The following is a 57,671-nucleotide window of genomic DNA, read 5'->3' as shown; positions in this document are numbered from 1 at the left end:
TTAAAACATGAAAATTGACCCTAAATGTGCAATGTTCAAGTCTGAAATAGAGACCTTGTTTTTGCATTTGTTAACTAAAATGCAGAAATATTTCTTTAATTAGTTTTTGATTCTTTATATCCATTTTTTTTGAAGGCAATTTTTCACCCAAAAGATTAACTTTGTGTTTTTCGGAAATCCGACATCGTGATCGATTATTTGTGAATAATTCATTCCTCTTAAAAGCGAAGTTTTTTCCTTTTTTAGGAATACATGATGTTGTTGTGTTATTTTAAGGCCGAAGGTCTTTAAGCAATAGGCTGGGGAAACGCCCTTGGCTATTTCTATCAGACTTTCAGCCTGTTTACATTTTACCTGCTAGTTGAAAATAAACATTTCATTTATAAGGTAGGGTAAAAACTATGTTTATCTGATGGTAGAAATTATTACAATAGGAGATGAGTTACTGATTGGTCAGGTTACAGATACCAACTCTGCCTGGATGGGGCGGGAATTGAATAAGGCCGGTTTCGATGTTCAACGCATTACATCTGTCAGCGATAAGAAAGAAGAAATTAAGGATGTGCTCGAAAAGGCAACACAGAGGGCCAAAATTGTACTCATGACCGGAGGGCTTGGACCAACCCGTGATGACATAACCAAAAAAACGCTGTGTGAATTTTTCGATACGCATTTGGTTTTTAATGAAGAGGTGTTTGGTGATATTCAGAAGTTTTTGAAAGGTCGCGTAAAAAGCATCAATGAACTCAACAGAGAACAGGCCCTGGTGCCCAAGAAATGTGATGTAATACGAAACCCTATGGGCACTGCACCCATAATGTGGTTCGATTACAATGACAGTGTGGTGGTGTCGATGCCCGGCGTCCCGTCGGAAATGAAACGGGTTATGAGTGAACGCATTATTCCCCGGTTGATACAAAAATACCGGCCGGGTATCATTATTCATAAAACCATTCTGATACACAATATCCCTGAAGCGGTTCTGGCAGAGATGCTCACGGATTGGGAGGATGACCTTCCACCGGAAATTAAGCTTGCTTATTTGCCTGCTCCGGGAAGAATTCGTTTGCGTTTGTCCGCTCGTGGTGATGATGCCAAAACCTTAGAGACAAAAATTGCGAATGCTGTTGATGGTTTGAAACCCATTGTTGGTGATAATATTTACGGGGATGAAGATTTGCCTGCTTCCGATATTTTTGCTGAGTTTTTCCGCAATACAGAAAAGTCGCTGGCTCTGGCGGAGAGTTGTTCGGGAGGGTATCTTGCACATCTGGTAACTTCAGTGGCTGGATCTTCAGACTATTTTAAAGGAGGCATGGTTACTTATTCCAACGAATTGAAACAGCGGTTATTGGGGGTGAGAGAACGGGATCTGAAAGAGTTTGGTGCAGTGAGTAAGCAGGTGGTTGAGCAGATGGCTCTGGGAGTGTTAGATATCACAGATGCGGATTATGCCATTGCTACCTCGGGTGTTGCCGGTCCCGGTGGCGGAACCAATGAAAAACCTGTTGGCACCGTTTGGATTGCCTGGGCTGCATCAGGGAAGGGAGTTGTGAGCAAATTATTTAACTTTGGGAAATATCGCGAGCGCAACATTATGCGAACCTCAGAAACAGCTTTGATTGAATTGATGCAGATGATGAAAAAGGGGGAGATCTGATAACGAAGTAAAACCTACTGTTTGTTGCATCATGGCCCTATTGGTGAAAAATATAAAAGAAAAAGTTTGTTTGTTTTAAGAAAAATGCCGTATTTTGCGCTCTGTTTGAAAAACGTATCGAAAAACGGTTGAGCAATGTCAAAAGTTTGTGAAATAACAGGAAAAAGCTTTCAGGTAGGAAACAACGTTTCCCACTCAAAGAGAAGAACCAAAAGGAGGTTCAATCCAAACCTTTTCAATAAGAAGTTTTATTTACCCGAAGAGGACCGTTGGGTTAGCCTGAAGGTATCTGCCTCAGGGCTTAGGCTGATCAATAAAGTGGGCGTAAAAGCTGCACTGGAGTCAGCCAAAAAGAATGGTTTTATTTCAAAATACTAAAAAACGGAGGGTAAATTATGGCTAAGAAAGGTAAAGGAAACCGCGTTCAGGTGATTTTGGAATGCACCGAACACAAAGAGAGCGGAATGCCCGGGACTTCACGGTATATCAGTGTGAAAAATCGTAAGAACACCCCGGATCGTCTTGAATTGAAAAAGTATAACCCTGTTTTGAAGCGTTATACTGTTCATCGTGAAATCAAATAAAACAGTAGATCATGGCTAAGAAAGCAGTAGCATCAGTACAAAAAGGTGCAGGTAAAGGACATACCAAAGTTATTAAAATGGTGAAGTCATCTAAAACCGGATCTTACTCTTTTCAGGAAGATGTAGTGCCAAACGATTTGGTAAAAGACTACTTTAAAAAGTAATTTCCTGTGCTCACGTTGTGAGACGTACGATACATAAACCCTCTTCGGTTCTCCGGAGAGGGTTTTTTATGCTTTATAGCCGGGAGAAAATATTATTTCTTTTCCCGGCACTCCGCAATCGCAGGTTTATTGCAGATCTAACGAAGCAATCTCCATATTTTCCGGGCATATATGATTTTTGGGATAGCCTAAAAATATTTTCTGGATGCTGATACATTCAATGTAAAAATGTTCTAATATTACATCGGTATTTTTTATTGATGTAACCATGAAAAACAGGCACTTTGTCAGCATACTTTCGCAGCCTGACGATTCTACCTGCGGACCTACAAGCCTGCATGCCGTGTATCGCTACCTGGGAGAGGATCTCTCTCTGGATGAGGTGGTGAAGAGTGTGAATTATCTTCCTGAAGGGGGGACATTGGCTGTGATGCTGGGAATGGATGCCCTCAAAAGAGACCTGAAAACCAGGATTTACTCCTATAACCTGAAGATGTTTGATCCTTCCTGGGAAGATTTTTCTTCCAATGAATTGATTGAACGGCTGGAACTTCAATTGCGCTATAAACACGGAAAGAAGTTTTTGCAGGCAACCCGGGCCTATCAGCAATATTTGCAGATGGGGGGAGAAATTGTGTTTGAAGATCTGAACCGGTGCATCTTTGAGCGTTATCTGCATCAGGGCATACCTGTATTAACCGGTCTGAGTGCCACTTATCTCTATAAATCCAAACGGGAATATACAGATCATAAGGACCGGTCTGTTTATCATGATTTGAAAGGTGAACCAATGGGGCATTTTGTTGTGCTCAGTGGAATGGACAAAGATCGGGTCTTCATCGCCGATCCCTATAAAGAAAATCCCATTTCGGGAGATAACTATTACCAGGTGGATGTTCATCGCCTGATAAACTCCATTTTGCTGGGCATTGTAACGTATGATGCCAATATGCTGGTCCTGTTCAAAGATTAGTGTTTAATCAGTATATAATTAAACTAAGTTATTGGTCTGATGGAACTCGCATGTAAGAACTTATACATATTCTCTTGTGGCAATCGTTGTCATGCTCGTTTCTTTAATTCTTAATTTTTTACGTGAAGAAGATTATTGTAATCAACAAACCCTCGCATTGGGGTTTGGATATTCCGGGAGTGGATGTAATCTCTCCCCGAAGATATTTGAGTGATTCCGGCTTCTCTAAGCTCCGGAATGTAAGAGTTTTCAATCTCTCTAATGATTATGCCTATCAAACCCGCGGGTATTATGTCTCTTTACTGGCTGAAGCAAGAGGCCATAAGGTAGTTCCCTCGGTTAAGAATATTCTGGATCTCCGGGAAAGGGCTCTGGTAAAAAGTGTTTCGGATGATCTGGACGACTTGATACAAAAGAGTTTGAAAAGAATCCGGTCACAGGAATTTGTATTGAGTATTTATTTCGGCCAGAATATATCTATTCAGTATGCACGTCTGGCCAAAGAATTGCATAAGTTGTTTCAGGCACCATTCCTGCGTGCCCGCTTTGTGCATAACGGACGGAAATGGGAGGTTTTTTCCATTCGTACCATTCCTTTTAAGGAAGTTCCTGAGCATCATCTCCCGTATCTGGAGAATTTTGCCATCGAATACTTTAAGCGAAAGCGCTATGATCTGGCCCGGCCCGGAAAGTATATTTACGATCTGGCCATTCTTGTCAATCCGGATGAAACGTCTCCTCCTTCTAATAAAAAAGCGCTGGCTGCTTTCGAGGAAGCTGCCTCAAAGCTTGGCTGTTATGTGGAGTTTATTACCAAAGAGGATTACAATCGCATCGGGGAGTTCGATGCACTGCTTATCAGGGAAACTACTGCAGTGAATCATCATACATACCGCATGGCCCGGCGAGCTCAGAGTGAAGGATTGGCGGTTCTGGATTCCCCCGATTCCATTTTGAAATGTGCCAATAAAGTTTATCTGACCGAATTGTTGCGCAATGCCAAAATACCTACTCCCAAAACTTTGGTTTTATTGTCTGATAATCCGCGGGATGCTGATTCTCTCGGATTTCCATGTGTGCTGAAATTACCTGATTCTTCTTTCTCTCAGGGAGTTGTAAAGGTGAACAGTAAAGAGGAGTTTAAAGATAAGGTTAAGGAGATGCTGAAGGCGTCTGACTTATTGATTGCTCAGGAATTTATGCCTACCGACTATGACTGGCGGGTAGGGATTCTCAACAATGAGGTCTTGTTCGTTTGTCGTTATTACATGGCTTCGGGACACTGGCAGATTTACAACTGGAACAGCAAAAAGAAGTCTGAAGTAGAAGGCAATTTTGACATTCTGGAACCTGCAGATGCTCCCGTACAGGTGCTCGAAATTGCATTGAAAGCAACCAGACTGATTGGAAATGGTCTTTACGGAGTGGATATTAAAGAGCTGGATGGAAAACCTTTTGTCATTGAGATAAATGACAATCCCAACATCGATGCCGGAGTGGAGGATGGATTGTTGAAGGAGGAGATTTACAGAAAGATTGTGCTGTTTTTACTGGAACAGATCAATGGCTCTGCTCTCAAACAATTGCCGGACGATAAAGGCAGAAACAAAAAGTTAAAGAATTCCCTCTTTTAATAAAACCGAGAAATGACAAAACATCATCCTTTTCATCTCTTTGAGGTTACCGGGGTAGAGCTTGAATACATGATTGTGGACCGGGACACCTTAAATGTAATGCCTGTTTGTGATCAGCTGTTACAGAAGGTCACCGGAGAGATTACGTCCGATTTTGAAAACGGGACTGTTGCCTGGAGCAATGAACTGGTAAATCATGTTGTTGAGTTGAAGACCAATGGGCCTGTGGCCGGTATCAGCGGCCTTCATCACGATTTTCATACCAATATTACAGAAATTAACAATATCCTAAGTGATTTTAATGCACAACTGATGCCCGGGGGAGCCCATCCGTGGATGAATCCACACACCGATACGCATTTGTGGCAACATGAATACAATGAGATTTATAGCCTTTACAACAGAATTTTTGATTGCCGGGGGCATGGATGGAGCAACCTTCAAAGTACGCATATCAACTTGCCATTTTCAGGAGATGAGGAGTTTGGCCGCCTTCATGCTGCCATTCGGATGGTATTGCCAATAATTTCTGCCATTGCTGCCTCCACACCTTTTCTGGATGGTCGGTTTACCGGGTTTCATGACAGCAGGCTGGAGGCGTACCGTCACAACCAGCAGAAAATACCATCCATTGCCGGAGTCATTGTTCCCGAACAGGTTTTTAGCAAAGAGGCCTATTTTCAAAGGATTTTTGCCCCCATAATTAGAGATATTGCTCCATTTGATAAGGAAAATGTGTTGGATAAGCATTTTCTAAATTCCCGGGGTGCTATTTCCCGGTTTGACCGTGGGGCTATTGAAATCCGGGTTGTTGATAATCAGGAAGCTCCTTTGGCAGATCTGGCCATAGTAGATGCCATTACCGGATTGGTGAAACTGATTGTTGAGGGTGCATTTTTACCATTTGAGGAGCAAATACAGTGGCACGAGAACCGTTTGGCAACCATTTTTCAGGCAATCATACGTGAATCCGGAAGCACCCTGATTGATGATCCTGAATATCTGAAGTTCTGGGGATGTAATGAGAAAAGGATAACAGCCGGAGAGCTTTGGCATTTTCTGAAACCTTCTCTTCAGAATGTGATGGATCCTGAATACTACCGGGTCTTCTCAGAAATTGTGAATTCCGGATCGTTGGCTCAACGGCTCCTGAACGCAATGGATGGAGACTTCTCAATGACCAACTTTTGTCGTGTTTATCGTGAATTGGCCGGATGCCTGGGAGAAAACAGGTTGTTTGGTGTTTAAAAGATGGATTGATCTGAAGATGGTGAAAGGAGCTTTCCCCGGCAAAATTGCTGTTGTGCTTTCCTGTGAGCATGGCGGAAATGTTGTTCCTGATGCTTTCAGCGGTTTGTTCAGGAATGCTTCCGGGATTCTTGCCTCTCACAGGGGGTGGGATCCGGGCGCTCTTGATCTTTTCATGGAAATGGGGGATGCAGGAGTCGATTTTTCCCTGTTTTCTGAAACTACCAGACTGTTGATAGACTTGAATCGTTCACTGAATAAAAGCTCTTTGTTTTCTGAGTTTACCCGATTGCTGGAAGAAGTTCAAAAAAGGACTATTATAGACCAGTATTACCAGCCTTTCAGGGAAAAGTTTTCTGCTCATTTGAAATCTCTGACAGATGAAAAACGGTTTGTTTTGCATGTTTCGGTACACTCTTTTACTCCGGTTTTTGAGGGGAAGGAGCGAAATGCCGATGTCGGGCTGCTCTATGATCCCGGTTTTGGTCTGGAGAAAGAGATTTCCTTATTGTGGAAGAAAAAAATGGCTGCCCGGTTGCCAGGTTTGCATATTCGGATGAATTATCCCTATCTGGGTAAAAATGACGGCCATGTTTTTGCTTTACGGAACCAGTTTGGCCCTGAAAATTATGCCGGTATTGAACTTGAAGTTAATCAGAAATATGCTTTCAGTAAGCAATTCAACCAAAGCTTTTGTGGCGTTTTTAAAGATTTTTTGAGTGTTTTGAGATAGTGCAGAGTGTTTTCTTTATGGTTACCTTTGCGCCTTTATTAATCTCAAAAAATTTTTATGATGATCAAAAAATTTATTTCAATTATCAAAACGCTGAGGTTTACTCGTTGGGAACATCGTAGTTATGCCGCATTCAATACTTTGCATCGCGAGGTGAAAATCGGTATGCTGGCCGCTTCATATTTTATCTGTCTTGGCTTTATGAATACCTTCGCTCAAACTGAAACTGATTCCATTACCAACAAAATCCGCCTTGCCGAAGTTCAGGTGACTGCTCACCGCGCGCCTTCGCTATACTCAGAGGTGGGGCGAATGATCACGGTTATCCCCCGGAGTGAGATTGAAGCTTTGCCTGTGCAGAGCGTTCAGGGACTACTCAGGTATATGATGAATGTGGATGTGCAGGAGCGTGGTCCCTTGGGTGTTCAGGCCGATTTGAGCCTGCGGGGAGGTTCGTTTGATCAGGTTATGATTTTGCTCAACGGGATGAACATTACCGATCCTCAGACGGGGCACCATAATTTGAATCTGCCGGTTGACCTGAACAGTATTGAACGTATAGAGGTGATTGAAGGGCCGGCAGCCCGAGTGCATGGGCCCAATGCATTCAGCGGGGCAATCAACATTATTACCGCGACCTCTAAGCAAAATAAAGTTTCTGCTAATGTGATGGCCGGTGAACACGGACTCTACAATGCCGGAGCAACCTTAAACCATAACATTGGAAATACCACCAGTTTTCTTTCTGCAAGCAAAGGGGGCAGCAATGGGTATATTGAAAACACTGACTTTGACCTGATGAATCTGTTTTATCAGTTAAGATTCCACCAGAACAATGAAGAGCTGAATTTTCAGACCGGTTATACCACCAAAGCTTTTGGAGCCAACTCCTTTTACAGTGCCGCATATCCCAATCAATATGAAGAAACCCGCACTTTTTTCTCTTCTCTGGGGTTCGAAACCGGGAATGTCATAAAATTAAAACCATCACTTTACTGGCGTCGCCACCACGACCGTTTTGAGCTGTTCCGGGGTGGGAACAATGCGCCCGACTGGTACACCAATCACAATTATCACCTTACCGATGTTTATGGTGGAAACATTAATGCAACCATCCCCTGGTCATGGGGCAAAACATCGGTTGGGGGAGAGCTTCGTTCAGAAAATATCTGGAGCAATAATATAGGAAACGAGCTGGAGCAACCGCTTGAAGTTCCGGGAGAAGAGGATGTTTACTTTACCAAAAGCTACAGTCGGACCAATACTTCCTTGTTTTTGGAACACAACGTTAAAATTGGAAACTTCTCTGTTTCCGGAGGTGTGATGGCCAATTTTAATTCAGGGCTGGATTACCGGCTCAACTGGTTTCCGGGGGTGGATGTGAGTTATTGGGTCTCTCCACGCGTTAAATGGCTGGCCAGCTACAACCAGTCGCTTCGGATGCCCACTTTTACCGATTTATCTTACAATAGTCCCATTCACGTGGGAAATTCCGATCTGGAGCCCGAAGAGGCTGCCACCATTGAAACGGGATTGAGATATGTGAGTCCCGCAATATCTGGACATCTGAATGGTTTTTTCCGTCGTGGGAAAAACCTGATCGACTGGGGAAGACCTGAGGGGCAGGAAGAATATACCACTACCAATGTGAATGAAATAGATGCTTACGGAGTAGAGGTAATGGCAACAATCTTCCCTTCCAGGCTGGGACTTCCGTTTGTGGAAAAACTGGAGGCGGGATATGCCTGGCTGGATCAGGATAAAAAGCCCGAAGCCGGCTATGAGTCACGTTATGTGCTCAACCATGTGAAGCATAAGTTGAATGTGGGTGTTCAGCATAAAATAATTGAAAATATTTCTGCAAGGTGGAATTTTCTATACCAGGACAGAGTGGGGGCCTACCAAAATTCAACAACCAATAACCTGATGGATTATTCTCCTTTTCTGATTGCTGATTTGCGCCTGACATGGAATCACAAGACCTGGCGCGTCTTTACGGAAGCTACAAATTTGTTCGATAAGGAATACTATGATATGGGTGAACTTGCACGTCCCGGAAGGTGGATTAAAGCAGGTATTCAACTGAAGTTTGATTATTAAAGGTTTGGGGAGCGATGCGTTTTGGCAATCGTTCCCCAATGATTTTTCTTATTCTATTTCCAATATTGAAAAATAAAATACTTTTTTCTGTTGCGAATTTTGGGTAATTATGAAACAATGTTAATTTTGTACTGGAATATGCATAAAACCGATTTTAGGTTTGCCTAAAGAAATGGTTTAAATGAGTATTTACAGAATGCTATATTTTAAGGAATAAGCAGAAAAAGAAGTGTCTCTGTTTGCTGAAGGGACTTTCACTTTACATTTGATTCAATACAGGTGGTAAACATCGTCAGGTATTCGGTTGTTGGTATCTGTAGGAAATCGAAGATAATTATTACGAATAATTGAACAATGGTTGATCCAAATACAGATTTGGTTGTTGAATTGGGAACCCGGGTTGACCGACTGGTGCAGCTGTACCGTGATGCAAAGCGTGAAAATGAAAGGTTGAAGAATGAAGTATCACAGCTTACCGGTCAGTTAAAGGAGGCTGTTAACAGCAAAACAGACCTGGAAGAGCAACTTGGGAATACCAAAATGGCAAAAGTGCTGGAGAGCGCACCCGAAGATGTTCAGCAAACAAAGAGCAGGATTAACCAGATTGTGCGGGAAATTGATAAGTGCATTGCACTTTTAAATCGTTAAGTACGTTAAATGGATGACAAGCTTTCCATACGAGTAAATGTGGCAGACCGTTATTATCCGCTGAGAATTGACAGGGATGATGAGGAGAAGATCAGGAAAGCTGCCCGTCTTATTAATGAGAAAGTTTTACAGTATAAACAACGGTATCACGACAAGGATGTCCAGGATTTTCTGGCCATGGCTTCACTTCAGTATGTTATTAAGATGTTGGAACTTGAAAACAAACATGATTATTCACCGATTGTTGATGCCGTAAAAGACTTGAACGATAAAATTGATGCAATCCTGACAGAAGAGTAGATATTTTTGTTTAGATAAGTTGCCCGCACTTTTCCTGAATGTATTGATGCTTTGTGCTTCAATGCTTTATTGATTTTCAGGACAAAGGTGCGGTTTTTTTGTATCATTAGTTTAAAAACGAAACAATGGAAATAGTAATAGCAATAGTTGCCTTTCTGGCCGGTGGCGGTTTGATATGGGTGCTGCTCAATACAGCGCTTAAGTCCAAATCCCGCAAGGTAATCCGGGAGGCAGAAGCAGAGGCCGAAGTCATCAGAAAGGATAAGATACTTCAGGCGAAGGAGAAATTTCTGCAACTGAAAGCAGAACATGAAAAGGAAATTAATGCCCGAAACTCAAAGATTGTTGCTGCTGAAAACAAATTGAAGCAGAAAGAATCCACCTTTTCGCAGAAAATGGAGGAGTTGCAGCGTAAAAAGAAAGAGACCGACGCTATCCGCGAAAATCTGGATCAACAACTGGAGTTGGTGGAGAAGAAAAGTGAAGATCTGGACAGAACTCATAAAAGACAGGTGGAGCAACTGGAGGCTATCTCCGGAATGTCGGCCGATGAAGCCAAAGAGATGTTGGTGGAATCGCTTAAAGCGGAGGCCAAAACCGAAGCAATGTCGTACATCAACGATATTATGGATGAGGCCCGTATCAATGCAAATAAGGAGTCTAAACGTATTGTTCTCCAGACCATTCAGCGCACTGCAACCGAAACAGCCATTGAAAACTCTGTGACCATATTTCACATCGATTCCGATGAGATTAAGGGTCGCATCATCGGGCGTGAAGGACGAAACATCAGAGCTTTGGAAGCTGCCACCGGTGTTGAAATTATTGTGGACGACACTCCTGAAGCCATTGTTCTCTCTGGCTTTGATCCCATGCGCCGTGAGGTAGCCCGACTGGCATTGCACCAGTTGGTGACCGATGGCCGTATTCACCCCGCCCGTATTGAGGAGGTGGTTAATAAGGTGCGCAAGCAGGTGGAAGAGGAGATGATCGAAAATGGTAAACGCACTGCCATTGACCTTGGGGTTCATGGTTTGCACCCTGAATTGATTAAGCTGATCGGTAAGATGAAATATCGTTCTTCTTACGGACAGAATCTGCTTCAGCACAGTCGGGAAACCGCAAATCTCTGTGCCATAATGGCCTCCGAACTCGGGTTAAATGCCAAAAGGGCCAAGCGAGCCGGACTGTTGCACGATATCGGTAAGGTAAGTGACGAAGATCCGGATTTGCCGCACGCCATTCTGGGTATGAAACTGGCCGAGAAATATAAAGAGAAACCGGATATTGCAAATGCCATTGGTGCCCACCACGATGAGGTGGAGATGACCAGCATGATTTCGCCCATTGTTCAGGTTTGTGATGCCATTTCAGGTGCACGACCCGGTGCTCGCCGTGAGGTGGTAGAAGCTTATATCAAGCGTCTGAAGGACCTGGAAACGCTTGCCCTTTCGTATCCCGGAGTTTTAAAAACCTATGCCATTCAGGCCGGACGTGAATTGAGAGTAATCGTAGGTAGTGAAAAAGTTAGCGATCATGAGGCGGATCAGCTTTCAGCAGATATCGCCCGTAAAATCCAAACCGAGATGACTTATCCCGGTCAGGTTAAGATTACAGTTATCAGGGAAACACGAGCCATTAATTATGCAAAATAAATTGAGGAATGAAACGAGCATGGAACTTTGATTCCTCAAACTTGCCACAAAAGAGCATGTATAAAAGGATTGCGAGTTCCATCCGGCCATAATAAGTAAATTTTATACGGATGAAATAAAAAAAAGCGGCATTTGCCGCTTTTTTTTTGGAAATTTGTCAGAGTTTAATGGAAAATTTTAAAAATGAGAGAAATAAGACAAAAAAAAGTATTGGTAACCGGTGGAGCCGGATTTATTGGGTCCAATATTATTGAAAAGTTGCTGCAACAGGAGAATCAAGTTACCTGTCTGGATAATTTCTCCACCGGGAAACCTGAGAATATTGCTCCATTTAAAGAAAATTCTGCATTTACACTGCTTGAGGGAGATATCAGGAATCTTGAGGATTGCCGAAAAGCGGTGGAAGGAGTGGAGATTGTTCTGCATGAAGCTGCACTGGGGAGTGTCCCACGTTCCATCAATGATCCCATCACTTCCAACGATGTGAATGTGGGTGGTTTTCTGAATATGCTGGTGGCAGCAAGAGATGCCGGGGTGAAACGATTTGTTTATGCTGCAAGTTCGTCAACTTATGGCGACAGTGAGGTGATGCCTAAAGTTGAAGATAAAATTGGCAAGCCGCTTTCTCCTTATGCCATAACCAAATATGTGGATGAATTGTATGCCGATGTTTTTGGCAAGCTCTATGGAATGGAATTAATCGGACTTCGGTATTTCAATGTTTTTGGCCCCAGGCAGGATCCCAACGGGGCTTATGCTGCTGTAATTCCCAAATTTGTGAGTGCACTGATTGACGGTAAGTCCCCCGTAATTAACGGAGACGGTACCTTTTCGCGTGATTTTACCTTTGTGGCCAATGTTGTTCAGGCCAATGAACTTGCGGCTTTAGTAGAGGCGCCGGAAGCGGTGAACACGGTTTACAATGTGGCTTGTGGCGAGCGAACTTCCCTGAACGAATTGATTGGTCACTTGAAGAATTTGCTTGCGGAGTATGATGGTAAAATAGCTGATGTGAGCATTCACTATGGTCCTGAACGAGCAGGGGATGTCCCTCACTCACTGGCTTCAGTGAAAAAAGCGAAAACACTCTTAGGTTATGAACCGTTGTTTAAAGTAGGTGACGGACTTAAAGAGGCAATTCATTGGTATTGGGAGAATTTGTCGGGGAAAAAATGAAACGGGCATGATGTTTTTAAGTGGGTATAGTTTCAAATAACTACATTCAGAGATTGCTTCGGGATAAACCCTCGCAATGAGCAGATTAGGTGCGGAGGATTCTTTGGCAAGCAAAGCAGCAAGGCTGAGCGCCAATCCTCCGTTTAAGATAAAACGGCGGATCGGCTTCGGCTTTGCCGCTTTCCCACGAAAGAATCCGCCGCACCTGCTCAACGAATAACTTTTCCCAGAGTTTTTACATTGAGCATCTTAGTTTGTTCATTGCGAGGGCAACGCCCGAGACAATCTCTAATTGCAATAACATTATTTTAAACTATGGCCAATTTTAAAAGAATGAAACGAGCATGGCAATGGTTGCCCCCAAAGAATATGTATAAGTTCTTGCATGCGAGTTCCATCCGACCTTGAGAAATTAATTTTATACGGATGAATAAAGCAGTCCTCCCAAAAGCGAGGCTTTTCCTTTTAGAGGAATACATAATATTGTTGCGTTTTTTAAGGCCGAAGGTCTTTAAGCAATAGCCTGGGGCAACGCCCCAGGAAAATTGAAACACCCACCCCTCTCTCATTATTGGTCGCGACGCCACCAATAATGAGAGGGGGAATGAGGAATACCTCAAAACCCAGGGTGTTGCCCTGGGATATTGCTCTCAGGCTTTCAGCCTGTTTACATCGTACCTGTTTTATGTATAAAGCAAGTTGATTTCTATCTGCTTATTTTATGGGAGAGTTGCTTAATTGTTGTAAATTTGTAACTTTTTAAACAGAAACTTACATAATCTATATAAGCGATGGCAAAAGTAGCACTCATTACCGGTATTACGGGACAGGATGGCGCCTATCTTTCGGAATTTCTTCTGAAAAAGGGGTATATCGTTCATGGAATTAAGAGACGCAGTTCTCTGTTTAATACCGATCGTATTGATCATTTGTATCAGGATCCTCATGTGGAGCACCGTAACTTCTTTCTGCATTATGGCGACCTTACCGATTCCACGAATCTGATACGCATCATTCAGGAGATTCAACCAGATGAGATTTATAACCTTGCAGCCATGTCGCATGTTCAGGTAAGTTTTGATACTCCTGAATATACTGCCAATGCCGATGGAATAGGCACCCTGAGAATTCTGGAAGCCATTCGCCTTTTGGGATTGACAAAAAAGACCAGGTTTTATCAGGCTTCCACCAGTGAGTTGTACGGAATGGTTCAGGAAGTTCCTCAAACAGAACGGACTCCTTTCTACCCACGTTCACCTTATGCGGTTGCTAAACTTTATGGTTACTGGATTACGGTAAATTATCGTGAGGCTTATGATATGTATGCCTGCAACGGTATTTTGTTTAACCATGAGTCCCCTATCCGGGGGGAGACTTTTGTGACCCGAAAAATCACAAGAGCCACAGCTCGTATAGCATTGGGTTTGCAGGACAAGATATTTCTCGGTAACCTGTCGGCTAAGCGTGACTGGGGGCATGCCAAAGATTATGTGAAAGCGATGTACCTGATGCTTCAGCAGGATAAACCGGAGGATTTTGTGGTGGCTACCGGTGTTACTACCGAAGTACGTGAGTTTGTGAAACTCGCCTTTGCTGAAGCAGGTATAGAGGTGGCGTTTAAAGGTGATGGAGTTGAAGAGAAGGGTTATGTAGTTGCTTGCAATAATCCTGAATATCAATTGGAAAAAGGCAAATGTGTGGTTGAGGTTGATCCGCGGTACTTCCGGCCTACCGAAGTGGAGTTGCTGATTGGAGATCCCACAAAAGCCAAAGAGAAGATGGGCTGGGAGCCGGAGTATGATTTGAAAGGTCTGGTAGAGGATATGATGGAAAGTGACCTGAAACTCATGAAGCGGGATAAGTTTTTGAATGATGGTGGATATCAAACGCTCAACTATTACGAATAATGGATAAAAACAGTAAGATATTTATTGCAGGACATCGGGGACTTGTAGGATCGGCCATCAGGCGTGAACTGGAGGCTTCCGGTTATCACAATCTGCTTCTTCGTTCCAGGACAGAACTTGATCTTCTGAATCAAAAAGAGGTGGAGGATTTCTTTGAAACAGAAAAACCGGAATATGTTTTTCTGGCAGCCGCCCGGGTGGGAGGCATTTTGGCTAATGATACCTATCGTGCCGAATTTATTTATCAAAATACGCAGATTCAGAATAATATCATCCATTTTTCATGGAAGTCCGGGGTCAGAAAACTTTTGTTTTTGGGTAGCTCTTGCATCTACCCCAAAGCCTGTCCCCAGCCCATGAAAGAGGAACATTTGCTTACCGATGTGCTCGAATATACCAATGAGCCTTATGCCATTGCCAAGATTTCGGGAATGAAAATGTGTGAATCCTATAACCTGCAGTACGGAACCGATTTTATTTCCGTTATGCCCACCAATTTATATGGCCCCAATGACAATTACAATTTGTTGGGTTCTCATGTTTTACCGGCTCTGATACGGAAAATGCACTTGGCGGGAATGTTGATGAACAATGATTTTGAAGGCATTCGTAACGATTTTAAGGTGAATCCCGTAGAAGGTGTGGAAGTGAACGGAAATGATGATGAACTTACGGATGCTTTGGAAAAATTTGGTATATTTAAAGCTGATAATACAGTGGAACTGAAGCTCTGGGGTTCAGGAACACCGCGCAGAGAATTCTTGCATTCCACAGATTTGGCACGAGCCTGTATCTTTTTGATGGAGCAGGTTAGTTTTAAAGACATCGTAAAAGAGCGGGGTCTTAATGAGGTTAGAAACACACATATAAATATTGGAGTGGGAGAGGATCAGTCCATTGCGGAACTGGCTGCTCTTGTACAGAAAATTACCGGTTTCGAAGGTAGGTTAGCGTGGGATGAGACCAAGCCGGACGGTACCTTTAGGAAGTTACTTGATGTTTCCAGATTGAATAATCTGGGCTTTAAAGCATCTATTTCGCTTGAGGAAGGTATTGAGGCTGTTTATCAGGAATATAAATCCAAATAATTTGAAATTAATAATCTTTGTTTTATGAAAATGAACCGTTTAAATCCCCTGTTGTTTTTAATGACTTTTATGGTATCGTTTGGATTTGTTGCCTGTGGTGGTGATGATGATGACAACAAGGAAGAACCCGTGGATACTGAGAATCCGGTGATAGTGATCACTACTCCTGAAGAAAATGGTTCCTATAGTAAAACAGCTCGTGATTTTTTTATTTCAGGTGAATTTACCGATAATGTTGCTTTGGATTCGTGCACTTTCTCTTTGAGCATTTTAAAAAGTATTGATGATGAACCATGGAGTTCTGATCCTGTAGGGATTTCTATTACAACAGGTGATAGCTATTCTTTTAACGAAGAGTATTTTGGCAAAATTCCAGGTGATAGTAAAGAAGGAATTTACACATTGACTGTAGAACTAATTGATGCTGCTGGCAATACTGCTCCGGTAAAAACAATCTCATTTAATATTACCGAATAGTAAGTTTTTAGCCCTGCCTTATACATAAGACTGGTAAGGTATAATCAGGCTAAAAGCCTGAGAGCAATAGCCTGGGGCAACGCCCTGGGGTTAGAGGTATCCGCTACGCCTTCTCTCTTATTGGTCGTAAAGCGACCAATAAGAGAGGCTAAGTTGCCAATAATATCAAAAGACATCTACGCCTTTGGGGGTGGGTGTCTTTTTTGTTATATTACCGGCACAGATATTTTTGATGATAAAAAAGAGAGAAATGAATTTTGATAAAATAATTGACCGAAGTGGCACAAATGCCCTTAAACTGGAGTTCAGAGAACGTTTGTTTGGCACCAATGAGGTGATTCCTTTGTGGGTGGCAGATATGGATTTTAAAGCTCCGCAAGAGGTTGTAGAGGCCATCCGGAAAAGGGCTGCTCATCCTTTGTACGGATATACCAATAGGGATGAGGAATTTTTTCAGCGCATAGTGGAGTGGCAGAAAAAGAGGCATAGGTGGCATGTTTCACGCGAATGGGTGGAGTTCATGCCGGGAGTGGTTCCCACTTTGATAATGGCCATTCAGACCTTTACCAATGAAGGCGATAAGGTGGTTATCCAACCGCCCGTATATCCACCGTTTTTTGATGTGGTGAAGGATCACGGAAGAGTGATTGAAGAAAATGCGCTGCTGAATACCCAAAAGGGATACCGGATGGATTTTGAACATTTGGATAAGATTACTTCTTCCAACGATGTGAAAATGCTGATTTTGTGTCATCCACACAATCCGGTTGGCAGAGTATGGAGCAGGGAAGAACTGACTACCCTGGGAGCTGTTTGCCAAAAAAATAATGTGCTGATTGTTTCGGATGAGATACATGCAGATCTGGTGCATGGAGATCAGCCTCATATTCCTCTGGCTTCCATCAGTCCCGAATTGGCTGAGAATACCATTACCTGCATGGCGCCCAGTAAGACTTTTAATATTGCCGGATTGAACACTTCTTACATTATCATACCCAATGAAAAGCTGAGAAAGGGAATGCAAAAAATTTTGCAGAGCTCTCATCTTTTTACCGGTAATATGTTTGGTGCTGAAGCGCTGAAAGCGGCCTACAAAGACGGAGAGATCTGGCTGGATGCTCTATTGGAATACATCAGGGGAAACATCGACTATGTAATGGATTTTGCGGAGGAGAATATGCCTGAGGTACAGATTCATAAACCCGAAGCGACCTATCTGATGTGGCTTGATTTCACAGCCTGGGGAATGTCAGATGCACAGTTGAGGAAGTTTATGGTTGAAAAAGCAGGCCTCGGACTTAATTACGGGCCGACATTCGGAAGTCAGGGATCAAACTTTCAGCGTCTGAACGTGGCTTCCTCCAGAAAAGTTATTGAAAAGGCAATGGCTCAACTGTTGGAGGCCCGCAATCAGATTGCTCATTAGCTTTTTGTTGTTTGTGATTTTAATCCCGGGGCATTTTGGGGGCTTTTCTTTTTTTAATGAATTTTCGGTTTAAAACTGGAAATAGAAATACTGCTGCCAGGATGGTCAGTGTGCCCAGGTAAAAACCTCCGGACATAAGCTCTGATTCTCCAAAAAAGACAAATGCAAGTAAAATTCCGTATATGGGTTCCAGATTGATTGTCAGTACCACGGTATAAGCCGAAAGTACATCCATCACTTTTACACTCTCGGCAAAAGCATAGGCCGTACAAACTACGCCCAGCAACAATAGAAATAACCAGTCGCTCCAGACGGGGAGTTGGAGACCGGCTTCGAAAGTGCCGCTAAAAAGCATGTATAAGGTAATTCCCGCAAAACCACCGCCCATTTCGTAAAAACTTATTACCAGCGGTCGGTGTCTGGCAATCATTACTTTGTTCAGTACCGTAAATAACCCGGCCAGAAAAGCCGAGATAAGGGCCGTTATGATTCCGGTGATGTAATCGGGCTCGAACTGAAAAATCATATACAAGCCCGCAATAATAAGTACTCCCGTAACTACTTCGATCCATACTAGTGGCCTGCGGACCAATGCAGGCTCCAAAAGGCTGGTAAATAGTGTGGTGGAAGCCAGGCAACCAAGGGCAACAGAAATGGTGCTTATTTTGATGGCATGAAAAAAGGTAATCCAGTGAAAGGCAACTACAAAGCCAATGCCAATGAGTTGGACAACCGTTTTCCGGTCCACCGATAATTTCCGGCCTCTCATTTGAAGCAACACCCCTAATGCAAGGAATGCAATCAACATGCGGTACCATACCAGCTGGATGGCATCCAGAGTGATGAGTTTCCCCAAAATGGCAGTGAATCCGTATATGAAGACTACCAAATGAAGTTTGAAAAGGCTTTTTGTTACTATTTGCATGGATGTACCTGATTAATCCCGCAAATTTGTTGTTTTTATTTTGTTTCGGCAATGATCTTTACAATTGTTTTGGTATAATTATTGATGATTTTTGATCAAACCTAATTTTAATACCTACCGTCATGAAAAAAATCAAATTACTTACCGGCACATTGATGTTTTGTTTTCTGAGTATGGCATCTGTTTCTTTTTCTCAATCAGAAACTGTGGCTCAGGATGTTGATAAAGAGGCTAAGTTTAAAGGGAAGCCCAGAAACATTGCTTCTTTTCATGAGAAGTACATGAAGTATCCGGATGAAGCCCGCCTTGAGATGATTGAAGGTACCGTTCTTCTGGAGGCTGTTGTTACCTCTGACGGAAAGTTGATGGAACCTGAAATCATCAATGGTGTGGATCCTCTGCTGGATAGTGAAGCATTGCGCCTGGCAAGGTTGATGCAGGATTGGAAGCCGGCACAAAAAAACGGACAAGAGGTCGATTCGCGGGTTCGTATTCCCGTTAAGTTTACCTTGTCAGAGGAAGAACGAGCTTTCATGCAAACCCTCCGGAAAAATGGCCTTACGGAACAGATGCCTCTTTTTGTCATTGACGACAAAATTGCTAAAGCATACATCAAAGTCCCTCACTATAATGTAAAGTCAGTAAGGGTGTTGAAAGGCGAAAAAGCGGTTGAGAAATATGGCCCCGATGCACAAAACGGAGTTGTAATTATTACCACCAAACGGGGAACACCACCTATCAGGTAAAATCAGCTGAATTGCTCCATTTCACTGAAGAAGAACCATGCTTCACGCATGGCATTTTCGTCACTGTCCGAACCATGTATGGCATTGTGCGTTTTTGATTTTGCAAACATTTTTCGGATGGTGCCTTCTTCCGCTTCCACGGGGTCGGTGGATCCAATCAGTTTTCTGAAATCGGCCACTGCATTTTCTTTTTCCAGAATGGCCGCGACTACCGGACCGGACTTCATAAAAGTCACCAGTTCGTTAAAAAAGGGTTTGTCTTTATGTTCTTCGTAAAAAACCTCTGCTTTCTCTTTGGGCATTTGGGTCATTTTCAGTGCAATGATGCGAAAGCCGGCATGTTCGATGTGGCTTAAAATGTCTCCCACATGATGTTCCTTAACCGCTACGGGTTTAATCATGGTAAGTGTAAAGGTTCCTTTCTTCATAATCTTGTTTTTTAATAAAAATAGTAATTTTTCGGTAAGGACGGTAATTTATTACCTTTGCATTTTATCTGTAACTAATGCCGATGGATTTTAACAACGAACACTTATCCCGATTCAGGGAATTGATAAATAATGCTTCTTCCATAGTTTTGATACCTCACAAAAACTCTGATGGAGATGCGATTGGTAGTATTCTGGGTTGGTGGAATTTATTTCACAAGCTCGGAAAGAAGGCCACCGTGGTAGTTCCTGATGAAGTACCCGGGAATCTTGGCTGGATGCATGGCGCATCAGATATTTTGGTTCATGAGCACAATCGTAAAAATGTTCTGACCGCCCTGTCAGAAGCAGATTTACTGATGTTTCTTGACTTTAACAACGTGAAACGAACAGGGGATTTGGCTGATGATCTGGCAGAAGTGACCGTTCCCCGTGTGATGATTGATCATCATCCGGATCCTGAAGAGGGCATTGCCGACGTACTTTTTAGTGAAGTTTCGGTTTCATCGACCTGCGAGTTGTCTTTTCACCTGATAAATGCTTTGGAGTGGAATCAGCACATTTCGCTGGAGGCAGCAGAATGTTTTTATGCAGGCATAATAACCGATACCGGGGTGTTGAGTTACAACTCTTCCAACCCCCGAACCTATCTGACAGTTGCCGATCTGGTGGGGAAGGGCGTTGATAAAAGTCTGATTCATAAAGAATTGTTTCAAAGCAACTCTTTGGGGCGGATGCGTCTTCTTGGGCACGTTCTTTGTAATAAACTGGAGCTGATGGAAGAAAACGGTGCTGCGTTTATCTCTTTGTCTTTGGACGACCTTGAGAAGCATAATTATCAGCCCGGAGATACCGAAGGATTTGTGAATTATCCGTTGGGAATCAAAGGAATTGGTGTTTCTGCAATGTTTACCGAGAAAGAAAAGGATAAATTTGTGAAAGTTTCTTTTCGGTCAAGGGATGAAGTACCTGTAAACAGTTACTCGGAACAGTTTTTTTCCGGTGGCGGGCATGTAAATGCCGCAGGAGGTGAATGGCATGGTACACTTGAGGAAGCGATTCAACGTTTCAGAGATACACTACCGGAATTTGTTCACAAAATAAAAAGCAAATGAGATTATTTCCATTTATACCTAAAATGCTGGTTTTGTTTTCTATGATGCTTATCAGCAGTTGTTCCGGATCGCAAAACAGAAACGAAAAAGGGAAAAATACAGAAATCCCGATTGAAACGTATATTAACATTAATCGCTCGTTGGTTTCACGCGAACAGGATAAAATCAAAAACTATCTGGATTCTGTGAATATTGATATGAAAACTACCGGCAGCGGATTGTGGTATATCATTGATGAACCGGGAGAGGGTCCACTCATTGAATCCGGGCAAACGGTTCAGATAGATTACCGCATAAGATTGCTGAACGGAACGGTTTGTTATGATTCAAATGATAGTGGACCTCGTGAATTTTTGGTCGGCCGCGGAGGAGTTGAGTCCGGTTTGGAAGAGGGAGTATTGTTGCTCAGAGAAGGCAGTCGTGCCCGGTTTATCATGCCACCTCACCTGGCACATGGATTGATAGGTGATGATGCTGAAATACCGGCCCGGGCCATCATTCTATATGATGTTTATGTCACCGATGTCAGATAAATCTCCGGATTTTGTTATGAGTCAGGTGATTATGATGTTAAGTGCAATAAACCTTACTATTACGAAATAGCTTAACCCGGAAAAAATAAAGCAGCACAAAAATTTGTTTGGGAAATTATGGGGCTTTACACTATAGTGTTCTTTAAAAATAACTTAATTTGTAAAATATAATAATAAGCAATAACCACATGAAGCGAAATGTTCTGAACCTGCTGATCCTGATCAGCCTGATTGCCGGAAGTGTTTTAATGAATGCTTGTGACGAAGGATACCGAATCAATACAAAAGAGATGATCCGTGAAGAGCAGGAATTGATGGATGAGTATTTGGATATTTTTGTAAACGACACTGTTGTTGAGACCGGAAGGACTCTTAATTATCTTGATTCTTTGGGGTATGTATTTTTTGAAACCAGGGAAGGAACGGATGATACCGTAAAAGTAGGTAAAAAAGTAGGCATTCGATATGTTTATTATGTGATTGCACGAGACTCAACAGATACACCCGGGTTATACATCGATCAATCCAACTATGAAAGGCCTGAGCCATTGGTTTTTACTGCCGGTGAGACAGATGTTTACAGCGGGGTTTTTTCGGGCCTGAATTATGCTGTCACAAATATGACCTATGGTTCCAAGGCATGGGTATTCATCTCCTCCAGCCTCTGGTCGCGTCAGGATTATACGCCCCGGGTTCTGGAATTGGAGGTAACCTACCTGGAAAAATAAATTTTCTTAACGCAACCTTCTGTTTTCTTTTTCATCTTTCTTTTGAAAATGCAGGTGATTGTGGCTGTTAGTCTATGATAATATCCACTGCACAGGCATGGTTAAAGTTGTTGAATTATTTTATTGTTTAAATTTTTCAGAGGAGAGAATTATGAGAAAGTATCTTTTTGGTTTATTCATCGCTTTGTTTTTTGGAGTTGGTTTTACTTCCTGTCTCGATGATGATAATGAATCGACCCCCATGCGTTATCTGGAAATGGGTATTGTAAAAATGGGTGAAACGGATGAGATTCGTGTTTTGACAGATTCAGAATTGTTGCTGGAGTTGGATAATTATCCAGCAAGCTTTGATTTTGAAGAAGAACAGCGGGTGATGATTCAGTATTCGGTAAGTGAGTTAAATGAAGAGAATACAACTTACGATTATCTGGTAGATGTTTACAGCGTTCAGGAGGTGAGACTCAAAGATGTGATTGAGTTGAATGAAGAGAACCGCGACACGATTGGTGATGATCAGATATACATCAATGAAGTGTGGGTAAGCGGTGATTTTCTGAACATTGATTTTCAATTTTACGGAGATGGTAAAGTTCATTACATCAATGTGGTAAAAGATCCGGATGAACAAACGGATGATCCTGCAAAAATCTATCTTCAGGTAAGACACGATGCCCGTGAAGATGATATGGAAGAGATTTACAGGGGTATAATGAGTTTCAGATTGGAGCCCTTGCAGGTTGAAAGTCTTGAAGAAGTAGAATTGATTTTTGAGAACCAGAGCTTTTACTCCATGCCTTATTCACAAATAGAGGTGGATTATGAGTACGGGGTTGAAGAGGAATAATTTTTTTTGGAATTAACAAAAGAAATTGAAGGGTGCATTTTTTCGAATCGAGAAAATGCACCCTTTTTTGTTGGTTTTAGAATTATTCTGTCCAGAGTAAATATTTTAAACGTATTGACTTGCTTGAAATACTGTCGAGTGCAGCAAGAATTATGAAATAATTTTTTTGATTACCATTGTGTCAAAACAAAAAAGTAATTCCGGGTTTAAGGGATGAAATCACTTTTGGAAAAAGGTTGGGACAATTATGATCTAAAACCTAAAACAAGAATTGGTATTAGCCACATTTAAAGAGATCTATGAAGAAGGGTAAAAAATATTTTTTTTATGGTTAGCGTGTTAAGTGTCATTAATAGAGATGGTTTATGGCAGTTTGCCATGTATTCTGAAAATTAGTGTACCCTGAATTTAGTGCTGTTAAGTTTTGTAAAAAAAGCAAATTTGCGGTATTATTGCATTTGAGAAACTCACACACAAAATTTAATAAAACTTATGGAACAGAAAAACAGTAATTACGGACTGGGCATGGGTGTATTCGGTGCCGTCTTCTTTATTTTTGGTTTTGCGACCACCTTTATTGTTACGATGACAGCACCGGTGAAAGCCATTTTTGGATTGCCCGAGTGGGCCGCGCAGTTATTGTCATCAGCATTTTTTATTACTTATCCGATACTTTCCATTCCTTCGGGAAAGCTGGTAACCAAAATTGGCTATAAGTGGACGGTTATTCTCGGACTGCTTTTGATGGGATTGGGAAGTTTGGTCTTTTGGCCTGCTGCTCAAATGGCTTCAGGATTAAATGAAGCAGGAGATGTTTGGTCAAGTGCCAAGATTGTTTCTTTTGGAATGTTTTTGGTAGCCACCTTCATCCTGGCTGCCGGAGTTGTTTTTCTTCAGGTTGCTGCCAATCCTTACGTTACAGCATTAGGACCTGAAAGTTCTGCTTCGAGCCGTTTGAATCTGACACAGGCTTTGAACTCCATTGCAACCATGATTGCTCCCTGGATTATTTCCGTTGCTATTTTCCGTGGGCTGAGCGAAAGCCTGATGAGTGCGAAAGAATATGGTATTGCAGCTGCGGAGCGAGTTCCAATGCCTTTCATTACTATGGCAATTGTTGTAATTGCAGTGGCGGTTATCTTGTTTACAATTAAACTTCCGGTAATTGTTTCGGAGAAAAAAGAGAGTGTTAAGAAAAGTGTTTGGCAATATCCGCATGTATTGCTGGGTGCTTTTGCAATCTTTGCCTATGTGGGAGCCGAAGTCGGTAACGCCGGTTTGATCGTGAATTATCTTAAAAATTCCGGAGGTATTGATCCTGAAGTTGCTTCCACTTATGCAGCAATCTATTGGGGCGGTGCCATGATTGGCCGTTTCTTTGGTGCCATCATGTTTTCTGACATGAAGAGCAAAGCCAAAAAATATGGACTGGTTGTTCTCGTACTTGGTTTAGCATTGCTGTCAGGTGCCTTTGTTACTGCCGACGGTTATACTTTTGATTCATGGAATTTCAATGCAGGTCTGATTTTTATGGGCGTTGCTTTTGTGAACTTTATCATTATGCAGATAGGATCCGGAAAAGCGGCCCGCACTCTGGCTGTTTTTGCCATTGTCGCAGCCTCGCTGGCGCTCATTACAACATTGACAACCGGTCAGGTGGCCTTGTGGACCATCATCTCAATTGGTTTGTTTAACTCAATTATGTTCCCCAATATTTTCTCTTTAGCAGTAAGAGACCTGGATGGAGGCGAAATGGCCTCTGCCTCAGGAATTATCAACTCATTAGTGGTTGGTGGTGCTGTTATTCCTCCAATTATGGGGGGAATTGCTGATACCGTTGGTTACACCTGGGCATTCGTTGTTCCGGCGATTTGTTACCTTTACATTTTCTTCTATGCTGTGAAGGGACACGCTATTCGTACCGAATAGAACTGTTTTAAAACTAAATATTAGCCGGATGGATAAGACCTTCCGGCTTTTTTAACTTTTTCAAAAAATTATATCAATGAAGAAAATTGCTATAGGAATAGACATTGGTGGTACTAATACAGTGATTGGTGCTGTTGACCAGGAAGGGAATGTGATGGTAAATCGCACCATCGATACCCCCAAGCACGGAGATTTTGATAAGTATATGGCTGATCTTTCGTCTGAAATTAAGGAATTGATTAATTCCTTGAAGTTGATGAATGAAGAAACCGAGATTTTGGGAATTGGTTTGGGTGCCCCCAATGGAAACTATTACAATGGTACCATCGAATATGCTCCCAATTTGTCTTTCAAAGGTGTAGTTCATCTGGTGGATGGACTTAAAAAGCATTTTCCAGATTCATATGCTATTGCACTGACTAATGATGCCAACGCAGCTGCAATTGGTGAGATGGTCTATGGTGGAGCCAAAGAGATGAAAAATTTTGTGATGTACACGCTCGGAACAGGTGTTGGAAGCGGCATCATAGTAAATGGTGATCTGGTTTACGGGCACGATGGTTTTGCCGGAGAATGCGGGCACACAACATTGATCCCTGGTGGCCGGGTTTGCGGGTGTGGTTCTTTAGGCCACCTTGAGGCTTATTGTTCTGCTCCAGGTATGAAGCGTACTGCTTTTGAACTGATTGCACAGTACAATGCGGAAGATAGTTTGCTGGCTGATAAGTCGTATAAAGAACTTACCTCCAAGATGATTTATGAAGCTGCTGAAAAGGGAGACAAAATTGCCCTTGAAGTATTCCAGAAAACAGGGGATTATCTTGGTCAGGGACTGGCTGATACAGTGCATCATCTTGCACCTGAAGCTATTTTCCTCTTTGGTGGTCCCACAGCTGCGGGTGATTATATTTTCAAGCCAACTTATGAGAGTATGAACCGCCACTTATTGCCAATTTTCAAGGATAAGATTAAGATTCTGCCATCAAAACTGAAATTGGGCGATGCTGCCATTGTTGGTGCCAGTGCCCTGGTATGGAAAGAACTGGAAAAATAAGGATGAGCCCGGTCTGAAAAGGATATTTATTGCCAAACTCTTCGTTCTTTAAAATTTTTGAATCCTCATTAACATTGGGTTAACTCCGGTACAAAAATTTTAAACGCCTTGATTTTGACAAAAATCTACCTTTTTATACCACACTCAAGAATATATTTTACATATTCTGATGGAAAAAATCGTTTCGTGGATGCACGGGACGATTTTTTTTATGGAAGCCTCATTCTCAAATTTCCATCTTCCATCTTCAAGCCTCCAGCCTCCAACCTCTTCTTTATTGTTAACAAATTACTAAATTTATATCCGATTGGATTTTCTACTATCCAATTCTTTATTTTTACCCCAAACAGAAATCAAACCGATGGCAAAAATCTGTACCAAAGAGAACATCTACAAACAAGCCACCAGGCTTTTTGTGAAAAAGGGGTTTTCCGCCTCTGTAAATGAAGTGGTTAAAAAATCAAGGGTTGCCAAAGGTACCTTTTATCACTATTTTAAGAGCAAAGATGAATTGATCGTAGAGTTGTATAAGGTCCTGATGTTTGAAATAGAAAAAAACTGTGTAACAGAATACAAAGGAGAATCGGCTCGGGAATACTCGTTCAATGTGTTTGGATCCATTGTGAAGTGGTTCATTACGCATCCACATAAATTTAATTACATCGTGATATTTGAAACCAGCCCATATATCAAAGAGGTGGTGGGTACGGTTGGTGAAACACTGAAAGGGCCACTGGCCAATACAATGAAAAAAGTGGATATGGGAATGCTGAAAGCTTATCCGCCGGAGATGATTACCTTTTTTGATTTTTCTTTTACCCGGGCTGCTGCCAATTATTTTCTGAGTTTTCCGGAACCCAGAAAATGCTTTGAAGAGCGTTTTCGGATGGTGTTTGATATGTATTGGGACGGAGTTTCTCAGAATTGAAATTGACCTTATCAACAAACCTGACCCTCTTACAAGGAATTAACACAATATTAATAAAAAATATACTGACCGTTTGGTCGGTTTTTCGCACTTTTGTGTACGAACCCATTCATTTGAAAGCGAGTTTAAGTTTTAAAGACCAGTAATTTTGTTGATTAAATAAACACCTATGAATGTTCAAATTTGATTTAGACCTTTATTTTATTTTAAACTGTTAAAAGAGAAGCCTTATGAAAAGAAAACTTATTTTAAAATCCATGTTATTTTTTATGGGTTTTATTTGTTTGTTTGCAAATTTTGTTTTGGGGCAGGGGGGGACTACCTCCTCAGTCACAGGAAGAATTACCTCTGAAAAAGGAGAACCTTTGCCTGCAGCAAACGTGGTAATTGTTCACGAACCCAGCGGATCAAATTATGGCGGTGTCTCAGACGCTGAAGGTTTTTATAGATTGCCAAATATGAACGTAGGAGGACCTTACACTCTTAAAGTGTCATTTATAGGCTATCATCCTTATACAATGAGTGATATTTACTTGTCTTTGGGGCAAACCTTAAACGTGAATATTGAACTTAAGGAAGAAAGTGTTTCACTGGAGGAAGTGAATATTGTGGGGAGTGTAAATGGAGAATATCAAATATTTGATGGTAACCGAACTGGTGCAGAAACGGTTGTTGGAAATGATCAAATTAATTCTTTACCTACCGTTGGTCGTGATCTTACAGATTTTACACGTCTTACCCCACAGGCATCAGTCGGAGATGAAGGCTTTTTGACTGTAGCAGGTATCAATAACAGGTACAATCAAATTCTTATTGACGGTGCTGTGAATAATGATGTGTTCGGATTGGCCGCATCAGGAACAAATGGTGGGCAAACAGGAGCCAGCCCAATCAGTATGGATATTATTGATCAGTTTCAGGTAAATATTGCTCCATACGATGTGCGTCAGTCAGGATTTGCCGGTGCAAGCATTAATGCTGTTACCAAAAGGGGGACTAATGCTTTTCATGGAACAGCTTATTATCTTTTTCGCAATGAAAATCTGGCAGGTAAAACACCTACTGATGATGAAGAAAGAGAACGTAAAAAGCTTGATCCATTTGAAAATAAAACGCAGGGTCTCAGTCTTGGGGGGCCAATCGTAAAAAACAAGCTGTTCTTTTTTGCAAATGCAGAAAAAATGACTGATGAAACTCCTTTGCCTTTTGATTTTGATGATTACATCGGTGATGCTTCTCAAGCAGACATGGATGCGTTGGTTAATAAACTTGAATCAGATTATGGTTATGACCCTGGGGAGTACCTTAATAAGCAAAAAAAGCTTGAATCTACTAAACTTTTTGGACGCCTGGATTGGAACATCAATGAAAACCATAAAATGATGTTGCGCCACAGCTACACCAAAAGCGAATTAACCGATGCAAGTGCATCTTCTTCCTATTCTCTTGGCTTTTCAAATAATTACATGTATTTTCCGAGTACAACAAACTCCACTACTCTTGAATTGAAATCCAACTTTGATTCTTATTCCAACGACTTGATTCTTACAGGAACATTTGTTCGTGATGACCGTGATCCAAAAGGACAAAATTTTCCGGCAGTTAGAATCTATGACGGCGATGGAACTATCTATTTTGGTTCGGAACCGTATTCAACGGCCAATGAGCTTAACCAGGATGTGATTTCTGTAACAGATAATTTTCAGCTCTATAAAGGAGATCACACCATTACCATAGGTACAAACAATGAGTTTGCAAGTGTATATAACTTGTTTATGCGAAAAGCTTTTGGTGAGTACAGGTTTGAAAATATGGATTATTTTATGAACTCGGGGATGGCTTATCAATACGAACGAGGCTATTCACTTGTGGATGATGTGATTGGTGATGGATCTGAAGCTGCGGCTGACTTTGATTTACTTCAATTAGGATTGTATATTCAGGATGAATGGCAGGTTTCTGAAGACTTTAAGCTGACTTATGGTATTCGCGCTGACATGCCATTATTCCTTACAGATCCTCCGCTAGACGAGCATTTTAATAATTCTACAATCCCGATGTTGGAGGCTGCCGGTTGGGATTTGGGTGGTGCTCAATCGGGTGAAATGCCTAAGTCGCAGGTGCTGTTATCCCCTCGTATAGGGTTTAATTATGATCTTTTGGGAGACGACCAGACACAGTTAAGGGGAGGAGTAGGTATTTTTACTTCTCGTTTACCTCTGGTATGGCCAGGAGGATCTTATACCAATAGTGGAGTTGTAATTGGAGGCGTTTATCAGCAACGTCCATACTGGACGGGCGCAGAACCAGATATACCATTTGAATCAGACTGGCAAAATCAATATACTAATAGCACTTTTGGTATGGAAGACCTTCCGTACAGTGGACAAATTGATTTGTTTACCGAAGATTTTAAATTTCCCCAAACATTTCGGGCCAACCTGGCTATTGATCAAAAATTACCCTGGGGCGTAGTTGGTACTCTTGAGATGCTGTATTCAAAAACGTTGAATAATGTAATTTATTACAACGTAAATGTTTCCCCTACACCAGAGTATAACCTTACCGGAGTAGATAATCGTCCTTATTATAGTAATGAGAAAATTGATGATGCCTATACAAGGATAATGATGGGAAAAAACACCAATAAGGGATATTCCTACAACATTACCGCTCAACTTCAAAAACCTTTTGAGAATGGATTAACAGCAAGTATAGCTTATACTTATGGCCGTTCCATGACTATGAATGATGCTACCTCTTCTCAGAATTCATCTCAATGGAGGTACATGGAATCTGTTGATGGATTGAATAATTTGGAGCTAAGTCGTTCAGATTTTGACCTGGGACATAAGATTAATGGCTACATTACTTACTCTGTGGAATATCTAAATCATTTGAAATCCACCTTCAGTCTCTACTACAATGGTCAGAGTGGTATGCCGTATAGTTATTCTTATAATGACAGGGGGGGGCTTAATGGAGAAGGCGAGAACGCTGGGAATTTAATTTATGTACCAGCATCAAAGGATGAGATTGTTTTTGCTGACGAAGCTACGGCTGATGAACAATGGAATGCACTTAATCAGTTTATTGAAAATGATGACTATTTGAGTGAGCGCAGGGGACAATATGCTGAAAGAAACGGAGCACGGGTGCCAATGTCTCATATTTTTGATTTTAAGTTTGTTCAGGATTTATGGGTGAATGTAAAAGACTCAAAACAAACTTTGCAGTTTACTTTTGATGTTTTTAACGTAGGTAACCTGCTAAATAAAGACTGGGGACGTCGGTACTATGTGTCTTATGGCAATTCAACAATTATTGATTTTGAGGGTTTTGCTGAAGATGGAACAACTCCAACATATGGCTTCAACCATGACGGTGATTATGAACCCTGGAATATTGATGATTCAGGTTTGACTAGTTCCAGATGGAAAGCCCAAATAGGTGTTCGGTATAAATTTTAGTAGAAACAAAAAGGGGTTGGAAATACCAACCCCTTTTTAAGTCTTTTATATGAAACGTATTTTCCTGACAGCAATCATATTTCAATTGTGTTTTTTGGGAATTGGTGCAAATGCAAAAAATAGTGAAAGGTATGTGATTATACTCTCTTTGGATGGTTTTCGCTGGGATTATAGTGATATTTATAATACCCCTGTTTTGGATTCCATTGCTGCAAATGGTGTTAAGGCTCAAAGTCTGATGCCTTGCTTTCCTTCAAAGACTTTCCCTAATCATTACTCTATTGCTACAGGGTTATTTCCTAATCACCATGGAATAATTGGTAATAATTTTTATAATTCGGAAATTGACAGGATATATAAAGTTTCTGACAGGTATGCCGTTCAGGATTCACGGTTTTATTCCGGTGAACCATTTTGGGTAACTGCCAGTAACCATGGTATTATAACTGCATCTTATTATTGGATCGGATCAGAGACCAAAATTAAAGGAAAACAACCGGATATTTGGAAAGCCTTTGATAGTTCAATCTCATTTGAACAGCGAATTGATTCAGTGATAAGCTGGCTTCAGTTTCCTGCTAATGAAAGACCTCATTTAATTAGTTTTTATTTTGAACAGCCTGATAAATCAGGACATCTATTTGGACCAGAATCAAAACAAACCAGGAAAGTTGTGGAGCGAATTGACAGTTTACTTGGCGTTTTTTGTTTAAAAAAGAATAGACTTGTCATTGCAGATTTTATCGATTTAATAATTGTCTCCGATCATGGAATGGGACAAGTAACAAAGGAGAAATCGGTAGCGTTGAAAGACCATATTCCGCCATCGTTGCTTGAGAACGTTTATGGAAATAATCCTTTCTTTCTTGTTGAATCCAAAGAAATGTATGAGGATTCAGTTTTTTCTTTACTCTCAGGAATTGAAGGAATTAATGTTTGGAAAAAAAATGATGTTCCGGATACTTTGCAATACGGCACTAATGAAAATATTTCTTCATTAGTTGTTTGCGCAAAAAAGGGTTGGGGTGTGTATATGGATTCATCTCAATTTGTAAACGGGGGGACTCATGGATATTCGTTTTTAAATAAAGATATGCATGGAATATTTTACGGTATTGGGCCCTCGTTTAATTCCGGAATTGAATGTAAGTCTTTTCAGAACATTGAAGTGTATAACATTGTATGTAAATTATTAAATATTGAACCTGCACCCAATGATGGAAAATTTTCTAACGTGTCAGAATTACTAAAGCAATAATTGTTTTGTGTTTTTAAAACAAATTAATATCTTGCACACAGTTTTGATAACAAATAGTAACATGAACAACAATCATTCACATATTTGGTGGCGCGAACTGGACTCATAACAGGTGGGACAGCCGTCAATTTGTGTGCAACAATATCAACAAAGAAACCGCAGGCTTTACCACCTGCGGTTTTTTTGTTTTGGTAAAAGGGATTTCATCCCTTAAACCCTGACCTACTTTAGTTCACGATATAATGTCTTTTAGCGTTCATGATTTCCGCTGCGCTCCAATTCTTGTCTTGATACAAGAAAGTAGGCAAAGAACTTATTAACATGATTATTGCTACGCTCAGCATTGTTCAAACAAGTTTGACACTGCTTTCGCTAGACGCAATAATTCAAGACTGAGCCAGCTTTCGCTCTAAAAACTACGGTTCTTTCATCGAAATCGTCAAAACTCATCTCACTTGCTGCGCGCGTGAGATTCAAACAGAGACGATTTTCGATAAAACAATCTGGTTTTTAGGCTTACCTGCCAAGGTCAGTTGCTTGAAAGATTTGTGTATTTCAATGAATTTGTATATTTAATATCACCGTTATGCCAGAAAATTACTTTAAAAAATTTCCCGACAAAGAGGGATTCTACAAAGAGTATGGTGGTGCTTTTTTGCCTCCTGCTTTGGACGAAGAGATGAAAAAGATTACCGATGCTTATTATGCCATCAGTAAATCACACAATTTTATTTCGGAGCTCCGAAGCATTCGTAAGCATTATCAGGGCCGTCCTACGCCTGTCTATTATTGCAACAGGTTATCCGAGAAGTATGGAGGTCGCATTTACCTGAAACGAGAGGATCTGAACCACAGTGGTGCGCACAAGTTGAATCACTGTATGGGTGAAGCTTTGCTGGCCAAGTATATGGGCAAGAAAAAACTGATTGCCGAAACCGGAGCCGGTCAGCATGGAGTGGCATTGGCTACTGCTGCAGCCTATTTTGGCTTGGAGTGTGAGATCCACATGGGCGAGGTGGATATTGCCAAGGAGCATCCCAATGTGGTGCGTATGGATATTCTGGGGGCAAAAGTTGTTCCGGTATCCAAAGGTTTAAAAACACTGAAAGAGGCCGTGGATTCAGCTTTTGAAGCCTATGTGCAAGATCCTGTGAATTCAATCTACTGCATTGGTTCCGTGGTCGGTCCGCATCCCTTCCCGATGATGGTACGCGATTTTCAGCATGTGGTAGGCATTGAAGCCCGCGAGCAGTTTCTGGAAATGACGGGTGAATTGCCCGACAGTGTGGTTGCCTGTGTGGGAGGCGGTAGTAATGCTATGGGGATGTTTTCCGGATTTATGAATGATGAAGAGGTGGATCTTTACGGGGTGGAACCCGGAGGACGTTCCCTGAAAACCGGTGATCATGCCGCGACCATGTTACAGGGAAAACCCGGAACGATTCATGGATTTAAGTGTTATCTGCTTCAGGATGAGGAAGGAAATCCCAGTCCGGTTTATTCAGTGGCCAGCGGATTAGATTATCCCGGTGTCGGACCTGAGCATAGTATGTTGAAAGATATTGGCCGTGTGCACTATGATATGGTGACCGATCAGGAAACCATTGATGCCTTCTTTGAGCTCAGCAGACTGGAAGGAATTATCCCCGCCCTTGAGAGTGCGCATGCTGTGGCCTATGCAATTAAACTTGCTCAAAAAGATCCACGCAAATCTGTTTTGGTCAATTTGAGCGGTCGTGGTGATAAGGATATTGACTTTGTGGTAGAGAACTATGGCAAAGATTATGGAATAGGATAGAGGATCATTCTGTTTCTAAGAAAAAAGGCTGTTGCGATCCTTGTCTCAACAGCCTTTTTTATCGGTATCCGGTAAAAACCTCTATTCTCTATTCTCTATTCTCTAACTTCTATTCACCAACCTCTATTCTCCAATTCATCGCTGATTTTCCAGCAACATATCCATTTTGGACGCCTCTTCCTGCATATCCAGTCTCAGGTAGATGTTCTTCAGGTATCTGATGTATTGCTGGTTGTCAGGATCTTCGGCGTGCAGCTTCTCGAAAAGTTCCCGGCTCTGACGAAACATGGAGGAAATTTTCTTTAATTCCCGCTTCAGGTAAACATAGGCTGTATAATTTTGATCTTTATTGTATTTGGTCATTTCTGCCCTGTACCAGTTTTCGGCTCTCTCCGTGATGTCCATGGCTTTCCATTTCATTGCCGGTTTAAAATTCGGGTTCCTTTCCAGTATCTTGTTGTTGATTTCTCGTGCTTCTTCTTCTTTTCCGGTTGCATCCAGCGCTTCTACGCGCATGAACATAAATCTGGGGTCGGTTAATGAAGGCATCCTTTTCGCCCGTTCCAGTGCTTTCTCATATTCTTTACGTTTCATCTCGAATGCAAAGAGTTTTTGCGAAACTTCAGCCTTTTTCTCTTCCGATTCCAGCTTGTCGTAATACTCTGTCCACAAATGGTATTCTTTGTCGTCTTTGCCCGTCTTTTCATAAATATTGGCCAGCATTTCCACTGCTTTAATATCTCCGGTTTGTTCAACATTCCGGGATAGAATTTCTTCTGCTCTGGTGTAGTTCTCCATCTCCATGGCTGCCTGCCCGGCCATCTTCAGATATTCAGGTTTGACATTGCTCTCTTTGGTTTGATGGTATTTTTCAAGCTGATTGTATGCCGTCAATACTCCCGGATAATCCTTAGTCTCGTAGGCCTGACTCATACTGCTTTGATATCCCTGTACCTGTTTCAAGGGGTTACAGGCTGCAATAATCATCAATAGTAAAACGGGTAAAATGAGTTTTCTAGAGTTCATCGGTATCTGTTTTTGATTTTTATCTCAATTATTTAATGCATTTCTTATGCCAAAAGTTTGTATTCCGGCAAAGGTAGCTAAATTAACATGGTATATTCAGCAAAACAAATGCCTGAATGAAAAAATAGCAAGCTAAAATTGAAAAAATATTTTGCATGGATCTCTGAATTTACCGAAGATAAAACATTTGAAAGGTTGATTGAGTTTAAAAGGGGAGGTGTTTTAAGGTTAAAAAACTTGATTGTCAAAAGCTTGAAATTATGTTGAAAAAATATCGGCAGAAACGTTGGGTGGTATGCTACAAAAAAACTATTTTTGCACCGCACAAACGCTAAAATACACGGGTGTAGCTCAGTTGGTAGAGCACTGGTCTCCAAAACCAGGTGTCGGGAGTTCGAGCCTCTCCTCCCGTGCAGTATTTTAGGAGAGTTGGCCGAGTGGTCGAAGGCGCACGCCTGGAAAGTGTGTATACCTCAAAAGGGTATCGAGGGTTCGAATCCCTCACTCTCCGCTGAGTAACTAAGTAAAAAGAAGTAAAACCCTGTAAGTCAACACTTACAGGGTTTTTTTATGTGCACAACGGTGCAATAAAACGCTAAAAAACGCACTTTTCTGGTGGACTTCTGGTGGACTTTATAAATCAAATTTTAGTCTACCAGAAACGGTCCTAGACTGCGTTCAATCGCCCTGTATTGCTGCCTTTCAGAAACTTCAAAAATGAACTCATAGCATTAGTTTTAACCTCAAAAATTAGCTGTTATGAGAGGACTTGAACACGTCAAAATCCTGTTCTTTATTAAAAGGACAAAATTGCTTAAGAATGGTGAAGCCGCCATTTTTGTCAGAATCACCATCAATCAGGAGCGGACAGAGTTTGCTGCCAAAAAAACCATCCGCCCGAAACATTGGAGCGACATCCAGCAAAAGGTTAGAAAGAATGCCCCCGAAGCGGAGGCCATCAACGCTTCTTTAGATCATTTCAAAAAGCGCATAGCCTCCATTATGGAGTACCTGGCCTATGAAGAAATAGAAGTTACCCCTCGTTTGTTGCAGGAGAAACTTCTGGGAAAGAAAGAACAAAAGCGCACTATTCTCAGCGTTTTCAGGGAACACAACGAGAATGCAAGAAAATTAATGGGCATTGATTTTGCCAAAGGCACTGTTGAAAGATACGAAACCAGCTATAAGCACACCAAAGATTTTATCCGCTGGCGTTACAAACGTGAAGATTTGGCATTGGACGAGCTCAACCAGCAATTTGTAAAGGATTATGAGCTCTATTTTAAAACGGTGCGCCATTGCGCACACAATTCCACAACTAAATACCTGAAAAACTTCAAAAAGATTGTCAGAATTGCACTGGCCAATGGTTGGTTGAAAAAAGACCCGTTTGCTTCCATAAAGTTCAAATTGAACCAGGTGGATGCTGTTTATTTAACCGACACTGAACTGGAGGCCATTCGCCAAAAGGAATTGCGCATTGAGCGCGTTGATCAGGTACGTGATATATTTCTCTTTTGCTGCTACACCGGACTGGCATTTTCCGATGTAAAAACCCTCAAACCGGAGCATCTGACAACAGATAAGGATGGGTTTCTCTGGATTTACAAGAAACGTCAAAAAACCCAACAGATGAGCACCATTTTTGTCATTGATGCTGCCCGACGTTTGCTGGAGAAATACCAGAACAAACCGGAATTGCAGGATAAAGGCATATTGTTGCCGGTTTTGAGCAACCAAAAGATGAACAGCTACCTGAAAGAAATTGCGGACCTCTGTGGCATTGAAAAGCCTATTTCCACTCATACTGCCCGTCACACTTTTGCAACAACGGTGGCATTGGAAAATGATATGCCGCTGGAGGTGGTTTCAAAAACGCTGGGGCATTCTAATATCAAAATGACGCAGCGTTATGCGCGCACGACTGAAAATCTGATTAAAAAGAATATGCAGAAACTTGCCGGGAGGTATTGATGAATCAGGAGAATGACGCAGAAAGCAGTTTAAAATCTGTTTTTCTGCACTTTCTCCCGAATGAAACGAGGATACAGCTATGACTTCCTAAGTCAGCTATCTAAGGACATGTATAAACGAATCGCGAGTTCCATCCGACCTAATAAGTAGATTTTATCCGGATGAAATGTTATTTTTACCTGAACAATCCAGAAAGCTTTATAAAATAGGATCTGCTGAAAAATACTTAAAAAATTAACATTTAGTTATTTAAAGCTCGTAATTTCATTTCATATGCAAGGGTTTTTATGCAAATCCTTCAAAAAGTTTGCACCCGCAAAGTTGAATTGTCAACATATCACTGTTCAAAGGAATGTTATTTTAGTGAACGACTGTTACTATTTGAAAGGCGCGGTGGCCTGTCCGTTTTCCGGGCCGGCGGTCGGCGGGAAGGCTTAATGGGCGACATTTAAGGCCTTGCGCAATGGCCGGAAATTAAGCCTGACGCGGGTGGATAGGTTTAAACGGACTAGACCTTTTTGGTTCCTTTTGGGGCGATGCCAAAAAGAACAATAAAAAATGAAATAAAAATAGGGCTGCTGATTTTTTCAGCAGCCCCTAAAATAAATTGAGCTATGACTTTAGCCGAACAAATAAAAAAGGGGGAAAGTAAAATACTGGAATTAAAGGAACAACTTCCGAAAAATGACAGTATTGCTAAAACCGTTATTGCTTTTTCCAATACAGGAGGAGGAAAACTGATTATTGGTGTCAACGACCAATTGGATGTGGTTGGAATTGATGATGCAGATATTTTCGAAATGCAGGACAAAGTGGCCTCTATTGTGGCGGATAATTGTTCGCCTGATATCATCCCTGAAATTTACAGTGTCAATATCCACAGTAGGCTGGTTTTGGTTATCGAGGTTTTCAGGGGAAATCTGAAACCTTACTTTTTAAAAAGCCAGGGAAAAGCCGATGGAACATACATTCGAATCGGTTCTACCAATCGTCAGGCAGACCTGAATACCATTGCCGAACTTGAACGTCAGAAACGACACATCAGTTTTGATGAAGAGATTTGTTATGATGTTGGTTTTGAAGAACTGGATGTATCTCCTCTGCATACCAAGTTTGAAAGTATTGGTAAACCTTTAACTCAGGATAAACTAAAAAACCTGAAGTTGATTAAGATAGAAAATGGAAAGGTTTATCCCACTAATGCTTTGATGATTCTCCTTGGCAAATTTCCGCACTGTACAGTGAAATGTGGCCGTTTTAAAGGTACGACAATGGACGTATTCATCGACAAAAAGGAATACGGAGGAGATATCTTTGCTGTGCTGGAAAATACTCAGGCGTTTGTCCTGAATCATATCAATCTCAAAGGTGAAATAAAAGGACTATACAGAACGGATACTTACGAAATACCCGTAGTGGCTTTGCGTGAAGTTTTGGTAAATGCATTGGTTCATCGCGACTACGTGAATCAGGGCAGGGATATAAAAGTGGGGGTTTATGACGATGTGGTAAATGTGGTTTCACCTGGTAGTCTGCCCTTCAATATTACCATTGAAGATATTTTCAGCGGTCGCAGCGAAGCGCGTAACCGTGTAGTGGCACATGTTTTTAAGGAACTTGGCCTGATTGAACAATGGGGCAGTGGTATAAGCAGAATTATCAATGCCTGTAAAGATCAAGGATTGGAAGCACCCAGGATTGCAGAGAAGAATGATTTTTTTGATGTGGAAATAATAAGGCCGGTGGTGACCGGTAGTGAGCGATTACGAACCATTACGAAAGAAGAACAGCCCGAGTTGCAGCCTGAGTTTGAAAAATTACAGCCCGAGTTTAAAGCCTGGGTAGATAGCGGGTTAGAGAAGGAGCAGCAGGAGTTGCAGCAGGAGTTACAGCAGGAGTTGCAGCAGGAGTTGCAGCAGGAGTCTCTTTATGGGCGTATTCTTGGAAAATTTTTAAAAGGGTCGGGTTCTACACAAGATGTTTCAAAGGCATTGGGACAAAAATCTATTTCAGGTGCCCTATATGTTATGATGAATAAGTTACGAGAGGATGGACTAATAGAATGGACAATTCCTGAAAAACCCAAAAGCTCTAAACAGAAATATAAGCTTACAAAAAAAGGATTGGCGTTTTATATAATAACGAGAAAAATGGGGAGAGATCAATGAGTCGAAGGAAATGTAAATAAACAAATTAGAATTGGGAAATATAAAATAATCAGAGATTGGCCGGGAGGTATTTATTCTGTTACGGAAATGATTTATTAGGCGCAGGAAACAGGTGAGATCTGTTTTCTGCGCTTTTTATTTTGTTTGCCATATACGCTTAAAGGAATTTACTCCAAATGGAGGAAATTTAGACCTAATGCTATTCTTATTCGAATAAATAATCACAGATTATTATTTTCTTTGCTAATAAGTAAACTATTACAACATTAGTGAGTATTGCAAAGCACCATATTGAACTAATACAGCAATTCTTCAGATGTCGTGAAGATGTATTCGCCATTCGCTGGGAAAAAGGCAGCAAAAAAGGTTATATGCCTGCGTATAGTTATGACCCTTATGCGTACAAGCAGCATAAATTTGGTGGGGGTACTTTAGCAACATTTAAAGACAAAACAAGAAGACCCCTCACGCAACATGAAATAAAACTTCACCTTGAGGGAAAACAATTTATTGGAATTTATCCGCTTCTGGAAGATAACACCTCGTGGTTTCTTTCTGCAGATTTTGACAAAGAAAACTGGAAGCAAGAATGCCTCCTGTTCCACAATAAATGCAATGAAAACGGAATCCCGGCATACATTGAGCGGTCCCGGTCAGGTAAAGGAGCTCATGTTTGGATTTTTTTTGAAAAGCCACTTCCGGCTAAGGACTCAAGAAAATTTTTTATCGGATTGCTCAAAGAATGTGGCATCATTTCCGAATTCGATAAATATTCCAGCTTTGACAGACTATTTCCAAATCAGGATTACTTATCCGGCCAAAAGCTTGGGAATCTGATCGCTCTTCCATTTAATAAAACAACCTTAGAACATGGAAATAACTGTTTCATAGATACGACGACCTTTAAAGCATTTGAAAATCAGTGGCAATACTTAGAAAGCATAAAACACCTGTCCGAAGAAAATTTTTACCAACTATTCTCAAAATATAAAACCACACCAATTACTTCTCAACCATTAACACAAAGGAATAGCGATAAACTTACAATCAGGCTGAGCAATAAAATCATTCTTAATCGCTCCGGTTTAACCTCTGAGCTAATAAACTATCTGAAAAAGGAACTGAATTTTGCTAACACTGAATATTTCATAAAAAAGAAGCTTGGCAAAAGCACATACAAAATTGACCGATACTTTAACTTCATTGAAGAAGAGGACGATGAAATTAAAATACCGCGGGGAATGGCCGGAAAGCTGATTACCTTTTGTAACAAGAATAAAGTTGATTTTGAATTTATTGACAGCCGGAATGAACTGAAAGAAGTCCATTTCTCCTGTGACATTCGACTTAGAGAAAACCAGGAGCAAGCAATTTCAGCAACAGCTAAAAAAGACTTTGGGATAATTGTGTCTCCACCTGGTAGTGGAAAAACTATAATTGGTTTAAAGCTTATTGCTGAGAAGAAGCAATCTGCTTTGATCGTGGTACACCGAAAACAAATTGCAGAGCAATGGATAGAGAGAATACAAAGCTTCCTGGGAATACCTAAAACTAAAATTGGTAGTATTGGACAAGGCAAAAGTAGAATTGGGGATACTATTACAGTTGCCATGATTCAATCTCTTTCAAAGAAACTGGGCTCAAAAGGCAACGAAAATTTGATGAATTCATTCGGAACAATAATCATCGATGAATGTCATCATATACCAGCAAAATCTTTTGCAGAAGCTATTAACAAATTAAACACCTTTTACTTATACGGCTTAACAGCAACCCCGTTTCGGAAACATACTGACGACAAACTAATCTCCATACAGTTAGGAAATATCCTATTTGAGGTTGAACCAAACAAAGTTCAAAACACTCAGCAAGCAAGGATAGTTGTAAAGAGTACCGAGCTTGATGTTCCATTCAATTCAAAAACCGACTCATTTGAAACGCTATCTCAAATACTTATTCACGATTCAACCAGAAATACCCAAATTATTAATGATATCAGAAGTGAGATAAGTAATGGGAATAAGTGTGTAGTGATTACCGAAAGAAAAGAACACATCAATACGCTTTACCAGTTTCTTAAACAACACCACGAAACAGTTACCCTTAGTGGAGCGGATTCTAAAGTATCCAGAGAGCAAAAATGGAAAGTTTTAAATGAAGGCCATTACGAAGTTTTAATAACCACCGGTCAGTTCTTTGGTGAAGGAAGCGATATTCAGAATGTTTCCAGGTTATTTCTTGCTTATCCTTTTTCTTTTAAAGGTAAGTTGATACAGTATATTGGCCGGGTTCAACGCTCCGAAATAACTCCAACCATATATGATTACCGAGATTATAAGATTGACTATCTCAATAAGATGTTTCTTAAACGGAATGCGCATTACAGAAAACTGGAGAAGCAGCGCTCCCTGTTTGACAATATTGAAGATCAGCAATACAACAAGCCTCTTTATACTGAAATCAGAGAACGGATAAAACTCAAATTTGATCAATTGGAGTTTCACTATGGAAGTGTTCTTTTCAACTATATTGACAAAGAGACCGGTGAAGTCATTGAGTTTTCGATTGACAATGACACTATCAGACCTGAATTTTCCATCTTAAAACCTTATTTTTCCAGGCAATTGGGGGTCAAAAATATTGAAGCGGATATTTATGCTGAATATAAGGATGGGAGCTTAATTGCTCAAAATGCTACATCATCAGATATTGACCGTATAAATTCTGAAATAATTGACAGCGTTAAGTTTCACTTCTTGAACCGGGAGATAATTGGGGGTAAAAAGCGTAATAATCCTAATATTGTAGATTTAAATAGTCTTCAAAATGACAACAACCAACTATTTAATTCTGAAGAAGAACTTATTAACGAGATACTGAAAGATGAATCGGTTAAGCATTACAGACAGATAAAATTTTTGCTAAAGCACCATCTATCTCACATCCTTAAAATCAGGTTTGTACTATCTCCCTTTTCATTTGTATTTTTACTGCAAGGGGAAGAAAAATATCACATAGTTGTTGAAACGCTTGACACAGAAGAGGCAACCTATATCTGGAGCTTTGAAAAAAGCCGTTTGAAAGAGAATCTTAACATCATTAATAAAGATCTAAACATCATCCGTAATAAAGGGCGTCAATTCTTTATAGAAAATCAGCCTGAAAATTTCAATAGAATATTTCATGACTATTCAGATGTAAAGAAAGGGTTCATTGTCTGGAAAGGGCAATTGGAAGAGAGGTTGGTTTGAGATTTATTAATTAAGCTTCTTAAATTTTTCCGGTTACCGTATTATTGAACTTGCCCTTTCCGCCAGGAATTCCTGCTCTTATCATCCTCTCTTTTCAAAAAGTTGTCCGTTTTTTTAGCAATTCTTTCCAGATAGTTAATCAGGTTTTCTTTTGACTCGGGAGGCGTGGTTTCCAGTCCCAACCCAAAGGAATCAAGAGCCCGGGAGAATCGGTCAAATTGATTTTTAAGAACTTGCATGTCGCTGGTTTCCCAATAATTGCCCTCGTCGGTAAGCGTAAAGTTTTTCAAATATTGACGGCTGATGTATCTGAAAAAATCGATGACGATTACATGGATATCTATACCCGCGAATTGTGTTTTCACGGATAGCAAATACATGTATTTTTCTGCCTCTGCGGGGTCACTGTCTTTCCACATTAGCAGGTGTAAAAGACTGCTCATCCTCCCGTCTTGTGTAAAACAAATATCAATGGTTTCACATTTGGGAGGAGTGATGCTGATGCCATAAATAAGGTCTTCGTTATAAGGGGGTACTTCATTGTCTGGAAAAGAGGTTTCAAAAATCTGATACTCCCAGTCGTGTGTTTTGGCCAGAGTTTGTACATCGGCAATAAGGCTGGGAAGGTCTTCCCTGTTTTTTATGGCGCCGCTGTAATGAAAGGATAATCCCATGGTATTTTTCTTTTGGTTAGATGTTTAGTAAAACTAATTACTTTTTGTAAAGATAATCCTTTGAATTGTTAATTCTTTAAGCGTACTAGTACTCCCATTCCGCATGGCTTACCGGAAGCCGGTTAAGTTCATCCCGCAGTTTTTGCCAGCCCGGAATGTATTGATCCATTAAAGCCCGGAAGCGGTCGTTGTGATGGCGTTCTAAGAGGTGAACAAGTTCATGAACAACAATGTATTCGATGCAGTGTTTTGGTTTCTTGGCCAATTCCAGGTTAAGCCAGATGCGTTTTTGCTCTGTATTGCAGGAGCCCCATTTTGTTTTCATTTTTTTAACTCCCCAGAAGGTGCATGAGACGCCTATTTTTTGTTGCCAGTAATCAATTAATTCCGGAAGAATCTTTTTGAGTTCGATGCGATACCATGCATCAATGAGTTTTTGAATACCTTCTTCATCTGTTCCTTTTTTTATATAAACATCCAGATAAGTTTTTCCGGGCATTACGGCTTTTGCTTTCCCGGTGGTTTCTTTGATGCGCAGTAAAAGACGCTGGCCGAGGAAATAGTGGCTTTCCCGTTCTTTATAAACCAGCGGAGCCAGACGCTCCTGGTTGATGTATTTTCGCTGATGCCGCTTTATCCAGGAGAGCTTTGAAATGGCGAAGAGCCGGACAGTTTCGTCATTGACATGCTCCGGTACGGCAATGCGAACCCTGCCTGAAGGGGGATAAACCGCCAGATGCATGTTTTTGATGTTTTTGCGGACAACATCGATGGTTATGTTGTTTATTGTTAGTTGGTGCATTAATTCCGTTTTGAGTTTTTTGTTGGAATTTCTGTACAAAGAAAGCCCCAATCATTGTTTTAATGATGTTCTCAGAATATCAGTCTAAAATAAGTTCTTTCTTTTTAATGTTCTTTTTGGCATTGCCCCAAAAAGAACCAAAAAGGTCTAGTCCGTTTTAACCTATCCTCCCGCAAAAGCCAAAATTTCCGGCCATTGCGCAAGGCATTGAAAGTCGCCCATTTTGACTTTTCGCTAACCGCCGGCCCGGAAAACGGACGGGCCACCGCGCCTTTCAAATTGTAATATTTGTTCTTTAATGGCAACTTTTCGTCTAATTGCAACAAACTTTCAGGGAATGTGGTTAATAATCGGTTCTGTTTTTAATCAAATCAAAGATGGCCTGTGCTTTCTCCTGGTCGGAATGACCATTTTCTTTAAGTGCTTCCTTAATGGCATTCAAGACCTTTTTTTGTTTGAATTTATTGTCGCGCCAGTCGTCTTTTTTATTGTACCGTATTTTTTCATCCACTGCGATGGCTAATTTTTCATCCTTTTCCAGATTGTCATATAATGCTTGTTTCCCTTCGGTGTTGACAGAAGACGGGTAGGGGGAGGATGCTCCCTGACCGGAACGTTTAACCTGTCGGGCCAGCTCCACAATTTTTTTAAGGTACTCCTTGTACTCCTGAGCTTTTAATTTCCGTAGTTTAATGATTTCATCCAACAGCACGCTCATTTTGTCGAAGTAAGCCGGATTGGTGGGGCGTTCTTCGATAATTACTTTACGGAGGTTGCTCTCAATGGCTTCGGACATAGACTCCGGGTTCTTCTTCAGTTTTTCAGGCATTTCATCGATGCCATCTACGCCTTTGGCAACGAGGAGATCTACCAGACCCAGTTCTTCGAAGCTTGCCAGTATTTTACTTTCTTCGGCACCTATGTAGGAATCGATCAGGTGACGCATGGCGGGTTCGTATTGTTTTAAGTCGATGTAATCGCCACTGAAGAGCTGGATTTCTTTGCGTACATTTTCAAAGAATTTGACTTCCTCCCGGATTTCGTAGATTTCTTTTTCGGAGTATCCGGCATCCATCAGTTCGTCGGCAATGTTAGCAAAAGCACGATTGAGCTTGGTAACCGCTTTGTAAAGTGCTTGGCGCCGTGGTTCGGTATCTTTAAGGTCGTCTTTATTCTCAGGATCGCCTACAAAGTGACGCTGAAACTGCAATTGTTCCTTTGGTGGCTCCACCGGTTCGATGAGTGCGCGGGCAGCTTCCTGTGCATCTTCAAGTCTTTCGCGGCTTTTGTCCAGTCTGTCTTTCAACAGGCCCTCCACATCCTCTTTGGCATAGGCATCAAAGGCCCCTGAAGTATAATCTTTGATAGACTTGTTCAGTGTTTTAAACAAGTCCTTGTAATCTACAATATAACCGTAATCTTTATCATCTCCGTCCAGACGGTTTACGCGACAGATGGCCTGAAACAGGCCATGGTCGCGCATGGATTTGTCGATGTAAAGATAGGTGGCGGGCGGCGCATCAAAGCCGGTAAGCAGTTTATCCACAACAATGAGCAGCTTCATCTGGCCCGGTTCTTCCACGAATTTCTTCTTTACCTCCGTTTCAAAAGTTTCCGGATCTTTGCCGTCCAGCATTTTGCGGTAAACTTCGTACTTCAGGAGTTTTTCAGTATCTCCTTCGCCTGTGGTTTCCCCTTTTATGTCATCTGCTGAAGGAGCATAAGAGGTGACGATGGCACATTTCTTTAGTCCTGCATCCTGAAAAAGCTGATAGTAACGACAGGCATTGTACACACTTTCGGAAACCAGCATGGCATTTCCCTGTCCGTTTTCAAGTCGTTCCTTGGTACCCATGTCCAGCATCACGTCGGCAACAATTTTGTCCAACCGTGAGCGGGAGCTGAATACTTTTTTCATGGTGCCCCATTTTTGTTTCAACTCGGCACGGGCCATATCGGTAAGTCCGCGGGTTTTGGCATCGAACCACTGGTCGATTTTGTCCATCGAAGTAATTTTCTGCTCTATGTCGCGCGCTTCATACTGCAAATCAAGCACCACTTTGTCGCTTACGGCCTCATCAAATTTATAGGTATGTATGTATTCCCCAAAGACCTCCAGACTGGTCTGTTTGTCTTTTTTGAGCAGAGGGGTACCCGTAAAACCAATGAATACAGCATTGGGTAAAAGCATCTTCATCCCATCGTGCAATTTTCCGCTCTGGGTGCGGTGGCACTCATCCACAAAGACAAAAAACTCGCCTTTTGCCCGAAAATCTGATGGCAAACCACGTTTTAGTTCCTGAAGGTAATTGTCCACCTCTTTGTCGTTCAGATCTTCTTTGCCACCAAATTTGTGTACCAGTGAGCAGATGAGCCAGGGTGAATTGTTGTCGAGTTGCTGAATAAGATCGCTTCCACTTTTGGTACGGTAGATGTCCTCATTCACACCCCGGTAAACTTTCTCAATTTGTTCGTCCAGTTCAGTTCTATCGGTAATGATCAGTACTCTGGCATTGCTGATGTTTTCACGAATCCATTTGGTGAGCCAAACCATGGTCAGGCTTTTTCCGCTTCCCTGGGTGTGCCAGATAATACCGCCTTCTCTTCGTCTTGAATGATCCTGTGCCGCTTTAACCCCGAAATACTGGTTGGGGCGGCATAGTTTTTTTACGCCGCGATCGAATACTATGAAATCGTGCAACAGCTCTATGAACCGCTCTTTATGGAGCATTTGAATGATGTTCTTGTCGAGGCGGTAATCGAAGCTGTCGGCCAGTCTTCTGATGGGTGCCGTTATCTCTAGCAGGTATTTATCATTGGGATTGGCTTCTTCACTTACTTCCTTCCACCGGAGGTAATATTTTTCAGTAGTATCGATGGTTCCATAGGCCAGGCCCTCATGATCGTTGCCAGCCATGATAAATTGCATGGTAGAGAAAAAGGGCTGTATGAACTCTTTCTTTTGGTTGTCGAGGTTTTGCCTGATGCCTTCGGAAATGGAGACGGTACTGCGTTTGAGCTCCAGCACACCCACCGCAATGCCGTTTATGTAAATGACGATGTCGGGCCGCTTTTTGTGGGTTCCATGAACCGACACCTCTTCGGCAATGGCAAAATCGTTGTACTTGGGATTTTCCCAGTCAAAAAGTTCCACATTTACCTTGTTTTGACCAATCCCCGGGGATACATTCACGCCGTAGCGCAGCAGTGAATAAACTTCTTTATTGACATCATAAAGGCTTTTGCTCTGGTCGCCTGCCACTTTCCTGAGCTTATCCATGGCTTTGGCAATAAGATCATCGCTGTATTTCTTCTGATATCTGAGAAAATCCTCCAACAAGGTCTCTTCGATATTGGAGTAGCGCATTTCTTTTTCCCAGTTACCAAGATAGCGATACCCCAGTGTGTCGCGAAATAATTTGACAATGCGGTCTTGCGTTTCCCGTTCGAGGTGGCCGATTTTGCTCATGGTTAAATGCTTTTTAGAATATCTTCCATTTCTTTTCCGTGCTTTAATATGGCTTTCTCATCCCATTCTTCTGGATAATTCATCATGACCTTCTGTTTTAAGCTGTCAATTCCTGCTTTGATGTAATAATCCTTTTTTGCTTCGGGTGTATGATTGGTTAGTCTTGAATTTTTACTGCTACTTAGCAAACATAGATTCCCAAAATTATCACATATTTCTTTTTTTAGTTTTTCAATATTAGCAACCGGATTTTGAGGGTAATAATGTTCTACACTGCTCCTAAATGCAAATTCAAATTTTTCATAACCTTCAGCTTTTCTTTTCCAGAGCTCAAAATCAAGGTAATTAAAAATAAAGTTTTCAACTTGAACCCCTTTATTCAGAATATCCCAATTGACATTTTTAGAGTTTTGTTTTGGGATTCCTTGGTTTTGGTAGATGATATCATAATAGTCGAGAGGTTCTTTTGCCAAAAAGCGGTCAAAAAAGAAAGCCTTACTCAAATCATGAAGGAAATATAAAAAACTTTGAGCCCCATAGAAGACAACATGGTAAAGTGCTGCATTTAACCAATGTTTGTAGATTTGAGTAGGTGAAGATACATGGAACATTGATAAAAGCATAATGATTTCTTTATTTTGACCATTTTCGTCTTCTCCAAAAGAATTAACATATCTTGGCTTGTCTTTTTCTAACTTCAATTGTTTTAGACTCCATTGTTCGTTGTCATTTAAAAATTCCCTTTTGATTATGTATTTATCAAATAAGAACCTTGTTTTTAATAAAGCAAAGCCAAATTCTTTTACGAAACATGGGCCTTTTTCAAGGTAATGGTTAAAGGTGTCTAAAAGACGTTTGTCATCAAGTGGAATATTTTCTTTTGTAACAATCCTTAATACGTGAAGTAAGAAATTGGGGAAAGAAACCACAGAGCTGAATCGTTCAGCATCGTTGCTTTTCGTTGATTCCAGATTTTGGTTATTTCTAGGTTGTTTTGTTATCTCTTCAATTGTTAATGAATCCTCATTGTAATCAAATGTATTAGTTTCATTCGATTCAATAATGGAATTCGCAATTTCATCGAGAGTACTGAATTGTAAATTGTTCCAATCTACTCCGAATATAATTTTTCGTTCATCCTTTTTCTGATTTCCTCTTGATGTAGAAAATCCGTATTGTACATATCGATCCATATCAGAGCAAGCTTCCCATATCAGATTGAATGAATATTTTAAGGAATCCTCATTTTTTAGAGTTTCCAGCATTTTTGCTTTTAAAATTTCATGCTTTTCCAATTGCTCACCACGGTTATTCATTATTTCGAAATAATGGTTTAAATCTGTGTCGTGAGGGACTTTTACCCTGAAAATTTTAACATTTTCAGTAAGAAAGCGAAAGAAATTAATGATGGTATTGTCTTCTTTTAATTCATTTTTTAAGAATTTAACGGTATCCCAATAGCCTTGCTTAATATTTGATTCATAGTTGATTTCATCACGAAAAAAGGGTTCCTTGCTGCCGTTAATTTCTGCAATAGCCTGGAGGGTGGATGTAGATTTCTTTCTGCTATCAAATGCCAAATTTAGTTCAAAGGGGAAATTATATATTTTGTCGTGATTGGCGAAGTTTCGTTTGATGGCACTAATTATAAGGTTAAGAGTAGTGAGTCTTTGTTGTCCATCAATAGTTTCGTAATAGGTGTGACCGTTGTGGCTTCTTTCATAAACAACCAATGTTCCAATATAATAATTAGTTTTATCTTTTAAGGCATAATCATACACATCTTGAATAAGCTGAGTGATTTCTTTCTCCTGCCATGCATAGTTTCTTTGGTAACGGGGAATGACATATTTACCTGTACTAAAAAGCTCCTTTATTGTTAATTCTTTTATATCGTTACTATTGTTCATATCCCATTTCATTAAAAAGGTTCACAATGTCTGTTGTTTTTGGGTTAGGTATTTTTCTGTAAGGGCCAGTTACATAAGTAGAGAATACTTCTTTGGGATGAGTGGCTTCTTTAATTATTTTAAATAAGGAAGGTTCATTTAAAGCATGGTTATCGATGGTAGCCAGTTGTATGCTGTAATGTTCTACACGTAATTTATAAGTCCAAATGAAAATTTTTTCAATTGCTCTTTCCATTTCAGTAAAACCAAATTTGTCTATATAAAAAATAAGGCAACAGTCAAATAATGCTCTGACATATCGATCTCCTTTTCTGAATTTTCCTGGATAATTATTCAATGTTTTTATGATGTTATTGTCAATAAAACCGTTGGTTGTTTCGGAAATCATTTTTTTATAGTGAGTAATAAACTCAAAAAATCGTTTTCCGTTAATTATTGCCTGATCCAATTGAAACGGGAAATTCATATGATTAAGGTCAATTTTTCTATTGATGTTTTGATTGTAACCTTCAATAAAATAATTGCTGATACGATAAATGGAGGCAAAAGGGTATGGCTCTTTTATCTCGGGTGAAATGCCCTTAAAAAGATCAACTTGATTTTTTGTGAATATGCGCGCAGAATAACCTTTTGACCAGTTTTTAATACGGAATAGATATTTTTCAAATAAACGTTCTAAAGTGTTTTGGTCCAAGCTTTCCCATTCTTCAATTATAGCATTTCGTTCCTGTTCTGCTGTTGTAGTTACCATTTCACGTAAATGAAAGGCCTTTAACAGATCATGAGGATATAGATCTTTCCCTCTTGCATTTTGAGAATCAAAAAACTGAAATGCCTCTGATACATCTGAAAGCTCTACTTTAACGAGTTGGCATTTATCATAAAAAAAACGAAGAGAGTCAAAATCAAATTCCTTTATCCTTTGTTTTATTTCGGCATAATTTTCCTTAATGTTTTGTTTGGAAATTGAATTCTTGAGTGGAGATTTAGAAAATAGGTTTGGTGTTACAAGATGATACTTTTCTTTTGAAGCTATCTTTTTTATTTTTTCATTTTCCAATAAAGCCAGTGCAATAAGCAAAATGGTAATACTTCTTTGCTGACCATCAACAATATTCAATATATCCATTTCGTCCTTATGAAAAACAATCGTGCCGATTCTGTATGCTGATTTGTCCTTATGCGTGATAATGTCATCAAGTAATTGATTGACATTTTTAATCTTCCATTTGTAAGGACGTTGGTAAACTGGAATTTGCAATCCATCTAAGGTAAGTAAGTCTTTTATAGATATTATGTCTGTATTTAATTGATTTTTTTCACTTGTTGTCTGAGCCATAATTTTATATAATTTTCCAGATTACCTGTTTTGTTGTTATTCACTCTCCTAAATTGTAGCCACTTAGCGCCGAACAATTGTCTGCACCACTGATTTATGTGATTTCAGGATTCCCCTGATTTTTTTGGTTGAACTTGCGATTAACAATCCGTTTATGCTGGAGGCTTTTGGAACCAAAATTGATGAGCAGCCCCACTTCAAGATCATAAGCTTCCAGGTAGTTGATGGCCTGGGCGAGATTGGTATCATCCAGAGTAGTTACGGCCTTTATTTCAACCGATACCACTCCTTCCACCAGGAAATCGACCCTGCGTGTACCGATTTGTTGGTTCCGGTAATAAATGGGCATGGTATGCTCACGGCTGAAAGAAATACCAGTTTCTTCCATCTCGATGGCCAGAGCTCTTTGGTAAATGACTTCTTGAAATCCATTGCCTAAGGCAGAATGTACTCTCATGGCACAACCAATGACATTGCCGGTAATGTCCGAGTATTTGTAGTTAGGGTTAATCATAGTATTCTATTTAGTTGGTTTTAAGTTAGCTTTTTGAAAAAATAATAATCCATCAAATAATTACAGTCCACCCAATAATCATAGCCCATCAAAAAATCACATAAATCAGTGGTTCAGACGTTTTTTCCCCGTCAGCAACTCCTGCATCATGCCCGTTTTCATTTGTTTGTATTTGGAAAGCTGGGTTTCCAGTTGCTCTATTTCGGTGTCCATTGAGGAAAGTACTTTAGATATTTTATTTTGTTCTGAAAAGTTAGGTATTCTGAACTTTATGTTACCTAATGCACTTCTTGATATTCTTTTATGTGTTGTTCCTCCAACATTTTCACTAATACATTTAAACCATTCGGATGTTGAAAATAATTGAACAAGAAATTTTCTGTTGATTTTATCCTCATGTGGTCTACAGATTGTAACATCAACAGAAGTGACAATTTTTGATTCCCCTATTTCTGGTAAGATACAGGCACGCCCAGCTGGTTCTGCAAGACGACAAATTAATAAATCTCCTTTTTGGAGTAGCTTACAATGGAGCTTATTGAATGACTCGTTAATTAAGTATTTTTTATTTGTCTTATCGACAAAATTACCAATACCGATATTCCCAGTTTGTAAAATTCTTATACCTTGATTACTAATGTGATTTGCTTCAATCCAATCTCCATCATCAAAAAGTTCTTTTTTGTTATTAGTTAAGTTGAAAAGAGTCGTCTCCACCCATCCCTCTTTCGGCCTCAACAACTCCTGCATAGCCCCCTGTTGGATGAGGCGTTTTTTATGGATGAGTTTTTCCTGAGCATCAATGAGGGCATCCATATCGGACAGGGCGTTGGCGATGGCGGTTTGTTCGGCGAGGGTTGGGGGGAGGGGGATTAAAAGATTTTCAATTGTTTTAGCATTTAGGCTAGGAACTCCAGAAGCTTCATTGTATGCATACCAATTAATTGAACAAAAATTATAGAAAAGATATTTTGCCGAATATTCCTTATTGACCTCAGAATAAAACAATGTATCAACTGTCCAAAATGGAGTATCCATATAAAGAGGCTTGTTGATAGTGCCTTTTCTGCCTATTAATACTGATGGCTTATTATATAGGTATTCTTTTGCAAAGCCAATATTTCCTCCGGTGGCCAGAATTGGATAATTGCCAAAAGCAGAAGCAACTAACTTTTGGGATTTTCCATGTCTAATTTGAAGAGTTGCCCCAATTGGTTTTACCTCCCAATCCTCCGGAATCACCCCAACTTCTGTTTTCTGATAGCCTTCCGGTATATCTGTTTGTTTTCTTTCCATTGACTGCACCATGATGTGTTGAATTTTCCTGATTACCTAAATTTTTCTTCAATTAATTGTTGGTTTACCAGTTGTACTTCATGGCTTTCAGGTGTTCCTCCACTTTTGCCTTCAGGTGTTCCACGTTGTTGGTAAGTTGGGGCAGGGTGCTTTGGTAGCGTTCGGCCAAAGTTTTGATGCGTGTGGTAAGGCGGTGGCTGATGGCCTCCATTTCATTGTTGATGCGACGGTTGATTTCGGCCATCCACTTTTGCTCAATCACTATTTCTTTAATATCCTCTATTGTGAGCGGGGGATAGGCCTGTATGAGTTGTTCCTCCAGTTCGGTAAGAGCGGTTTTGATGTCAACCTTTAGTGTGGCTTCTTTGTCCATCAGTTTTTTGTATTGCTTCAGGATGGCAGTCTGGGTTTTGTCGGATTTGTCAACCTCCTTAAGAGCGGCATTGAGGGAAGCCTTAGTGATTTTCCCTTTGTCATCCAAGGCATCGGCCAAAGGCCCGTCTCCCGTGCCATGCTCTTCACGCATGCTCTCCATTTCTGCCACAGTACTGTCGAGTTGGTTTTGCAACTTGTCAACAGCGGTTTTTTGTTCCGACAGTCGTTCCTCAATCATCAGTCCGGTGGGAATGAGACGGCCGGAGAGACCGTCAATGCCGGGGATGTCTTTAAGTCCCCTTTTTGTTTTTCGGGTAAGCCGTGTCAGTATGTTTCCTGCTTCCCAGCCCTCGGCGGCAATTTCGTACAAATCGTCCTGCATGGTTTCCGACCAGTAATCCATCAATTGTTGATAGATGTCGTAACGGTCGAGCAGGCCTTTTTGTCCCGGGTGCAACCCTTTATCCTTGTAAGCATCAAGAATATTTTCTGAGATATGATTGATGACTGCTTTGGGGTGGCACTCTTTATTCAGTGATCTTAAATTATCTATTGATTGGGTCTGCCAGGCATTGAAAATATTCTGCATTTTACCTGAGAAATTTTTGAAATCGGGATGGTCGAAAATGATTTTTCGAATCTCTTCGGCTGGCGTTTTCAGTTCGAAGTAACCCTCCCGACTGGCCGGGGTAAAGAGGTCTTCTTTCATGTTGGGATAGACCTCCCAGAAACTACTCAGTGCATCAATGTCGCGTTGAGGAATTCCCCCGTTGAGGTGGGCATCAATATCCTGAATGTCTTCCTCCTCCTGGGTGTCGATGTAGCGGGGCAGATTGAGGTTGAAATCATTTTTGGGGTCAGCGATTTCGGTAAATGGCACCATCCGGCTGTAGCCGGGAATCTTTAGCTGTTTGGTAAAAGTGTCCACCATTTTGTGGATGTCCTGCGAGCGCAGTCGGTTTTTGTTGCCGTCTTTCATGAAACCTTTGGCCGCGTTGATCATGAAAATTCCCTTGCGCTGAGCTGCATTTTCTTTGTCAAGGACAATGATACAAGCAGCAATGCCCGTTCCGTAGAAAAGGTTGTCGGGTAATCCGATGATGCCTTTGATGTAGCCGCGCTTTACAATGTTGCGGCGTATTTCACTTTCAATGTTGCCCCTGAAGAGTACACCGAGCGGCATAATGATGGCCGCTTTTCCTTTGCTTTTTAAAGACTTGAGCAGATGCAGCAGAAAAGCATAATCGCCGTTCTTTTGGGGTGGAATACCAAATCCATCAAACCGTTCGTAAATGTCGTTGGCTTCATCCAGCCCATTGCTCCATGCCTTAGTGGAGAATGGGGGATTGGCCACTGCATAGTCGAACTTCTTGAGGCCGCTGTTTTCTTTTTCCAGAAACAAGGGCTCCGCAATGGTGTTTCCCTGCAGGATTTCAGCATCCGGATGTCCGTGTAACCACATATTCATGACTGCCAGGGCACGGGTGGCATTGTCCATCTCCTGACCGTAAATGGTAATGCCGTTGGGGGCTTCATCGGCCGCTTTCAGCAGCAGCGAACCCGATCCGCATGCCATGTCATAAAGGGTTTCCGATGGACTTTGCGACTGTTCTATACCAATCAATTTGGCCATAACACGAGAGACTTCGGCAGGCGTGTAAAACTGACCTTTGCTTTTGCCACTCTCCGTCGCAAAATGGCGCATAAGATATTCATAAGCATCGCCGAGCAGATCGTCATTCTCAACACGGTTACTTCGGAAATTGAGTGATTCATTCTCAAAAATTTCAATGAGGTTAGAAAGCCGGTCCACCTTGTCTTTACCCTTTCCGAGTTTTTCGTCATCATTAAAATCGGCTACGGTGATGATACCATTGAGGCTGTTTGCCCCTGCCAGTTTTCCGATGATGATGTTCATCTGGTTACCAATATCGGGCTGACCCTTGAGCTTTACCATATCGTAGAAGCTGCCACCTTCGGGAATATCCACGAGTTTGTCGCCTTTGTCGGATACATATTTCATAAAAAGCAAAACCAATACATAATCTTTGTACTGGCTTGCATCCATACTACCTCTAAGTTCGTCGCAGCTGGCCCACAGGGAGCTGTATAGTTCCGATTTTTTGATTGCCATTGTTTAGTAATGAGTTTGTTGTAATGTTTTATGTTGTGGTGTCAGGCTTGGTAAACAGGTCTGATTTTTCGAATGCCTAAGTTAATATTTTTGGGTGGAAAGACAACGGGGGTAGGTAAGGGGTATTTGGTTTTTTGCGGGGTAATCGGAACTGGTATTGGTTGTGATTATTTTGAGTAATCAGTATAAAGAAAAAAGAGTTTTCATTGGAAAATATTGTCAAAGCTCTTGAAAATGTTATATTTGAAGGGATGATATGAAAAAATGGAAAAACTAACCCCCTTGCTGCATAGAGAGGGAATCTCAATAATAAAGGAGATTCCCACTGATGGTCATACCCCGTTGAAAGTGTTGGGAGATGATTATAATCAATATGTAGTTAAGGCATTAAAAAACAGTCATGATAAAAATTCATTGATTAATGAGTTTTTAGGGTATTACTTTCTGCGATTATGGGATATCCCTACCCCGGAAGTTGCGGTTGTTAGTATAGATCCTGAATTGATTTCTCAAACCGAGGGGTTGAGTGTAAGGCACAAGCCTTTTTTGTATGAAAATATATGTTTCGGTTCTCAATGGATTGAGAATTCAATAGAACTGGAAGCCTTCATATCATTAGATAAGTTTAAACGGGAGTTGAATAATCCGGAGGATTTTTTCCGTTTGGCTTTATTTGATATCTGGATAGCCAATGAAGACCGGAACCCCGGCAATAACAACCTGCTATTGTGCCCGGATGGAGAAAAACTAATTACCATTACCGCGATTGATCATGCATTTATTTTAGCATCTGGCGGATATGATTATCTAATGCCTGAAGAGTTGATGTTTAGTTATAATGAATCGATTTTGCACCATCAGGCATGCAGGACGTTGAAGCGAAAAATCAAAGCTGATATTATATGGATGGACAAAGCGAGAGAAAGTTTCTATCTTTGTATTGAGGAGTGCAGACAACATTTTGATGAAATTTGTGGTTATATTCCTGATGGGCTTGAATTTACCCCGGAGGAACAACAAAATATTCATGCCTTTCTTTTCTCGGAAGTACGTAACAAAAAAGTATTTGAGGAGTATAGTCTTATTCTAAGTAAAATGTAATGAAAACTTTTTATAGTCTTATAAAGATATCACCTAATTCCCTGTCTGACGATAGTTTGGTAATAGGGATGATATTGTCTGACCAGAAAGGTTTTCGTTATAAGTTTTCTCAAAGAAAGAAGAGAATTGCAAAGGGGATTTTAACCAGTGATTCCAGGGTATTAGATTATCTGGAGAAAGAGATCACCCATAAGCTTGATGAGTTAAATACCCTTGCAAAAAAGTCAAAAGCAGAACCGGAAATTTTTGATTTGAAAAGTTCATTCAGTTCTGAGTATTTTGAATATTTGTCGCGATACAGCAATGGACTTTTAAAATTTACAGCACCTAATTTTATCACCGACCAGGTGAATGCTGAAAAGTTTCAAAAACTCTTTAGAATGTTTGTTGATCAGGTTGAAGAAACGGAGATTAATCCGGAAAAGGAAGAAGAGAAACATTTTAATGAGCGCATTAACACCAATCTTATTGAACGGGTAAAAGAGAAGGTTCATATTCATAAAAAGTTTGATCACAATTTCACTCCATCTCTTGTTACCCCTTTTGAAATGGATTGTGTGGGCAGGAACGGAGTCTTTGTAGGTGCTAAGTCACTATATTTTACGCATTCCAGAGACAAAATTCATAAAGCTACCACCAGTTATGTGAATTTAATCGTTCATCTTTCCTATGGTCACCAAAAGGAGCCTTTTGAAAATAAATTTTTCCTGATTGCAGATGAACCTGAACAAAAGAAGTCATTTGAACATCAGATTTGGAATGATTTAAGAAAAAAGGAAAGATTGTTTAGCGTAATAAGTTCAGATGATGCCTCTATGGTTGCTGAGACGATTGAGAATAGCGGGGCATCTAAATTTCTGGACTTGTAGAGGATATCAGTGATCCAGGTCAAATTTTATTGAGTCTGAGGCGTTGTCACAATATGCTGCGTAAAAAATTTTATTTTGATCAGGAATTATTCTTTTGATGTTTGCTTTAAGCTCCTCTCGCATTTCCAGTTTCCATTCTTTCGGTTCAAACGGAATTCTATCAACAGATTTCATTTCAACGAAGTTCTTCTCTTCATTGTAAATGATGGAGAAAGGTTTTTGCATATATGGTTCCATACAGATTAATTTTTTCTAAATGTAGCTAAAAACCAAATTCATGTTAATTATACTTCCCCACAATGCTGCATCACCAACCCCACATCTACCCAAATCTCCTCCATATCCAAAATATCCTGCCAGGCAAGGTAAGTATGGTCATAAAGTTCATGAAGCAGCCAGCAGTGGTGCTGATTTTTTAACGGATAATCTGACCGGAAGCGGAATTCGTTGTGGTTTTCTTCCAGGAACCAGTTTAAAGAGCCACTTTCACTATTCTTGACGGGGGAAGTATTACCCTTCTCAAAATCAAGTTTGGTAAATCCCATGGTGGGGTGTCCGGAATAGATGGGAATACCCTCCATTTCGGGTATGTGGCTGAATTTCTTAGATGCATAAATATCAATTTTGAAATCAATCTCATAATCAGAAACGAATGGGTCTGTTTCGACTTGCTTTTGGGCAAAGGCGCAAAGGTTTTGAGCTTGCTTTATGGCTGCCCGGTATTTTTGATCAAGCAGGATGTTGATCTGCTCAATTTTGGTAACCTGGTAGGTGGTGTAAGAGAATTCGTTGTTTAGTTTAATCTGGCGGTCACGCAGGAGGTTTCGGTAGTGATGATATTCAGAACGGGTAAGATCGTAGTTGTTGGATTTGAGAAGAAAGGGAATGAGGGAATCGGATTCGTGGGATAAGGCGCTCAGCTTAGCTGCTTTGCTTTGCAAAGAAATCGCCCGACCTGCCGCCAAACCTGAGCGCTGCAGGCGGTCACAGGCTATAAGTGTAATTTCTTTCAATGGGTTTCCGGTTATTTTCAGGGTATGTAGGGTGTAACACCCGGAAGTATCTAACTCCGAAAGGTTATTGTTTTTACAGGTCACTTCTTCCAAATTGAAACAGTTACGGGTTGATAGAGAATTGATTCTGTTATCATCAAGAAAAAGGAAGGAGAGTGCCTGAAAGTCATCCAGATTTAGTTTTCCGGAAAGGTGTTTTTTGTTGCTCCAGTCTATTACGAAGCAGT

The 57,671-nt window shown here is 40.8% G+C and carries 47 protein-coding genes and 2 tRNA genes (1 of these 49 only partly in view); 36 read left to right on the top strand and 13 right to left on the bottom strand.

What is annotated here, in order from left to right:
- The first annotated feature begins 412 nt into the window (after nt 1-412).
- The 18 genes from BY457_RS11860 to BY457_RS11780 all read left to right on the top strand — a co-directional run bounded on the left by BY457_RS11860 (nt 413) and on the right by BY457_RS11780 (nt 17,773).
- Nucleotides 413-1,660 carry a CinA family nicotinamide mononucleotide deamidase-related protein gene (locus BY457_RS11860; RefSeq protein ID WP_106153539.1) on the top strand — a complete coding sequence of 416 codons (1,248 nt, stop codon included), beginning with the start codon at nt 413-415 and terminating at the stop codon, nt 1,658-1,660.
- A gap of 135 nt (nt 1,661-1,795) precedes the next feature.
- Nucleotides 1,796-2,038 (top strand): 50S ribosomal protein L28, encoded by a 243-nt coding sequence (rpmB, locus tag BY457_RS11855; protein ID WP_010662881.1) that lies wholly within the window; start codon nt 1,796-1,798, stop codon nt 2,036-2,038.
- A gap of 17 nt (nt 2,039-2,055) precedes the next feature.
- A complete protein-coding gene (gene rpmG / locus BY457_RS11850) occupies nt 2,056-2,244 on the top strand; it encodes a 50S ribosomal protein L33 (protein ID WP_010662882.1) in 189 nt (62 codons plus the stop codon).
- An 11-nt stretch (nt 2,245-2,255) separates the two neighbouring features.
- Nucleotides 2,256-2,408: a DUF4295 domain-containing protein gene (locus BY457_RS11845; RefSeq protein WP_106153538.1), complete on the top strand. Its 153-nt coding sequence runs from the start codon at nt 2,256-2,258 to the stop codon at nt 2,406-2,408.
- 268 nt (nt 2,409-2,676) lie between these two features.
- On the top strand, nt 2,677-3,381 hold the full coding sequence (locus BY457_RS11840) for a C39 family peptidase (protein WP_106153537.1): 705 nt from the start codon (nt 2,677-2,679) through the stop codon (nt 3,379-3,381).
- Nucleotides 3,382-3,503: 122 nt separating this feature from the next.
- Nucleotides 3,504-5,015: a RimK family protein gene (locus BY457_RS11835; RefSeq protein ID WP_106153536.1), complete on the top strand. Its 1,512-nt coding sequence runs from the start codon at nt 3,504-3,506 to the stop codon at nt 5,013-5,015.
- A gap of 12 nt (nt 5,016-5,027) precedes the next feature.
- Nucleotides 5,028-6,263: a carboxylate-amine ligase gene (locus tag BY457_RS11830; protein WP_106153535.1), complete on the top strand. Its 1,236-nt coding sequence runs from the start codon at nt 5,028-5,030 to the stop codon at nt 6,261-6,263.
- A complete protein-coding gene (locus BY457_RS11825; RefSeq protein WP_106153534.1) occupies nt 6,256-6,996 on the top strand; it encodes an N-formylglutamate amidohydrolase in 741 nt (246 codons plus the stop codon). Before BY457_RS11830 ends, BY457_RS11825 begins: the two co-directional genes overlap by 8 nt.
- 57 nt (nt 6,997-7,053) lie before the next feature.
- Nucleotides 7,054-9,096 carry a TonB-dependent receptor gene (locus BY457_RS11820; RefSeq protein ID WP_106153533.1) on the top strand — a complete coding sequence of 681 codons (2,043 nt, stop codon included), beginning with the start codon at nt 7,054-7,056 and terminating at the stop codon, nt 9,094-9,096.
- Nucleotides 9,097-9,450: 354 nt separating this feature from the next.
- Nucleotides 9,451-9,744 carry a hypothetical protein gene (locus BY457_RS11815; RefSeq protein ID WP_106153532.1) on the top strand — a complete coding sequence of 98 codons (294 nt, stop codon included), beginning with the start codon at nt 9,451-9,453 and terminating at the stop codon, nt 9,742-9,744.
- A 9-nt stretch (nt 9,745-9,753) separates the two neighbouring features.
- Entirely contained in the window at nt 9,754-10,044 is a 291-nt protein-coding gene (locus tag BY457_RS11810) for a cell division protein ZapA (protein WP_106153531.1), read from the top strand.
- A 125-nt stretch (nt 10,045-10,169) separates the two neighbouring features.
- The gene (gene rny, locus BY457_RS11805) at nt 10,170-11,699 is read left to right on the top strand and encodes a ribonuclease Y (protein ID WP_106153530.1); all 1,530 of its coding nucleotides are present in this window, start codon (nt 10,170-10,172) and stop codon (nt 11,697-11,699) included.
- Nucleotides 11,700-11,882: 183 nt separating this feature from the next.
- Nucleotides 11,883-12,875: an SDR family oxidoreductase gene (locus BY457_RS11800; protein WP_106153529.1), complete on the top strand. Its 993-nt coding sequence runs from the start codon at nt 11,883-11,885 to the stop codon at nt 12,873-12,875.
- A 76-nt stretch (nt 12,876-12,951) separates the two neighbouring features.
- Complete coding sequence (locus tag BY457_RS19035) at nt 12,952-13,095, top strand: hypothetical protein (RefSeq protein ID WP_181256467.1); 144 nt, start codon at nt 12,952-12,954, stop codon at nt 13,093-13,095.
- Between the two features lie 571 nt (nt 13,096-13,666).
- Entirely contained in the window at nt 13,667-14,782 is a 1,116-nt protein-coding gene (gene gmd, locus BY457_RS11795; RefSeq protein WP_106153528.1) for a GDP-mannose 4,6-dehydratase, read from the top strand.
- The gene (locus BY457_RS11790; protein WP_106153527.1) at nt 14,782-15,870 is read left to right on the top strand and encodes a GDP-L-fucose synthase family protein; all 1,089 of its coding nucleotides are present in this window, start codon (nt 14,782-14,784) and stop codon (nt 15,868-15,870) included. The genes gmd and BY457_RS11790 overlap by 1 nt, the downstream gene beginning before the upstream one ends.
- Before the next feature lie 24 nt (nt 15,871-15,894).
- Complete coding sequence (locus BY457_RS11785; protein ID WP_106153526.1) at nt 15,895-16,347, top strand: DUF4625 domain-containing protein; 453 nt, start codon at nt 15,895-15,897, stop codon at nt 16,345-16,347.
- A 250-nt stretch (nt 16,348-16,597) separates the two neighbouring features.
- Complete coding sequence (locus BY457_RS11780) at nt 16,598-17,773, top strand: MalY/PatB family protein (RefSeq protein ID WP_106153525.1); 1,176 nt, start codon at nt 16,598-16,600, stop codon at nt 17,771-17,773.
- A gap of 19 nt (nt 17,774-17,792) precedes the next feature.
- Here BY457_RS11780 and BY457_RS11775 read toward each other — a convergent pair whose 3' ends face one another.
- Nucleotides 17,793-18,698, bottom strand: coding sequence for a DMT family transporter (locus BY457_RS11775; protein WP_106153524.1), 906 nt, complete (start codon nt 18,696-18,698; stop codon nt 17,793-17,795).
- Between the two features lie 122 nt (nt 18,699-18,820).
- Between BY457_RS11775 and BY457_RS11770 the strand changes: the two genes are divergently transcribed.
- Entirely contained in the window at nt 18,821-19,444 is a 624-nt protein-coding gene (locus BY457_RS11770) for an energy transducer TonB (protein WP_106153523.1), read from the top strand.
- 2 nt (nt 19,445-19,446) lie between these two features.
- Here BY457_RS11770 and ndk read toward each other — a convergent pair whose 3' ends face one another.
- Nucleotides 19,447-19,872: a nucleoside-diphosphate kinase gene (gene ndk / locus BY457_RS11765; protein WP_106153522.1), complete on the bottom strand. Its 426-nt coding sequence runs from the start codon at nt 19,870-19,872 to the stop codon at nt 19,447-19,449.
- Between the two features lie 83 nt (nt 19,873-19,955).
- Between ndk and BY457_RS11760 the strand changes: the two genes are divergently transcribed.
- The 10 genes from BY457_RS11760 to trpB all read left to right on the top strand — a co-directional run bounded on the left by BY457_RS11760 (nt 19,956) and on the right by trpB (nt 33,529).
- Nucleotides 19,956-20,987 (top strand): DHH family phosphoesterase, encoded by a 1,032-nt coding sequence (locus BY457_RS11760; protein WP_106153521.1) that lies wholly within the window; start codon nt 19,956-19,958, stop codon nt 20,985-20,987.
- A complete protein-coding gene (locus BY457_RS11755) occupies nt 20,984-21,520 on the top strand; it encodes an FKBP-type peptidyl-prolyl cis-trans isomerase (RefSeq protein ID WP_106153520.1) in 537 nt (178 codons plus the stop codon). The genes BY457_RS11760 and BY457_RS11755 overlap by 4 nt, the downstream gene beginning before the upstream one ends.
- A 188-nt stretch (nt 21,521-21,708) precedes the next feature.
- Complete coding sequence (locus tag BY457_RS11750; protein ID WP_106153519.1) at nt 21,709-22,248, top strand: hypothetical protein; 540 nt, start codon at nt 21,709-21,711, stop codon at nt 22,246-22,248.
- 151 nt (nt 22,249-22,399) lie between these two features.
- Complete coding sequence (locus BY457_RS11745) at nt 22,400-23,092, top strand: NigD1/NigD2 family lipoprotein (RefSeq protein ID WP_258176712.1); 693 nt, start codon at nt 22,400-22,402, stop codon at nt 23,090-23,092.
- 492 nt (nt 23,093-23,584) lie between these two features.
- The gene (locus BY457_RS11740; RefSeq protein WP_106153517.1) at nt 23,585-25,021 is read left to right on the top strand and encodes an MFS transporter; all 1,437 of its coding nucleotides are present in this window, start codon (nt 23,585-23,587) and stop codon (nt 25,019-25,021) included.
- Between the two features lie 76 nt (nt 25,022-25,097).
- Nucleotides 25,098-26,075 (top strand): ROK family protein, encoded by a 978-nt coding sequence (locus BY457_RS11735; RefSeq protein WP_106153516.1) that lies wholly within the window; start codon nt 25,098-25,100, stop codon nt 26,073-26,075.
- A 361-nt stretch (nt 26,076-26,436) separates the two neighbouring features.
- Nucleotides 26,437-27,003, top strand: coding sequence for a TetR/AcrR family transcriptional regulator (locus BY457_RS11730; protein ID WP_106153515.1), 567 nt, complete (start codon nt 26,437-26,439; stop codon nt 27,001-27,003).
- 230 nt (nt 27,004-27,233) lie between these two features.
- The gene (locus BY457_RS11725) at nt 27,234-30,473 is read left to right on the top strand and encodes a TonB-dependent receptor (RefSeq protein ID WP_106153514.1); all 3,240 of its coding nucleotides are present in this window, start codon (nt 27,234-27,236) and stop codon (nt 30,471-30,473) included.
- Between the two features lie 49 nt (nt 30,474-30,522).
- Nucleotides 30,523-31,731 carry an alkaline phosphatase family protein gene (locus tag BY457_RS11720; protein WP_106153513.1) on the top strand — a complete coding sequence of 403 codons (1,209 nt, stop codon included), beginning with the start codon at nt 30,523-30,525 and terminating at the stop codon, nt 31,729-31,731.
- Between the two features lie 586 nt (nt 31,732-32,317).
- The gene (gene trpB, locus BY457_RS11715; RefSeq protein ID WP_106153512.1) at nt 32,318-33,529 is read left to right on the top strand and encodes a tryptophan synthase subunit beta; all 1,212 of its coding nucleotides are present in this window, start codon (nt 32,318-32,320) and stop codon (nt 33,527-33,529) included.
- 135 nt (nt 33,530-33,664) lie between these two features.
- Here trpB and BY457_RS11710 read toward each other — a convergent pair whose 3' ends face one another.
- Complete coding sequence (locus tag BY457_RS11710) at nt 33,665-34,555, bottom strand: tetratricopeptide repeat protein (protein ID WP_106153511.1); 891 nt, start codon at nt 34,553-34,555, stop codon at nt 33,665-33,667.
- 340 nt (nt 34,556-34,895) lie between these two features.
- Here BY457_RS11710 and BY457_RS11705 point away from each other — a divergent pair.
- From BY457_RS11705 to BY457_RS11680, 5 genes are all read left to right on the top strand, one after another.
- Nucleotides 34,896-34,968: transfer RNA gene (locus tag BY457_RS11705), tRNA-Trp, on the top strand.
- A gap of 10 nt (nt 34,969-34,978) precedes the next feature.
- A tRNA-Ser gene (locus tag BY457_RS11700) sits at nt 34,979-35,066 on the top strand.
- Nucleotides 35,067-35,314: 248 nt separating this feature from the next.
- Nucleotides 35,315-36,529, top strand: a complete 1,215-nt coding sequence (locus BY457_RS11695; protein ID WP_106153510.1) for a site-specific integrase — start codon at nt 35,315-35,317, stop codon at nt 36,527-36,529.
- Between the two features lie 614 nt (nt 36,530-37,143).
- Nucleotides 37,144-38,697: an RNA-binding domain-containing protein gene (locus BY457_RS11685; protein ID WP_106153509.1), complete on the top strand. Its 1,554-nt coding sequence runs from the start codon at nt 37,144-37,146 to the stop codon at nt 38,695-38,697.
- A gap of 269 nt (nt 38,698-38,966) precedes the next feature.
- Nucleotides 38,967-41,948, top strand: a complete 2,982-nt coding sequence (locus BY457_RS11680; protein WP_258176711.1) for a DEAD/DEAH box helicase — start codon at nt 38,967-38,969, stop codon at nt 41,946-41,948.
- Between the two features lie 41 nt (nt 41,949-41,989).
- Here the strand turns inward: BY457_RS11680 and BY457_RS11675 are convergent, their stop codons facing one another.
- The 8 genes from BY457_RS11675 to BY457_RS11635 form a co-directional block, all read right to left on the bottom strand.
- The gene (locus tag BY457_RS11675) at nt 41,990-42,622 is read right to left on the bottom strand and encodes a hypothetical protein (protein WP_106153507.1); all 633 of its coding nucleotides are present in this window, start codon (nt 42,620-42,622) and stop codon (nt 41,990-41,992) included.
- 85 nt (nt 42,623-42,707) lie between these two features.
- Nucleotides 42,708-43,424, bottom strand: a complete 717-nt coding sequence (locus tag BY457_RS11670) for a M48 family metallopeptidase (RefSeq protein WP_106153506.1) — start codon at nt 43,422-43,424, stop codon at nt 42,708-42,710.
- Nucleotides 43,425-43,767: 343 nt separating this feature from the next.
- Complete coding sequence (locus BY457_RS11660) at nt 43,768-46,893, bottom strand: type I restriction endonuclease subunit R (RefSeq protein WP_106153505.1); 3,126 nt, start codon at nt 46,891-46,893, stop codon at nt 43,768-43,770.
- A gap of 2 nt (nt 46,894-46,895) precedes the next feature.
- Nucleotides 46,896-48,803 carry a DUF262 domain-containing protein gene (locus BY457_RS11655; protein ID WP_181256466.1) on the bottom strand — a complete coding sequence of 636 codons (1,908 nt, stop codon included), beginning with the start codon at nt 48,801-48,803 and terminating at the stop codon, nt 46,896-46,898.
- Complete coding sequence (locus tag BY457_RS11650) at nt 48,793-50,142, bottom strand: DUF262 domain-containing protein (protein WP_106153503.1); 1,350 nt, start codon at nt 50,140-50,142, stop codon at nt 48,793-48,795. Before BY457_RS11650 ends, BY457_RS11655 begins: the two co-directional genes overlap by 11 nt.
- A 94-nt stretch (nt 50,143-50,236) precedes the next feature.
- Nucleotides 50,237-50,656 (bottom strand): GxxExxY protein, encoded by a 420-nt coding sequence (locus BY457_RS11645; RefSeq protein WP_106153502.1) that lies wholly within the window; start codon nt 50,654-50,656, stop codon nt 50,237-50,239.
- Between the two features lie 105 nt (nt 50,657-50,761).
- A complete protein-coding gene (locus BY457_RS19030; RefSeq protein WP_181256465.1) occupies nt 50,762-51,964 on the bottom strand; it encodes a restriction endonuclease subunit S in 1,203 nt (400 codons plus the stop codon).
- A gap of 52 nt (nt 51,965-52,016) precedes the next feature.
- Nucleotides 52,017-54,461 carry an HsdM family class I SAM-dependent methyltransferase gene (locus BY457_RS11635; protein ID WP_106153501.1) on the bottom strand — a complete coding sequence of 815 codons (2,445 nt, stop codon included), beginning with the start codon at nt 54,459-54,461 and terminating at the stop codon, nt 52,017-52,019.
- 264 nt (nt 54,462-54,725) lie between these two features.
- Here BY457_RS11635 and BY457_RS11630 point away from each other — a divergent pair, with 264 nt between their 5' ends.
- Together BY457_RS11630 and BY457_RS11625 are read left to right on the top strand one after the other, a co-directional pair.
- Nucleotides 54,726-55,562: a HipA family kinase gene (locus BY457_RS11630; protein WP_106153500.1), complete on the top strand. Its 837-nt coding sequence runs from the start codon at nt 54,726-54,728 to the stop codon at nt 55,560-55,562.
- On the top strand, nt 55,562-56,431 hold the full coding sequence (locus BY457_RS11625) for a hypothetical protein (protein WP_106153499.1): 870 nt from the start codon (nt 55,562-55,564) through the stop codon (nt 56,429-56,431). Before BY457_RS11630 ends, BY457_RS11625 begins: the two co-directional genes overlap by 1 nt.
- Nucleotides 56,432-56,437: 6 nt before the next feature.
- On the opposite strand, the gene BY457_RS11620 is transcribed toward BY457_RS11625, so the two are convergent.
- Nucleotides 56,438-56,668: a hypothetical protein gene (locus BY457_RS11620; protein ID WP_106153498.1), complete on the bottom strand. Its 231-nt coding sequence runs from the start codon at nt 56,666-56,668 to the stop codon at nt 56,438-56,440.
- 47 nt (nt 56,669-56,715) lie between these two features.
- Nucleotides 56,716-57,671, bottom strand: partial view of a hypothetical protein gene (locus BY457_RS11615; RefSeq protein ID WP_106153497.1) — the 3' portion only. The gene runs 157 nt beyond the window's last position; 956 of the gene's 1,113 nt are visible here — the last part of the coding sequence; its start codon lies off the right edge, out of view — the gene reads right to left on this strand; its stop codon occupies nt 56,716-56,718.

The organism is Marinilabilia salmonicolor, assembly GCF_003003035.1.
GTDB lineage: Bacteria > Bacteroidota > Bacteroidia > Bacteroidales > Marinilabiliaceae > Marinilabilia > Marinilabilia salmonicolor_A.
This window is presented reverse-complemented; position numbering and strand designations above follow the sequence as displayed.

Excerpts from the sequence above, each read along its gene's own strand:
- BY457_RS11650 (WP_106153503.1), bottom strand. The coding sequence starts at position 50,142 with ATGGCTCAGACAACAAGTGAAAAAAATCAATTAAATACAGACATAATA.
- BY457_RS11730 (WP_106153515.1), top strand. The coding sequence starts at position 26,437 with ATGGCAAAAATCTGTACCAAAGAGAACATCTACAAACAAGCCACCAGG.
- BY457_RS19030 (WP_181256465.1), bottom strand. The coding sequence starts at position 51,964 with ATGGTGCAGTCAATGGAAAGAAAACAAACAGATATACCGGAAGGCTAT.
- BY457_RS11755 (WP_106153520.1), top strand. The coding sequence starts at position 20,984 with ATGAGATTATTTCCATTTATACCTAAAATGCTGGTTTTGTTTTCTATG.
- BY457_RS11635 (WP_106153501.1), bottom strand. The coding sequence starts at position 54,461 with ATGGCAATCAAAAAATCGGAACTATACAGCTCCCTGTGGGCCAGCTGC.
- BY457_RS11620 (WP_106153498.1), bottom strand. The coding sequence starts at position 56,668 with ATGGAACCATATATGCAAAAACCTTTCTCCATCATTTACAATGAAGAG.
- BY457_RS11625 (WP_106153499.1), top strand. The coding sequence starts at position 55,562 with ATGAAAACTTTTTATAGTCTTATAAAGATATCACCTAATTCCCTGTCT.
- BY457_RS11750 (WP_106153519.1), top strand. The coding sequence starts at position 21,709 with ATGAAGCGAAATGTTCTGAACCTGCTGATCCTGATCAGCCTGATTGCC.
- BY457_RS11810 (WP_106153531.1), top strand. The coding sequence starts at position 9,754 with ATGGATGACAAGCTTTCCATACGAGTAAATGTGGCAGACCGTTATTAT.
- BY457_RS11775 (WP_106153524.1), bottom strand. The coding sequence starts at position 18,698 with ATGCAAATAGTAACAAAAAGCCTTTTCAAACTTCATTTGGTAGTCTTC.
- gmd (WP_106153528.1), top strand. The coding sequence starts at position 13,667 with ATGGCAAAAGTAGCACTCATTACCGGTATTACGGGACAGGATGGCGCC.
- rpmG (WP_010662882.1), top strand. The coding sequence starts at position 2,056 with ATGGCTAAGAAAGGTAAAGGAAACCGCGTTCAGGTGATTTTGGAATGC.
- BY457_RS11830 (WP_106153535.1), top strand. The coding sequence starts at position 5,028 with ATGACAAAACATCATCCTTTTCATCTCTTTGAGGTTACCGGGGTAGAG.
- BY457_RS11770 (WP_106153523.1), top strand. The coding sequence starts at position 18,821 with ATGAAAAAAATCAAATTACTTACCGGCACATTGATGTTTTGTTTTCTG.
- BY457_RS11790 (WP_106153527.1), top strand. The coding sequence starts at position 14,782 with ATGGATAAAAACAGTAAGATATTTATTGCAGGACATCGGGGACTTGTA.
- BY457_RS19035 (WP_181256467.1), top strand. The coding sequence starts at position 12,952 with ATGAGCAGATTAGGTGCGGAGGATTCTTTGGCAAGCAAAGCAGCAAGG.
- BY457_RS11860 (WP_106153539.1), top strand. The coding sequence starts at position 413 with ATGGTAGAAATTATTACAATAGGAGATGAGTTACTGATTGGTCAGGTT.
- BY457_RS11675 (WP_106153507.1), bottom strand. The coding sequence starts at position 42,622 with ATGGGATTATCCTTTCATTACAGCGGCGCCATAAAAAACAGGGAAGAC.
- BY457_RS11655 (WP_181256466.1), bottom strand. The coding sequence starts at position 48,803 with ATGAACAATAGTAACGATATAAAAGAATTAACAATAAAGGAGCTTTTT.
- BY457_RS11800 (WP_106153529.1), top strand. The coding sequence starts at position 11,883 with ATGAGAGAAATAAGACAAAAAAAAGTATTGGTAACCGGTGGAGCCGGA.
- BY457_RS11735 (WP_106153516.1), top strand. The coding sequence starts at position 25,098 with ATGAAGAAAATTGCTATAGGAATAGACATTGGTGGTACTAATACAGTG.
- BY457_RS11845 (WP_106153538.1), top strand. The coding sequence starts at position 2,256 with ATGGCTAAGAAAGCAGTAGCATCAGTACAAAAAGGTGCAGGTAAAGGA.
- BY457_RS11710 (WP_106153511.1), bottom strand. The coding sequence starts at position 34,555 with ATGAACTCTAGAAAACTCATTTTACCCGTTTTACTATTGATGATTATT.
- BY457_RS11840 (WP_106153537.1), top strand. The coding sequence starts at position 2,677 with ATGAAAAACAGGCACTTTGTCAGCATACTTTCGCAGCCTGACGATTCT.
- BY457_RS11815 (WP_106153532.1), top strand. The coding sequence starts at position 9,451 with ATGGTTGATCCAAATACAGATTTGGTTGTTGAATTGGGAACCCGGGTT.
- BY457_RS11785 (WP_106153526.1), top strand. The coding sequence starts at position 15,895 with ATGAAAATGAACCGTTTAAATCCCCTGTTGTTTTTAATGACTTTTATG.
- rny (WP_106153530.1), top strand. The coding sequence starts at position 10,170 with ATGGAAATAGTAATAGCAATAGTTGCCTTTCTGGCCGGTGGCGGTTTG.
- trpB (WP_106153512.1), top strand. The coding sequence starts at position 32,318 with ATGCCAGAAAATTACTTTAAAAAATTTCCCGACAAAGAGGGATTCTAC.
- BY457_RS11645 (WP_106153502.1), bottom strand. The coding sequence starts at position 50,656 with ATGATTAACCCTAACTACAAATACTCGGACATTACCGGCAATGTCATT.
- BY457_RS11745 (WP_258176712.1), top strand. The coding sequence starts at position 22,400 with ATGAGAAAGTATCTTTTTGGTTTATTCATCGCTTTGTTTTTTGGAGTT.
- BY457_RS11780 (WP_106153525.1), top strand. The coding sequence starts at position 16,598 with ATGAATTTTGATAAAATAATTGACCGAAGTGGCACAAATGCCCTTAAA.
- BY457_RS11660 (WP_106153505.1), bottom strand. The coding sequence starts at position 46,893 with ATGAGCAAAATCGGCCACCTCGAACGGGAAACGCAAGACCGCATTGTC.
- BY457_RS11670 (WP_106153506.1), bottom strand. The coding sequence starts at position 43,424 with ATGCACCAACTAACAATAAACAACATAACCATCGATGTTGTCCGCAAA.
- BY457_RS11720 (WP_106153513.1), top strand. The coding sequence starts at position 30,523 with ATGAAACGTATTTTCCTGACAGCAATCATATTTCAATTGTGTTTTTTG.
- BY457_RS11630 (WP_106153500.1), top strand. The coding sequence starts at position 54,726 with ATGGAAAAACTAACCCCCTTGCTGCATAGAGAGGGAATCTCAATAATA.
- rpmB (WP_010662881.1), top strand. The coding sequence starts at position 1,796 with ATGTCAAAAGTTTGTGAAATAACAGGAAAAAGCTTTCAGGTAGGAAAC.
- ndk (WP_106153522.1), bottom strand. The coding sequence starts at position 19,872 with ATGAAGAAAGGAACCTTTACACTTACCATGATTAAACCCGTAGCGGTT.
- BY457_RS11685 (WP_106153509.1), top strand. The coding sequence starts at position 37,144 with ATGACTTTAGCCGAACAAATAAAAAAGGGGGAAAGTAAAATACTGGAA.
- BY457_RS11740 (WP_106153517.1), top strand. The coding sequence starts at position 23,585 with ATGGAACAGAAAAACAGTAATTACGGACTGGGCATGGGTGTATTCGGT.
- BY457_RS11695 (WP_106153510.1), top strand. The coding sequence starts at position 35,315 with ATGAGAGGACTTGAACACGTCAAAATCCTGTTCTTTATTAAAAGGACA.
- BY457_RS11725 (WP_106153514.1), top strand. The coding sequence starts at position 27,234 with ATGAAAAGAAAACTTATTTTAAAATCCATGTTATTTTTTATGGGTTTT.
- BY457_RS11820 (WP_106153533.1), top strand. The coding sequence starts at position 7,054 with ATGATGATCAAAAAATTTATTTCAATTATCAAAACGCTGAGGTTTACT.
- BY457_RS11760 (WP_106153521.1), top strand. The coding sequence starts at position 19,956 with ATGGATTTTAACAACGAACACTTATCCCGATTCAGGGAATTGATAAAT.